This is a genomic window from Kitasatospora sp. NPDC089797, from assembly GCF_040684795.1.
GTDB lineage: Bacteria > Actinomycetota > Actinomycetes > Streptomycetales > Streptomycetaceae > Kitasatospora.
Map to the genome: position 1 here is coordinate 57,672 of NZ_JBFBGS010000021.1, position 54,829 is coordinate 112,500.

Genomic DNA, 54,829 nt, shown 5'->3' on the forward strand with positions numbered 1-54,829 from the left:
GGCACACCTGGGTCTCCGGCGGTGCGGTCGAGCGGGCCGCCCTGATGGTCCGCCACCAGCTGCTGCAGCCGATCGCCGCCGACTTCGGGATGTCGGTGGAGCTGCTGCAGATCGCCGACGGCAAGATCACCTCCTACGACGGGGTGCTCGGCATGCCGGTCGCCGAGGCGCTGGAGGGCAAGGAGCTGTGGGCCACCGCGCAGTGCCGCCCGCACCCGACCGAGCCGCTGGACGAGTCCGGGCACGGCGACGCCTTCGTCTCCATCTCCTTCTGCGCGATGCGCGCGGTGGTGGACGTGGACATCGAACTGGGGGCCGTCCGGGTGGTCGAGATGACCGTCGCCCAGGACGTCGGCCGGGCGCTGAACCCGCGCCAGATCGAGGACCGGATCGAGGCGGGCGTCGCCCAGGGCGTGGGCCTGGCGCTGATGGAGGACCTGCGCACGGAGGGCGGGGTGCAGGTCAACCCCTCGCTCACCGGCTACCGGCTGCCCACCTCGCTGGACACCCCGGAGGTGCGGATCGCCGCGCTGCTGGAGGAGCGGGACGTGGTCGCCACCTTCGGCGCCAAGGCGGTCAGCGCGGTGCCCGCGGTGGTCGCGCCCTCGGCCGTCGCCGCGGCCGTCCGGGCCGCCACCGGCCTGCCGGTCGGCCGGCTGCCGATCCGTGCCGAGGACGCCGTCACGGCCTGAGCCGTTTCCCGGGACCCGCCGTCCCGGGAAACGGAATGCGGAATTGCCGGTCGACCGGAAAGGTCGACCGGCAATTCCGGTTCGAGGCCGTGGCGGGAATTGAACCCGCGTACATCGCTTTGCAGACGATTCCCTGAGCCACTCGGGCACACGGCCAGTGAATTCAGGATGGCGGACCGCCGGAATGCGGTCAACGGTGTTCTGTAAATTCTGTGTGGCAATGTGTGCTACGGTCGAGAACAGGTGGTTGTCCTCCCCGCCACCCCGGACGAGCGCGTCGTACCCGGTGACGACAAGACGGCGCAGTTCAGCGGCAATCCGGCCGCTGTGGACTGCGGAGGTACGGCCGTCATGGCTTGGCTCGTTCTGATCGTCTCGGGTCTCCTGGAGACCGTGTGGGCGGTGGCCCTGGAATCGTCCAAGGGTTTCTCCCGCCTCGTTCCCAGTCTCGTCTTCGGCGTCGCGCTGCTGTTCAGCATGGGCGGGCTGGCGTACGCGATGCGCACCATCCCGATCGGCACCGGGTACGCGGTCTGGGTCGGCATCGGCGCGGTCGGCACCGCGCTCTACGGCATGGCCGTCCTGGGCGACGCGGTGACCGCGGCCCGGATCGGGTGCCTGCTGCTGATCGTCTCGGGCGTGGTGGGCCTCAAGGTGCTGCACTGACGTCGTAGGCCCTGCGGCGGAGCGGATCCGGACCATAAGTCAGGGGTCATCGAGCCGTACGGCACTTACGATGTTACGTATGACCACAGCCTCCCCCACCTCGGTCGACTCCGCCTCGATACCCTCCGGATCCGACCCCGGTGGGGGAGTCATGAGCGGCCGCTACCGGGCGCTGACCCTGGGGATCGTCTCGGTGGTCCTGGTGATCGCCTTCGAGGCGACGGCCGTCAACACCGCGATGCCGACCGCGGCCCGCCAGCTGGACGGCCTCAAGCTGTACGCCTTCGCCTTCTCCGGCTACTTCACCACCACGCTCTTCGCCCTGGTCGTCTCCGGCCAGTGGTGCGACCGGCGCGGCCCGCTGCAGCCGCTGTTCACCGGCATCGCGGTGTTCGGGGCGGGCCTGGTGGTGGCCGGGACGGCGCCCGGCATGTGGGTGTTCGTGGCCGGCCGGGCGATCCAGGGGCTGGGCGGCGGGCTGGTGATCGTCGCGCTGTACGTGGTGGTCGGCCGGGCCTACCCGGAGCGGCTGCGGCCGGCCGTGTTCGCCGCCTTCTCCTCGGCCTGGGTGCTGCCCTCGATCGTCGGGCCGCTGGTCTCCGGGGCGGTCACCCAGCACCTCGGCTGGCGCTGGGTGTTCCTGGCCGTACCGGCGCTGATCCTGCTGCCGCTGGCGGTGATGGGGCCGGCCCTGGCCCGCTCCGAGCGGGAGCACCCGGTGCTCCGCGGCGCGCACTTCGACCGCCGCCGCACCGTGCTGGCCGCGATGGCCGCGGCCGGCGCCGGGCTGCTGCAGTACGCGGGCCAGCGGCACGACCCGGTCGGGCTGCTGCCCGGGATCGCCGGGGCGGCGCTGCTGGTGCCGGCCGTGCTGGGGCTGCTGCCCGCGCGGACCCTGCGGGCCGGGCGCGGGCTGCCCACGGTGATCCTGCTGCGCGGGCTGGCGGCCGGGGCGTTCCTCGGGGCCGAGGCCTTCGTGCCGCTGATGATGACCACCGAGCGGGGGCTCTCGCCGACGCTGTCCGGGCTCACCCTGACCAGTGGCGGACTCACCTGGGCGCTGGGCTCCTGGCTCCAGGGGCGGCCCGGCGCGGAGCGCTACCGCGGGGCGATGATCCGGGGCGGCTTCGTGCTGACCGCGGTGGCGATCGCGGGTGCCGCGCTGGTGCTGGTCCCGGCGGTGCCGGCCTGGGCGGCGTCGGTGGCCTGGGGCGTCGGCGGCATCGGGATGGGGCTGACGGTCGCGAGCGTCAGCGTGCTGATGATGAAGCTCTCCGCACCGGAGGACGCCGGGGCCAACTCGGCCGCGCTGCAGATGAGCGACGCGCTGGGCAACGTGCTGCTGACCGGGCTGGCCGGGGTGCTGTTCGCGGCGCTGGGCGGCGGCTCGTTGGCCGCCGCCCACGAGGGCGCCGGGGCCGACGGCTCGCCCGGCGCCTTCGCGGTGATCCTGCTGGTGATGGCCGCGGTGGCGGCGCTGGGCGCGCTGCTCTCCGGCCGGGTCCGGACGGCGGACTGAGCTCAGCCGGCGGCGGCCGTGGCGGTGGGGGAGGCCGCCGGGGGCGCCGCCGGGGTGCCGAGGAAGGCCTCCCAGCCGCCGGTCGGGGACTGGCCCGGGCCGAGGCCCTGCAGCTTGCGCAGCACTGCCGGGTCCTGGGCGTCCAGCCAGTCCACCAGCTGCCGGAAGGAGACCAGCCGGACCTCCGGCTTGTCCGCGATCGCCTTGATCACGTCCTCGACGGCGTTCATGTAGATGCCGCCGTTCCACTCCTCGAAGTGGTTGCCGATGATGTACGGCGCCCGGTTGCTGTTGTAGGTGCGGTCGAAGCCCATCAGGTAGGAGTCCCGGGCCTGGGTCTGGAAGCCGGGGTAGAGGGCCGGGTCGGCCTTGGTGTTGGGGCCGCACTGGTTGAACATGATGTTGTAGTCCATCGACAGCACCTGGAAGGTGTGCCCGGGGAAGGGGATGGACTGCAGCGGGAGGTCCCACAGCGCGCCGCCCTGGATCTTCTGCGGCCAGATCTGGGTGCCGTTGCCGCTGCTGTCGTAGCGCCAGCCGCGCTTGACGGCGGTGGGCAGCAGGTTGCGCTGGCCCTCCAGGCAGGGGGTGCGGCTGCCGATCAGCTCCTTGCGGTAGTCGAAGGGCAGCGCCGGCAGATCGGTGAAGCCGGTGTTGGTGCGCCAGTTGGTGACGAAGTCCATCGCCTGCTGGATCTCGCTGTCCCACTCCTCCGGGGACCACTTGCCGACGCCGGTGGAGCCGCAGAAGTGGCCGTTGAAGTGGGTGCCGATCTCGTGGCCCTCCAGCCAGGCGGCGTGCACGTTCTCCAGGGTGTCGTGGATGTGCTGGTCGCTCAGGTAGCCGATCTCGGAGGCGCCGACCTTGTGCTGCGGCGGGCGGTACAGGTCCTTCTTCGACTCCGGCAGCAGGTAGAGGCCGCTGAGGAAGAAGGTCATCGAGGCGTTGTGCTCCTGCGCCAGCCGGCGGAACCGGCCGAACAGGCCGTTGTCCAGCTCGCCGGCGCCGTCCCAGGAGAAGACCACGAATTGCGGGGGCCGTTGGCCGGGCTGGAGCCGCTCGACGACCGGCTGGTGGGGCTGGGGGCCGGTGTCCGAGGTGGAGCCGTCGCCGATCGGCACCACCTGCGGCTTCTGCGGGGCCGGGGCCGGGGTGGCGCCCTGCCCGTCGGGCGCCGGGGTGGCCGGGGCCGCGCCGCCGGCCGCGTGCTCCCCGTCCCCGCCGGCCCGGTCGGTGCCGCAGCCGGCCGCCAGAGTGGCGGCGGTGGCCGCTCCGGCGGCCAGCAGGGTTCGGCGGGAGAGCGCGTCCATGGTCACTCCGTTCATGTGGCGTTCGACTGGCGGCCGGCCGGCGTGCTGCGGGGGCGCGGCGTGCGGAAGTACGGTCCGACCGGAGGAGGAGGGAGCCCGTGACCGGGTCAGCATGGCATGCGGGCCGGAACGGTCGAAGAGGCGCAGCGGACGGTCGTGATCGATCGCCCGATTGACGCAACCGAACGGGCGGAACGGAACGTCGATGCTGTTCGACGGGTGGAACGGCCGCACCCGCTCGCGGAACACGGCCGTCACGCTTCGTCCCGACCCAGCCACTCGGCGCAGTTCCGGGGTGGTCATCCCTGCCGATCGGCGGGTGCGGTTACGACCATCGTGGGGACGTGCCCTAGGGTCCGATCCGATTGAATGAGTTCCCAGGAAACTCTCAGGAATGGGATCCGGGCCGGCAGAAGGGAGCAACCGTGGCCGTCCAGCAGAACAGGAGCCCCTGGCCGGGCACCCTGGCGGCCGGTGCCGCCCTGGTGCTCGGCGCCTGGCTGCTGCACGACGGCGGCTCCGTCGTGCTGCCGCCCGCACCCGGCGGCGGACAGGCGCTGTCCGGCTTCGCCCCGGTCTCCGTCGTCCCGCCGCTCGGCCCGTCCGCCCCGACCAGGATCCGCATCCCGGCCGTCCGGCTGGACGCCCCCGTCACCGAGCTGGGCCTGGACCCGGACGGCCACCTCCAGGCGCCGCCCGCGGCCGAGCGCAACCTCGCGGGCTGGTACCGCGGCGGTGCCAGCCCCGGCCAGCGCGGCACCGCCATCCTGGCGGGCCACGTCGACAACAAGGCCGGGCCGGCCGTCTTCTACCACCTCGGGGCGCTCCACCGGGGCGACCGGATCGAGATCGCCCGCGCCGACGGCGCCACCGCCGTCTACCAGCTGTACGCCATCGAAGTGCACGACCGAAAGGACTTCCCGGACGACCGGGTCTACCGCCAGGCCGCCGACGCACAGCTGCGGGTGATCACCTGCGGCGGCGCGTACAGCGAGGAACACGGCTACGAGGGCAACGTCGTCGCCTACGGATTCCTGGCCGACACCACACCACCGGGCAAAGCCGCATGACCACGCTCACCCTCGCCACCCGCTGGAACCCGATCGACTGGCCGCTCACCCACGGCCCCGTCCCGTACGCCGTGCTCGCCGTGGGCTGGGCGGCGTTCGCCCTGCTGGCGTTCTCCCGCCACCGGCGCTGGCGCGCCCCGAGGATGCTCGGCGCGCTGCTGCTCGGCGGCCTGCTGACCCTGCTGCTGAAGATCGCCGTCGACGACTGGTGGCGCCCCTTCCCGGAGGGCACGCCGGACTTCGTGCTGAGCTGGATCGCCGTCGCGCTGTTCGGCATAGCCCTGCTCTGCTTCCGCGCCCCGCTGCTGACCGTCCGCCGCCGGCTGCTCGCCGTCGGCGGCGTGGGCCTGGTGGTGGTGATGGCCGCCTCGCAGGTCAACCGCGGCTTCGACCAGTACCCGACGGCCCGGGCCATGCTGGCGCCGCACACCGACGAACTGACCACCGGACGGGCCGCCGCCACCGTGCAGGGCGCGCCCGGCCGCCCGCTCTCCGAGCTCTGGCACGCGCCGTCCGGCCTGCCGGACAAGGGCACCCTCTCGCCGGTGACCATCCCCGGCGCCAAGTCCGGCTTCACCGCCCGCCCCGGCTACGTCTACCTGCCGCCGGCCTACCAGGCCAACCCCCGGCCGCTGCTGCCCGTCGTGGTGCTGCTGCCCGGTCAGCCCGGCGCACCCGAGGACTGGGTCAACTCCGGCGCCCTCCGGGAGAGCCTGGACGCCTTCGCCGCCGAGCACCAGGGCCTGGCCCCGATCGTGGTGGTCGCCGACCAGACCGGCGGCAACTTCTCCAACCCGCTCTGCATGGACTCCCGGATCGCCAAGTCCCAGACCTACCTGGCCGTCGACATCCCGGACTGGATCCACCACAACCTGCAGACCGCCACCGGCCGCGGCTCGCTGGCCATCGGCGGACTCTCGCTCGGTGGGACCTGCGCCATTCAGCTGGCCCTCAACACGCCCGAGGTGTACGGCTCCTTCCTGGACATCTCCGGGCAGGAGGAGCCGACCCTCGGCACCCACGAGGAGACCGTGGACAAGGCCTTCGGCGGCGACGAGGCCGCCTTCGACGCCGTCGACCCGATGCACCTGATGGCGGCCCGGAAGTTCCCGGACACCGCCGGGATGATCGTCGTCGGCGCCGACGACCCCTGGTACCGGCCGGGCCAGGAGAAGATCCACGCGGCGGCGCAGGCGGCCGGGATGAAGGTCGGCTACCAGACCATCCCCGGCGGGCACAGCTGGGTCGTGTTCCGGCAGGCCCTCGAGCAGAACCTGCCCTGGCTCGCCCAACAGACGGGGTTGACCCGATGAGCAGACTCCTCGCCGCACCGACGGCGCGGCCGACCGCCGAGCCCGAGCCGGGCACCGACCTCGGCCCGGTCACCCGGACGCCGGAGCCCGGCCCCCAGCGGATCCGCCGGGCGGCCCGCGCCCTCGGCGACCGGCTGCGCGCGGCGCCGCTCACCCTCGCCCTGCTGGCCGGGCTCTGGGCGGTCGGCGCGGCCACCGGGAGCCTGGCCGGCGGGCCGCCCGAGCGGCTGCTCGCCCGCGTCGGCGTCGGCCTGTCCACCCTCGGCGAGGGCCGCTGGTGGACCCCGGTCACCTCGATGCTCTGGTCCTCGGGCGTCGGCGCGTACGTCTTCACCAGCCTGCTGCTGCTCCTGGTCGGCCCGGCCGCCGAGCGCCGGCTCGGGCGGCTGCGCACCCTCGCGGTGCTGGTCGGCGGGCAGCTGGCCGGTACCCTGCTGGGCACCGCGCTGGTCGCCTTCGGCTCCTCGGCCGGGGAGCAGTGGACCGCCTCGGTGGCCGACCAGACCTCGGTCGGGCCCGGCGTCGGCCTGTTCGCCCTGGCCGGGGTGCTCGGGTACCGGCTCACCGTGCTCTGGCGCCGCCGGCTGCACCTGCTGGTGCTGCTCCTCCCGCTGGTCATGACGCTGTACGTCGGCCACCTGCAGAGCGTCCAGCGCTGCGCCGCCGCGCTGTTCGGCCTCGGCCTGGGCGCGCTGCTCAGCCGGGGGCGGCCGTACCTGCGCAGCCACCGCTCCTCGCACACCGAGACCCGGGTGCTGGTCGCGCTCTGCCTGGTCGCCGCCGCCTGCGGGCCGCTGATCGCCTCGCTGTACGACAACGCCAGCGGGCCGTTCAACACCTTCTCCGAGCTGTACTTCTCGCACCGGCTCAGCCCCGAGGAGGTGGCCGACCTGTGCGCCGAGTCGGTGCACAACTGCGCCCGGGCGCACGCCGTCGAGCGGATCTTCGACACCCCCGCCCGGCTGATGGCCGCGCTGTTCCCGGCGCTGCTGCTGGTGCTGGCCGAGGGGCTGCGCCGCGGGCTGCGGTTCGCCTGGCGGATAGCCGTCGCCACCGAGGTGCTCTGGGCCGCGCTGCTGGCCTGGCTGTACTTCGAGGCCGGGTCGGTCAGCGGCGACGTCGTGCAGTACTTCGTCGAGGCGATGCTGCTGCCGCTGCTGACCACCGCCCTGCTGCTGGCGACCCGGCAGCGGTTCCGGCTGCGGCTGTCCGGCCGGGCGGTGCGCCGGCTGGCGGTGGTGGTCGGCGGGTCCGCGCTGGCCGCCTCGGCCGCGTACGTGGGCCTCGGGTGGCTGGCCGCCGCGCAGTTCGAGCCCGGTGCGGACGTGCGCGGGCTGGTGAACGGGCTGCCGGCCCAGTTCCTGCCGCCCGCCTACAACGACCTGCTGCCGGACTACCCGATAGCCGTCGGACCGGTGGCGCTGTTCCTGGAGACGTACTGCGGGCTGGTGTTCTGGCTGGTCGCGCTGGTCGCGCTGCTGTCGGCGTTCCGCCGGCCGGAGCTGCACACCGACACGTCGGCCGCCGCCCGGGCGCGGGCGCTGCTGGCCGAGCACGGCGGCGGGACGCTCTCGTTCATCACCACCTGGGACGGCAACCACTACTGGTTCGACGAGCGGGGCCGGGCGGCCGTCGCCTACCGGGTGGTCGGCACCGTGGCGCTGACCACCGGTGACCCCTTCGGCGCCGAGGAGGACCGGGCCCGGGCGGTGGCCGGATTCGCCCGGTACTGCGACGCGCGGGGCTGGACGCCCTGCTTCTACAGCGTGGGCGCGGACACCAGGGCGGCCGCCGGGCAGCTCGGCTGGCGCTCGGTGCAGGTGGCCGAGGACACCGTGGTGCCGCTGCCCGAGCTGGCCTTCACCGGCCGCAAGTGGCAGGACATCCGCACCGCCCTGAACAAGGCCGGCAAGCAGGGCATCACCGCGGAGTGGTGGGCCTACCACGAGGCCCCGCTCGCGCTCCGCGAGCAGATCCGGGCGATCTCCGAGGAGTGGGTCTCCGAGAAGGGCCTGCCCGAGATGGGCTTCACGCTCGGCGGGCTGGAGGAACTGGACGACCCGGACGTGCGGGTGCTGGTCGCGGTCGACCAGGACCGGGTGGTGCACGGGCTGACCAGCTGGATGCCGGTGTACGGGGACGGCGTGCCGGTCGGCTGGACGCTGGACTTCATGCGGCGGCGTTCGGACGGCTTCCGCGGCGTGAACGAGTTCCTGATCGCCTCGGCCGCGCTCGGCTTCAAGGGCGAGGGGGCGCGCTTCCTGTCCCTGTCGGGCGCACCGCTGGCCCGCGCCAGGCAGGACGAGGAGCCCACCGGCCTGCAGCGGACGCTGGACTGGATGGGCAAGGCGCTGGAGCCGGTGTACGGCTTCCGCTCGCTGCTGGCGTTCAAGGCGAAGTTCCAGCCGGAGTACCGGCCGATGTACATGGCCTACCCCGACCCGGCCGCACTGCCCGGCATCACCAGGGCGATCGGCAAGGCCTACCTGCCGCACCTCACCGCGGCGCAGGGCGTCCGGCTGATGCGCAAGCTGTCGGGCTGACCGGACGGGAGCGTTCGGGGGCGGACGGACGACCCGGGCCCCGGACCCCGGGCGGCGGCCGGACCCCCTCGGACGTCCGGAAGCGCGCTCGCGCTCCCGGACGCCGGACGCCTCGTCAGCCGAGCAGCTGGGCGAGCGCGCGGTCGGCGTCCAGGTGCAGGTGCTCCTCGCCCTCGGGGACGAGCAGACGGCTGCGCCACAGGAAGCGCCGCAGGTCGGTGCTGTCGAACTGGAGCAGCGCGGTGCCCTCCGGGGCCCGCAGCTCGACCATGGTGCGCCGGCCGAGCGCGGGCCGGACGTGCACGTCGCCGGCGCCGGCCGCCAGCTCCAGGCCGGAGGAGAGCAACTGGCGGGCGAACACCCAGACGATGTCCTCGGCGCCCTGGCCGTCCGCGGCGTCGTCCAGCGAGAACTCGGCGGGGAAGGCCATCCGGATCGCGAACGGGTCCTCCGGCAGGTAGGACAGCACCGTCCGCAGCCGGACGGAGCGGTGCGGGGAGAGGATCAGACGGGCCTGGACGGTCTCTTCGACGGCGGAGTACAAGGGTGGGTCCCTTCGTTCGACGGGGCCGCCCGACGGCAGGTGGGGTTGGGGCGGCCTCACCCTGGTGAGAGTGCCGGGGGCCGTGGGGATTACCCGGTTCCGAGAGGAATCATAAGTGACCTGCGTCACAACGATTTCCGGCCGTCCGGACCCGGCGCGGGCTCCGTCCTGGAGGCCCCGGCGGCCCCGGCCCGGTAGGCTGGGCGGGTTGTCCGACCGCCGCCCGACCGCGGGACGGGGCCGCAAAACCGCCCCTGACCTGCGATGATCCCCCCCCTCGGAGACCGTGAGTACTGCCGCCGCCTCCTCGATGCCGCTGTTCTCCGACGTACCGGAGCAGCAGGAGCCCACCCGGGTCGTCGGCCACGCCGCGCCCGCCGCCTCGCACCACCTCTCCCCGGCCTTCCCCGGCCGTGCCCCCTGGGGCACCGCGGGCAAGCTGCGGGCGTGGCAGCAGGGTGCGCTGGACAAGTACATCGAGACCCAGCCGCGCGACTTCCTCGCGGTCGCGACCCCGGGCGCAGGCAAGACCACCTTCGCGCTCACCCTGGCCTCGTACCTGCTGCACAACCACCTGGTGCAGCAGGTGACCGTCGTCGCACCGACCGAGCACCTGAAGAAGCAGTGGGCCGAGGCCGCCGCCCGGATAGGCATCCGGCTGGACCCGGCGTACTCCTCCGGCCCGCTCTCCCGGGACTACCACGGCATCGTGGTCACCTACGCGGGCGTCGGGGTCAACCCGATGCTGCACCGGAACCGGACCGAGGCCCGCAAGACCCTCGTGATCATGGACGAGATCCACCACGCCGGTGACTCCAAGTCCTGGGGCGAGGCCTGCTTCGAGGCCTTCGAACCCGCCACCCGCCGGCTCGCGCTGACCGGGACGCCGTTCCGCTCGGACACCAACCCGATCCCGTTCGTGGCGTACGACGCGGGCAGCGACGGGATCCGCAAGTCCGTCGCCGACTACACCTACGGCTACGGGCACGCGCTCGCCGACCACGTCGTCCGTCCGGTGATCTTCCTCAGCTACAGCGGCAACATGCGCTGGCGCACCAAGTCCGGCGACGAGCTGGAGGCCCGGCTCGGCGAGCCGATGACCAAGGACCTGATCGCCCAGGCCTGGCGCACCGCGCTCTCCCCGCAGGGCGAGTGGATCCCGTCCGTCCTCCAGGCCGCCGACCGGCGCCTGACCGAGGTCCGCAAGGCCATCCCGGACGCCGGCGGGCTGGTGATCGCCACCGACCAGAACGTGGCCCGCGCCTACGCCAAGATGCTGCGCGAGATCAGCGGCGAGAAGGTCACCCTGGTGCTCTCCGACGAGGCCGAGGCCTCGCAGCGGATCTCCGACTTCTCGGAGGGCACCTCGCGCTGGATGGTCGCGGTCCGGATGGTGTCCGAGGGCGTCGACGTGCCCCGGCTGTCCGTCGGGGTGTACGCCACCTCGATCTCCACCCCGCTGTTCTTCGCCCAGGCCGTCGGCCGCTTCGTGCGGGCCCGCAAGCGCGGCGAGACGGCCTCGGTGTTCCTGCCGACCATCCCGATGCTGCTGGGCTTCGCCAACGAGATGGAGCTCCAGCGCGACCACGTGCTGGACCGGCCGAAGAAGGAGGGCGACGGCCTCTTCGACGAGGAGGACCGACTGCTCGCCGAGGCCGAGCGGGCCAACGACGGGCCGGACGGCGCGGGCGGCGAGGAGTTCTCCTACGAGGCGCTGGGCTCGGAGGCGGTCTTCGACCGGGTCCTCTACAACGCCATGGAATTCGGCATGCAGGCCCACCCGGGGAGCGAGGAGGAGGAGGACTACCTCGGCATCCCGGGCCTGCTGGAGCCGGACCAGGTGCAGATGCTGCTGCAGAAGCGCCAGCACCGGCAGATCCAGCGCAGCAAGACCAAGCCGGCCGAGGAGGCCGACCTGCTGGAGCTGCCGGCCGAGCAGCGGCCGGTGGTCACCCACCAGGAGCTGCGGGAGCTGCGCAAGGAGCTGAACGCGCTGGTCGCCGCCTGGCACCACCGCACCGACCAGCCGCACGGCACCGTCCACAACGAGCTGCGCCGCCAGTGCGGCGGGCCGCTGACCGCGCAGGCCACCGCCAACCAGCTGAAGGCGCGGATCGCCAAGATCCGCGAGTGGGCGAAGTAACGGTACGGCGGGCGGGCCCGGGCCGGGCCCGCCCGTGGAGTGTCCGGACATCGGACCGGGGTCGAACCGGTGTTCCGCCCGCGCCGGTGAATTGAGCGGGTTCGTCCGGAATTGTCGGCGGTGTCGCCGCCGATCACGACCGAATTTTGGACAACCACTTCCGTCGCGACCTTTCCTTCACTACCTTTCCCCCACGCTCTTCCGCCGGGCGACCCCCCGCGGGACGGGCTCCGCAGGACCGTGCGGCCGTCAAGGACGACGCCCCGCGGCCCGAGCGCGGCCACCCCCACCTGCGCGCGACTCCGACCTCTTGGCCCGGCGCCGCCCGCCCCGCGCGTGCCGCGGAAAGGAATGCCCGTCGTGACTGCCGAGACCTCCCAGACGCTGGACCGCGGCGTCCGCGTCCTCAAGCTCCTCGCCGACTCCGAGCGCGGGCTCACCGTCACCGAGCTGGCCGCCCGGCTGGCCGTCAACCGCACCGTGGTCTACCGGCTGCTCGCCACCCTGGAACAGCACGGCCTGGTCCGCCGGGACATCGGCGGCCGGGCCCGGGTCGGCCTGGGCGTGCTGCGGCTGGCCCACCGGGTGCACCCGCTGCTGCGCGAGGCCGCGCTGCCCGCCCTGCGCAGCCTCGCCGAGGACCTCGGCGCCACCGCCCACCTGACCCTGGTGGACGGCAGCGAGGCGCTGGCCGTCGCCGTGGTCGAACCCAGCTGGACCGACTTCCACGTCGCCTACCGCACCGGCCTGCGCCACCCGCTCACCGAGAGCGCGGCCGGCCGGGCGATCCTGGAGGCGCGCACCTTCCCCAGCCAGCGCCGACCCGAACAGGGCTTCGTCATCACCCGTGCGGAGGAGCAGTCCGGCGCGAGCGGGGCGGCCGCCGCACTGCTCGGGCTGAGCGGCATCGAGGGCAGCGTCGGCGTGGTGATGCTCAACGGGCTGGTGCCCGAGCGGGTCGGCCCGCGGGTGGTGGAGGCGGCCACCGAGGTGGCCGACGCCCTGCGGTAGGGAGCGCCGGGCCGGGGCTACCAGTGCGTCGGGTGTGTTTGGATTCCCCTTGTGTCCGACACCAAGCTGCCCAAGGCCCTCCCGTCCCCGCGGACCCGCGCGCTGACGCTCTGCGGGGTGCTGGTCGCCGCGCTGTTCGGCGTGGCGGCCTTCGTCCCGCTGCCGTACACCATCACCTGGCCGGGCCTGACCGCGGACACCCTCGGCACCTACCAGGGCCGACCGGTGCTCACCATCACCGGGGCGCCGCTGCGCAGCACCGACGGAGAGCTGCGGATGGTCACCATCTCGGCCACCAACCCGGAGCAGCGGACCACGTTCTGGCGCGCCCTCCGGGCCTGGTTCGACCCGAAGGAGGCCGTCCGCCCGACCGAGACGGTCTACCCGCAGAGCAACCCGACCAAGGCCGAGGAGGCGACGGCCCAGCAGATGGCCGAGTCCCAGGACAGCGCCACCCTGGCCGCGCTCGGCTACCTCCACCTCTCGCCGGACCAGGTGAAGGTCAAGGCCGACCTGGGCGACGTGGGCGGCCCGAGCGCCGGCCAGATGCTGGCGCTGGGCATCGTCGACAAGCTCGCCGGTGACGGCAAGGGCGGCGACCTCACCGGCGGGCTCAAGATCGCGGGCACCGGCACCATCGACAAGGACGGCACCGTCGGCCCGGTGGGCGGCGTGCCGCTGAAGACCCAGGCGGCGGCCCGGGACGGCGCGACGGTGTTCCTGCTCCCCAAGGACGAGTGCACGGACGCCAAGGTGAACACCCCCAAGACGCTGCGGCTGGTGCCGGTGGGCACGCTCGCCGAGTCGGTGTCGGCGCTGGAGGCGCTGAAGAGCGGCGGCAGCGTCCCCGGCTGCTGATCCCGGCGGGTCGACCGGACGCCGGCCCGGTGGCTCCCGGCGGGCGTCGGAGCCCCGGTGGTCGCCGGCGGGCGTCAGAGCCCGAAGGCCACCGAGGCGAAGTCGTCGCCCAGCCTGGTCCGCAGCTGGGCGGCGATCCCCACCAGGCGGTGGGCCTGGGCCATCGGCAGCGAGACCGAGACCGCGCCGATGCCGCTGCCCGCGACGATCGGCACCGCCGCGCCCGCGGACCCGAGCGAGTACTCCTGGAACTGGGTGATCGGGACGGCGCGCCGCGGGCCCTGGCGCGGCAGCAGCGGCAGGTCCGCCGGGTCCCGCAGGGTGTAGGCGGTGTACGGCACCATCGGGTGGCGGGCCAGGTGGTCGCGGCGTTCCTCGGCGGTCATCAGGGCCAGCAGCGTCTTGCCGGCCGAGTGGGCGTGCGCGCCGGTCCGCCAGCGGTGCCGGTCGAGCAGCGGCGCGCCGGGGGCCTCGGCGGCGCCGACCAGCTCCATCTCGCCGTTCCGGTACCAGGTGAAGTAGACGGCGGCGGAGAGCTCGTCGGCCAGCGTGTCCAGCAGGGTCCCGAGCCGGGGCCGGCCCGTCGCCGGACCGTCCTCCCGGACCAGGCCGGCCACCGCCGGGCCGGTCAGGTAGTGCCCGGACTGCCGCTCCAGGTAGTGGTCGTGCACGAGGGTGCGGAGCAGGTGGTACGCGGTGCCCAGGGCCAGGCCGGTGTCCCGGGCGAGCTGCTTCGCGGTGGCGCCGTTGGGGTAGCGCGCGGCCGCTTCGAGCAGGCGCAGGGCGCGCTGGGCGGAGGCGATGAGGGTGGGGGAGGAGCCGTCGACCGCGACCGGGGACGTCATGCCGGGGCCGTCCCGGGGGAGGGCGCGGGCGGCGGCGGTATCGGCGGACCGACGCGCGGCACGGGGAGTGGTGGAACGTTCATGTATAGATCTTGGGGCTGACGGGGCCTCATGCCTATGCCGAATCGGCAGATCGCACCGGACCGACCGTCCTACTCGGCGGCCGCCTGGTCCACCAGCGGCAGGATCCGGTACGGCACCGGGTTCTCCAGCACGATCGCGGTGGAGGAGCGGACGATCCCGTCGAAGCCCACCACCCGGTCGATCACCCGCTGGAGGTCCGCGTTGGAGCGGGCCACGATGCGCACCAGCATGTCCCCGATCCCGGTGATGGTGTGCAGCTCCAGCACCTCCGGCACCCGCGCCAGGTGCGCCCGCACGTCCGCGCCCTGGCCCTGGGAGATCTCCAGGGTGGCGAAGGCCGTCACCGGGTAGCCGATCGCCGCCGGGTCGACCTCCGGGCCGAAGCCGCCGATCACCCCCTTGGCCTGCAGCCGGTCCAACCGGGCCTGCACGGTGCCGCGGGCGACCTGGAGCCGGCGCGAGCACTCCAGCACGCCGATCCGGGGCTCCTCGGCGAGCAACCGGATCAGCCGTCCGTCCAGGGCGTCGATGGTGTCGTTCCCGCCGCCCGCCGGGGCCGCGGCGGTGCCCTGCGGGGCGGGGGAGCCGGTCGGGTCGGGGGAGCCGGGGGAGCTCGGGGCGTGGGCGGGGGGCATCGTGGCTCCGTCCTCCGATGGGCATTCTGTACAGCGGCGCCGCCGATTCTCCCGCCCCGGGGCGCAGCTTGACCAGGAGGAAACGGAACAGTTGCGCGCCGGTCGGCCCGGCGCCACCCTCCAGCCACGATCCCGTGCCCGGGCCCCACCCCGGGCACCGGGTGGTCCGCACGCCTACCGGGAGGCCGCCATGACCGACACCGTCGACTCCGTCCTGCTCGCCGCGGCGCCGGCCGGGCCCCCGGGGGACCCGGGGCCGCTGCCGGCCGGCCGCGCCGACGCGGTGGTCTTCGCGGTCGCGGACGCGGAGCGGTCCGCCGCACGCTACCGCGCGGCGCTCGGGCTGTGCTGCACCGCGTACGCCGGGCCGGAGACGGGCGAGCCGGAGACCGTCTCCTACGTGCTCACCGGGCCCGGGACGCGGATCGTGCTCACCTCGCCGGTGCGGGCGACCGGCCCGCGCGGCCGGGAGCTGGCGGCCCATCTGGCCCGGTACGGGGACGGGGTGCTGGACCTCGCGGTGAGCGTTCCCGACGTCTACTACGCGTACGACTACGTCGTCGACCGGGGCGCGCTGTCGCTGGCCGAGCCGTACGAGACCCGGGACCGGTTCGGCTCGGTGGTGCTGGCCACCATCGCGGTGCCGGGCGGCAGCAGGCACACCCTGGTCGACCGGGCGAACTACGCCGGGCCGTACCTGCCCGGGTACGAGCCCTACGATCCCCACGGGCCGGGGGGCCTGCGCTGACCGGCGCGGTGCCTGTTCAGCGGATCGCCGTCTCCACCACCGGCGGGTGGCCGTTCCAGTAGACGAACACCGAGTTGGCCTGGTCGCCCTTGGTGAAGTCCACCCGCATCCACTGGTCGCCGTTCCACACCTGCATCTGCCAGCCGGGGTCCGGGGTGGCGGAGACCAGCGAGGCCTGGTCGGCGCGGATGTCCAGGGCGACCCGGCCGCCGGGGATCGGGTAGCTCTTGACCGTGGACGTGGTGGCGGCCGGCGCGGGACGCCTGGTCGTCGGTGCGGGCGGTGTGGGCGGTGCGGGTGCGGTGCCGACCTGGCCGGCCTGGGCGCGTGCGGCGGTGGAGGCGGCGGTGGCGGCGGGGGCCGTGGTCGGGCTCGGGCTCGTTGTCGGGGCGGCGGGGGTGGCGGCGCTCGGGGCCCGGTCGGGTGCGGGGGCCGTGCCGTACGACGTGCCGGCAGCCTTCGGGGAGGGCAGCGGGAGCGCCATCGGCTGTTCGAACGCGGCGCCGGCGAGCACCGCGTGCACGCCGAGCCAGGACAGCGCCACCGCCGCCCCGGTGGCCGCCGCCCAGGCGCAGAGCTGTACCAGTCCGTTCCGCATCGTCCGCACATCCTGCCGCATTTCCCGGTCGGCGGAGACCAGCACCCCGGTTGTTCGGCAGGGTAGTTGCACAATGTCCGGACCCGGTCCGGAGCCACCCCCGAGGTACAGACCACTGCCCGCCGATGGCGTACCGTGCAGGGCCATGGCAACAGTGCTCGTGGTCGAGGACGACCCCTTCGTACGTTCCGCGCTCATCCGCCACCTGACCGACACCGGTCACGCGGTCCGCAGTGTGGGCACGGCCCTGGAGGCGCTGCGGGAGGTCGCCCAGGTCGGCTGCGACCTGGTGATCCTGGACCTGGGACTGCCCGACCTGGACGGCAGCGAGGCGCTCAAGATGATCCGGGGGCTGACCGACGTCCCGGTGATCATCTCCACCGCGCGGGACGACGAGGCCGAGATCGTCCGGCTGCTGAACGACGGGGCCGACGACTATCTGGTGAAACCTTTCTCCGGAGAGCACCTGAGCGCCCGGATGGCCGCCGTACTGCGCCGGCTCGGCGGCGGCACCGCCCCGGTCGCCCAGGTGCTGCGGGTCGGCGGACTGGCCATCGACGTCCAGCGGCGCGAGGCCGTCCTGGACGGGCGGCTGCTCGACCTGACCCGGCGCGAGTTCGACCTGCTGGCCTTCCTGGCGGCCCGGCCCGGCGTGGTGGTGCCGCGCAAGGAGATCCTCGCCGAGGTCTGGCAGCAGACCTACGGCGGCGACCAGACCATCGACGTCCACCTCTCCTGGCTGCGCCGCAAACTCGGCGAGACCGCCTCCAACCCCCGCTACCTGCACACCGTCCGGGGCGTCGGGGTCCGGCTGGAGGCCGTCGACGGGCCCGCGGAGCACCGGACATGAAACGGTTCGCCCACTCGCTGCGCTGGGCCCTGATCAAGGCCGCGGTGGCCGGCACCACCATGGTCGCGCTGGCCTTCCTCATCCCGCTCGGCCTGATGGTCCAACAGACCGCCCGGGACCGGGCGTTCACCGCCGCCGAGCGGCAGGCCGCGGCCCTCGGGCCGGCCCTGGCGATCACCACCGACCAGGACGCCATCAACCGGGCACTGGCCAGCACCGACGCGGGGGCGCAGGGGCGGATGGCGGTGCACCTGCCGGTGCCCGCCGGGGTGCCGGGCGTCCTCGGGGCCGAGGGGGCGGGAGCGCCGGCGGGCTCCGGCGGGGGAGCCGGATCGCCGTCGGCCTCCGGTGGGGGAGCCGGGGCCTCCGGGGGGACGGCGGCCGGCTCCGGCGGGCCCGAGGGGCCGACCATCGGGGTGGGCCGCGCCGCCGCGGTGGACGTCTCCACCGCCGGCGGCCAGGGCAGGGCCTTCACCGTCGCGGTGCCCGGCGGCTACGCACTGCTCCAGCCGGTCGCGGTGGACACCGGCCGGACCGCCGTCGTCGAGGTGTTCGTCGCCGAGAGCGACCTCACCCGGGGCGTCTCCACCGCCTGGCTGGTGCTCTCCGGGGTCGCGCTCGGGCTGGTCGCCATCTCGGTGCTGGTCGCCGACCGGATGGGCAGCCGGATCGTCGCCTCCGCCCGCCGCCTCGCCGGCGCCGCCCGCTCGCTCGGCGCCGGGAACCTCGCGGTGCGCGTCCCGGTGACGGGCAAGCAGGCCGACGGCAGCCCCGAGGAACTGCGCGAAGCCGCCCACGCGTTCAACACCATGGCCGACCGGGTGGTCCAACTCCTGGCCGCCGAACGCGAATTGGCCGCCGATCTGTCGCACCGGCTGCGCACCCCGCTGACCGTCCTGCGACTCAACGCCGCCTCGCTCGGCGACGGCGACGCGGCCGACGCCACCCGGCACGCGGTGGCCCAACTGGAGCGCGAGGTCGACCAGATCATCCGCTCCGCCCGCCGCGCCCCCGAGGACGCACCCGCCGTCGCGGTCGGCTGCGACGCCGCCGAGGTGATCCGCGAACGGGTCGCCTTCTGGTCCGCGCTGGCCGAGGACGAGGCCCGCCGCTGGCAGCTGGCCGGCGCCGAACGCCCCGCACCCGTCCCCGTCCAGCGCGCGGACCTGGCCGCCGCCGTCGACGCGCTGCTCGGCAACGTCTTCCGGCACACCGCCGTCGGCACCGCCTTCTCGGTCGACGTCCTGGCCACCGACTCCTCGGTGATCGTGCTGGTCGGCGACGCCGGGCCCGGCTACACCGACCCGGCCGCCGCGCTCAAGCGCGGCGAGGGCCACGGCGGGGAGGGCTCCACCGGCCTCGGGCTGGACATCGTCCGCAAGCTCGCCGAGGCCACCGGCGGGGACCTCGTGCTCGGCCGCTCCGCCGTGCTCGGCGGCGCCGAGACCCGGTTGCGGCTGCGCACCCGGCCGGAGGAGGAGCAGCCGGCCCGCACAGGACGGCGGCGGAGCCGGGGCGCGCTGTTCCCGAGGTGACGGGCCCCTCGGCGGGGGTGTCCGGGAAGGGTGCTGTCGTGCTGCTCGGCGGTCGCGGTAACGGCGCGGACGCCCGGGGTCTTCCTTAACTGCGCCCTAAGGGAGCTTCACCCCTCGCTCAGACCGCCCGCCCGGGCCCCGGATGCCGCTAGCGTCGGTCGTGCCGACTGAGGCCCCCGGCGCCGGCCGCGCCCGATCCGGGCCCCCTCGACTGCCCCGACCGCCCGTGCCCCGCCCGCAGCCGGGCACGGCCGGTCGGGGCCATCGGTCACTCTCCGTAATCAATCCTGCCCAGGACGGGGACGGTCGCATCCGGTATCGTCGCTGGTTGGCCGAGCGGTGGACGGAGTGGACAGTGACAGCGGTGCAAGACGAGCGCAGCCAGGTACGGACCGTACCCGCCCCGGCGCCCGCCCCCCTGTCGGACCGGCTGCGGGTCGCACTCGGTGCCCCCGTGCGCGCGCTGCGTGAGGCCCCCCGGCGCCCGCTGCTGATCGCCTCCGCCATGGCACTTCTGTCGCTGGTCGTGTACGCCGTGGTCCGCCACTTCGTGCACACCTCGATGGTCGACATGATCGTCTACCGGGCCGAGGGCGCCGCCGTCGCCAACGGCACCGACCTCTACGCACTGCGCGTCACCGAGTGGAACCTGCCCGCGACCTACCCCCCGTTCGCGGCCATGCTGTTCGTCCCGACCACCTGGTTCCCGATCCCCGTCCTCCGGGTGGTGATCACTCTCGGCAACCTCGGCCTGCTCGCCCTGATGACCCACCTGTCCTTCAAGCTGGTCGGCTGGCCGCGCCGCGAGCTGCGCCCGATCGGCGTGGTGCTGGTCACCGGCCTCGGCGTCTGGCTCGAACCCGTCTTCACCACGCTCCGCTACGGCCAGATCAACCTCGCACTCGCCTGCCTCGTCCTCTGGGACCTCACCCGCCCGGACGGGCACCGCGGCAAGGGCATCGCGATCGGCATCGCCGCCGGCCTCAAGCTCACCCCCGGGCTCTTCGCCGTCTACCTGCTGCTCACCGGCCGGGTCCGGGCCGCCTTCACGGCCGGCTTCACCTTCCTCGGCACCTTCCTGGTCGGCGCGCTCTTCCTGCCCGACGCCACCTGGGGCTTCTGGACCAAGTACCTCTACGACTCCTCCCGGGTCGGCAAGACCGAGATCGTCGACAACCAGTCGCTGCGCGGCGCCTTCGCCCGTCTGCTGCACACCGCCGACCCCGGTGTGATCGCCACCCTCGGAGCCGGCCTGGTCGCGCTGGCCGGCCTCGCCATCGCCGCCTGGGCCGCCCGCAGCAGCCGCTGGCTGCCCCGGGCCGAGGCCTGGGGCTTCTGCGTCACGGCCGTCACGGCCGTGCTGATCTCACCGATCAGTTGGACCCACCACTGGGTCTGGTGCGTGCCGGTCCTCGCCCTGCTCGCCGCCGAGGCCTCCGTCGAGCAGGCCCGCCCGGCCGGCATCCGCCGACTGCGCTGGCGGGCCGCGTTCTGGGCGACCCTGGTCGCCTTCCTGTCCTTCGCGATGTGGGCGGCCAAGCCGATCGGCACGGCCGTGCTCCACATGTCACCGCTGCGCCAGCTGCCGACCTCGGTCTATCCGTGGGTCGGCCTCTGCTTCCTGCTCGCCGCCGCCATCCGGATAAGGGCCCGGCGGCGCTCCGCCGGCGCGCCCCTGGTCCGGCTGCCCGGCCAGCGCGACGGCGGCGGCCCGGACGCCGCCCGCGGTCGTCAGCAGGCCCCCGCGGCCCGCTGACCCGGCGGGGGCGCCGTCGCTCCCGCCCTCCCCGGTTCCGCCGCCCGGTCCGGTCCCGCGGTTCCCGCCGGTCTCCCCGTTCCCGCCGGTCTCCCCGTTCCCGTCGCTCATCCGCCCGTCGGCGTGCCGGAGCTCCTGGACGTGCCAGTGCACGCTGCGGCGCATGACCGGCACGCCTACGCGAGCAGCTCGGCGAGCGAGCCGTCCATGTCGAGGGCGGAGAGCTCGCTGCCCGGCGGGACCAGCCGGTGCGCCCGCTCCAGCCAGGCCGCGACGGCCGGCAGCGGAGCCTCCAGCAGCGCGTCCCCGGCGGGCGAGCTCAGCGCCAGGCACAGCACGCTGCGCCGGCCCGAGCGGGTCGGCCAGATCCGCACATCGCCCTGGCCGCACGGGCGGAATGTGCCCTCGACCAGCAGCTCGCGGGCGAACACCCAGGTCACCGGGGAGCCGGTGTCCAGGTGGAAGGTGATGTACACGGCGTACGGGTCGTGGCTGCCGTAGGTCAGCCGGGCCGGGACGGGGACGCTGTGCTCCGGGGAGAGCACCAGGTTCAGCTCCAGCTCGTGTTCCACGACGCTGACGGGGCGGTCCATGATCGTCTTCCTCTCTGCCTTCGGTTCGTGCCCGGTTCCGGGCCCATCGACCTTTGAGAGGGCGGTCCGCGCCTGCTCTTACACACGTTTCCGAGATTTCTCGGGGAAGTTTCGCCCGGGGTGGTGAACGACCGGCCGTGCGGCGCGCGGACATCGGCCGCGCGCCGGGTTCCCTACCTCGGGAGCGCCTGCGCTGTCCGGCGAATCACCAACTTCCCACCGGCACTCCGGCGAGGTACTACCCTTTGTGACTGCCCGGCAACTGTCCGCCTCCGGTGGCGCCACCCTGCGCACCGAGTTCCCCCGGGCGTACGGGGCGCGCCGCAGCGGCTTGCGGCGGGTCCGGTCCGGTTCGACCGGCTCCGGCCGTTCCGGCCAGCCCTGCTCCGCCCCCGCTCCGATCCCGCCCCGCTTCCGCCTCGCTCGTGCTCCACCGCCGCTCCGCTCGTGCTCCACCTCCGCTCCGCGTGCGACCGAGCTCCGACCCGATGTGCATCGCATGAGACGCATCTAGACCCGTTCAGACCCGCCGAGGCCCGGTCCCCGTCACCCATCGGCCCTCGTCAGGACCTGACAGGAGAGAAGACCCCCATGACGGACCGCCCCTTCGCCGCCGACGGCGACCCGGCCGTCGCGCCCGAGCCCGGCTACTACCCCGACCCCTCCATCCCCGGATTCGTCCGGTACTGGGGCGGCTCCGCCTGGGTGCCCGGCACCAGCCGACTCGCGCCCGTCGAGGGCGAGGTGCTGCCGCCGCCCCGGTTCGCCGCCCGGCGGCCCGCGCCGGACGCGGCGGCGCCGCGGGTGGTGCCGCCGCCGGTGGTGCCGGTGCCGGCCGCCCGGTCGGACTCGCCGCTCCCGGAGGCCGGGCCGGGGTCCGCGCCGCTGCCCGAACCGGTGCACGCGGCCGCGCGGGCGGCTGTGCCCGTGCCCGTGCCCTCGCCGGGGGCGGAGGCGCGGGCGGCCCGGGCGGTGCAGGAGGGGCGGGGAGCGCGGGAGGCCCCGGGCCCGGGGGAGACCGGGCCGGTGTACCTGGACCAGACCACGGGCGGGGCTTCCTTCGTGGTCGGGCCGAGGGCGGCGGAGGTCATCGGCGGGCCGGTGTTCCGCACCGTCGAGCCCGCGGCCGAGCAGGGCCACGGTCCGGCCGGGTCGGCGGCGGCCTCCGGCTGGCAGGCCGATCCGCAGGCGCAGCGGGGCCTGATGGAGACGGGCGGCGCGCCGCGCTGGGTGTCCTGGGGGGTGCTTCCGGAGGCGCTCGAGGACGAGGAGGGGCGCGCGGAGCCCGAGCGCGCTGCGGTTGCCGTCGAGGTCGCCGCGGCCCTCGCGCCCGCCATGGCGGTGGCGGTCCGCGAGGTGCCGGCGCCGGTGGTGACCGGCACGGCGGTGCCCGTGGTCGGGGCGGAGGCCGGTTCCGAGGCGGAGGCCGGGCCGGAGCGGGCATCGGGGCCGGCCGCGGTGGCCGCTCCGGCCCGTACCGTCCGGCCGGTGCCGGTCCCGGCCGTGGTGCCGGCTCGGAGCCCGGCTCCGGCGCCGGCCGTGGTGCCTGTCCGGGCGGTGGCCCGGGCCACCGCCCCCGCCGCGCTGCCCGTGGCCCGCCCGGCCCGGGAAGCCCCTGTCCACGGCCGCTCCAACCCGGCGGCCCGGGTGCCCGCCGGGCTGGGGCGGCGGCTGGCGGCCCGGGCGGTGGACACCGCGGTGCTGCTGGTGGTCGCCGTCGCGGCGGGCGTCCCGCTCGGCAGCTCGGTCTCCGACCACCTCCGGCAGAAGCTCGACCAGGCCCGGATGGCCAGCTCCCTCACCCGCCGGCAGGTGCAGGTCTGGCTGGTGGACGACGTGGTGCTGGCCAAGCTGGCCGCGCTGGTCGGCATCCTGGTGTTCGTCAGTCTGGTCTACGAGGTGCTGCCGATCGCCCGGACCGGCCAGACCTTCGGCAAGCGGCTGGCCCGGATCCGGGTGGTGGACGCCACCGCCCCCGGCGGCCGGGCCAGGTTGGGCCTGGGCCGCTCGCTGCTGCGCTGGGTGGTCCGGCAACTCGGTGTCATCCTGCTGCTCGGTCTGGTCTGGCCGGTCCTCGACCGCCCGGCCCGGCGCGGCTGGCAGGACCGGGCGGCCCGGACCCGGGTGGTCCGGGTCTGAGGCGGCGTCGGCCGGTACGACCCGGGGCGCCGCCGGTGCAGCCCGCCGATCGGGCTGCGGAACCCGTCGCCCGGTGGCAAAACGGACAAAATGTCCCAACCCTTGAGAATTCATGATGTTCTACTCGGGGGATGAGCACCCACGACCCCTCAGGCCCCCAGCCGGAGGGGGGCGGCCAGCCCTCCTTCGACAAGCAGCCCCCGACCCCGGGCGGCGGCACGCCGGAAGGCGGACCGCCGAGCCCCACCCCGTCCGGCGCCCCGTCGGACACCCCGTCGGACACGCCGGCGGCCTCCCCGGCCGAAGGGCCCGGCGCCTATCAGGGCAGTTATGGCGGACCGACCCAGGGTCAGGACCCTTACGGCCGACCGCCCCACGACGGACCGGCCCACGACCAGCCCCCGTCCGGCTACGGCACGGGCCCCGACGCCTACGGCGCCCCCGCCGCCGGCCCGACCGGCGGTCCCGTTCCCGGCATGCCGCCCATCGGCACCTGGCCCAAGCGGATCCTCGCCCGCCTCATCGACTACGTCCTCCTGCAGGCCGTCGGCGTCATCGTCGTGGGCCCCTTCGTCGACCTCGGCACCCGCCAGGGCACGACCGAGGCCTTCTGGCTCGGCTGCGCGATCTACCTCATCTACGAGGCCCTGATGCTCAGCCGGGACGGCCAGACCCTCGGCAAGAAGGCGATGAAGATCCGCGTCGCCATGCTCGCCGACGGCAACACGCCCACCCAGGCCGCCGCCTGGACCCGGGCCGCCGTCTACATCCTCCCGGCCGTGCTCTGCTGCGCGGCGCTGTGGTGGATCATCGACGGCCTGTTCGGCGTCTTCGACAAGCCCTACCGGCAGTGCCTCCACGACAAGGCCGCGAAGACCGTGGTGGTCACCACCGAGACCTGAACGCGGCAGCGGGACGACGCCCGGCGGCGGATCAGCGCGGCCGGGCGTACGCGCGCCCGGTCCCGGCCGGGGAGGAGGCCCCGGACCGGTCGGCCACCACCGCCGAGCGGGCCGAGACGGACATCGAGAGCACCGTCACCACGGTGCCGAGCGCCAGCGCGAACCCCACCAGCACCGCGACCTCCAGGACGCCCGCGGCGCCGGAAACGGCCAGCAGTGCCACCGTGGTGGCGACGACGGTGAACGAGCCGAGGCAGAACTGGGCAGCGGACGGACGCGGCATGGCGGGGGGTCCTTCGCACGTCGGGGGGAACGGGCGGAACGGGAGCCGGTTCCAGAATCCTTACCCGGCAAGGGAGTTCGGTACGACCAGGCTAGCCCGCAGGTGCGGGAGCACAGGGGGCGCACGGGCTCACCCCGGGGTCGTCCGCCCCCTCGGTACGGTGGAGTCCGTCCGACACCACGCAGACCGGGGGAACCGACCGTGCCCATCCCCGCCGACTGGCCCACCACCGAGGCCCAGGCGCTCGCCGAACAGCAACGGCTGCGGCCGCTCGTCCGGGCCCGGGACGACGACGCCCCGAGCCGGCTGATCGCCGGTGTCGACGTGGCCTACGACGACGACCACGACCTCGTCGTCGCCGCGGCCGTACTCCTCGACCAGGACACCCTGGACGTCGTCGAAGAGGCCACCGCCGTCGACCGGATCGCCTTCCCCTACGTCCCCGGACTCCTCGCCTTCCGCGAACTCCCCGCCGTCCTCGACGCGCTGGCCGCCCTCACCCGCACCCCCGACACCGTCGTCTGCGACGGCTACGGCCTCGCCCACCCGCGCCGCCTCGGCCTCGCCAGCCACCTCGGCGTCCTCACCGGACTGCGCACCCTCGGCGTCGCCAAGACCCCCTTCACCTTCGACCACCACGAGCCCGCCCCGGAGCGCGGCGCCTGGACGCCCCTCACCGACCCCGCCACCGGCGAGGAGGTCGGCCGCGCCGTGCGCACCCGGCCCGGCGTCAAACCCGTCTACGTCTCCGTCGGCCACCGCATCGGCCTCGACACCGCCGTCCGCACCACCCTCCACCTCGCCCGCCGCTACCGGCTCCCCGAGACCACCCGGCACGCCGACTCCCTCTGCCGCCGGGCCCTCGCCGAGGCCCAGCGCGACCGGACGCCCGCGAACTGACCGTGCGCCGGGCGGGATCCGGGCCCGGTGTGTTAGACATGGGACACCGGGGCCCGGCCCCGACCACCAGGAACGGACGCAGGGGGGCGCCGCGATGGGAGCAGGGACCGGCTCGACCGGATCGACCGGCGGGGCCAACCGGGGCTACCGGGTCGAGGTCGAACAGCTGCGCACCTTCGCCGGCCAAGTGCGGCTGCTGCTCAAGGAGTTCGAGAAGGACGCGAACGGCAGCACCACCCACGGCCGCAGCGGCGTCGGCAAGACCGCCTTCGGCACCTTCGCCGAGGCCACCGAGATCCACGACCGCTACGGCACCATGCGGGACGCGCTGCGGGACGTCCTGAACCAGCTCCAGAGCGCCATCGACGACGCCCAGCACAACGCCGAGCTGACCGCGAGCAACTACGAGGAGCACGACCAGCACGTCAGCGGGAAGCTCAAGCTCTCCGACGACGGCTGGTCGGTGGCCCGACCCTCGGCCGGCAGCGAGGCCGCGTACCAGGCCAACCAGGTCCCGTCCCCGCGCGGCAACGCCACCATCTGACCCACACCCGACCGGAGGTGAACCACCCGTGGTCTACACCGACTTCACCAAGTACAGCCACGCCGATCTCCGCAGGATGGCCCAGGCCCTCGACCCCGGCGCGGTGATGGCCGCCGGTGACCCGTGGCGCAGGGCGGCGACCACCCTCAAGGAGATCCGCAAGACCCTCACCAACGCCAGCACCGAGGCCGCCACCACGTGGGAGGGCACCACCAGCGACTCCTTCCACACCTCCATGCTCACCCTCGCCGCCAACATCAACACGGCCGCCGCCTACGCCAACGACGCCGCCGACACGCTGCACACCATGTCCGAGGCGATGGCCACGGCGAAGCGCACCATGCCCGAGGAACCCGGCACCTGGGACCAGCTCAAGGACAAGGTCGGCGACTTCTTCAGCACCGAGGACGAGCACATCCAGCTCACCGACCGGAAGAAGGCGGAAGCAGCGGCGGTCATGCAGACCCTCGCCATGCACTACCGCATCGCGACCCCGGCCCTGAAGGCGCCGTCCTTGAACCTCAAGCCGGCGAAGCGGGGAGACCCTGACAAGAATTCACAGGACGACGCGAACGGTGCAGCCGCAGCAGTCGCCGCAGTGGTGTCAGGTGCCTCTTATGGAACCGGCAGCACTTCAGTGAGATCAGCGATGGTCAGCCCGCCTCAACGATCGCGTTCTTCTGCGCCATCGGTGGTGTCCAGCCCTTCGGCAAGGAACGCACCCACCCCGACCGACGCCGGGATCAAGGGTGGGAGGGCGCAGACACCGTTGAGACCGTCGATCGGAGCGAGCAGCGGCTCCCTGGCGGGTATCTCGGGTATGCCGGTCACGTCCCCGGGTGGAAGTGTCCCGAGTCCTGTCGCCTCCGGAATCCAGACATCAGTCCTGAGTACGACCTCACCCGTGGGCCCGGCAAGCGGACCGAATATCGGTGGCGGTGCAGACCTGCCGGCGAGTCCTGCGGGCTCGACCGCGCAGACTGCTCCGATCGGGCCCGGGTTGGGGCAAGGCAAAGCCAGAATCGGCGACAAGGACTTCCTCGGTGGCTCGACGCCCCTGGACGCTTCAGAGCCTCGTGGAGGCCGGGCTGGCGGTGCCAGTGGCGGTGGGGCCCATCCGGGCATCGGAGCCGGGAGCCGTGGCGTGTCCGCCGGAAAGCAGGTCGGCGGATCCTTGGCCAGGCCCGGTGGCGCTATTCGTGAGACTGCACCTCCCGGCGGCGGATCGCTGGGCCAGCGAGCCTTCACCGAAGGAGGATCCGGGCTGGGAGCCCGTGGCCGACTGGGTGTCGAATCCGAGGCTCGGGGCTCGGGAATGCTGTCTCCCGGGATCCCGATGAGTGAGGCGCAACGCCGTAGGAGGGGGCGCGGAAAGGACGGCAAGCGTCCGGATTACCTCGTAGAGGATGAGGCGACCTGGGCGTCGGGCAAGCCGGCCAATCCGAACGTGGTGGAATGAGGCCGGTCCGCAATCGGACGGGTGATCTGATCGCATCCCGCAGGTCGGTGGCCTGCGGGATGCCTCGTTGAGTGGGGTGACCGGGTTTGACGAGCCGCCTGTCGGCGCGTGGTGCGGCGGCTCTTGCCGTCGGCGCAGTTGTCTGCACTGTCGCAGTTCCAGCGGCGTTGGCTGATCAGATCAGGGACCAGCAATGGGCTCTGAAGACCTTCGAGGCCGAGGCCAAGGTCTGGCCGGTCAGCCAAGGCGACGGGGTGACCGTCGCTGTGATCGATACCGGCGTGAGTCAAGACCACCAGGATCTGGCCGGGCAGGTGCTTCCCGGGGCGGACCTCTCCGGTGGAAACACGGACGGCCGTGTGGACAGCGACGGTCACGGTACCGCTATGGCGAGCCTGATCGCGGGGCACGGGCACGGTCCGCAGGCAGGCGTGGAGGGCTTGGCACCGAAGGCGAAGATCCTTCCGATAAAGGTAGGCACAAAGGGCGATGACTCCGCTCCTCCGCCGGCCGCATTCGCGGACGCGATTCGCTTCGCGGTGGACCACGGCGCGAAGGTCGTGAATATGTCTCTTGGAGGGAAGGACTTTCGCTTCGATTCAAATCTGCGCAAGTCTGTCAATTACGCCGTTTCCAAGGACGTTGTCCTGATCGCTGCCACCGGCAACACTGGCGCAGACATGGATGTCGAATATCCGGCTGCCTTTCCGGGGGTAGTGGCCGTTGGGGCAGTCGACTCCAAGGGGGCCGTGTGGGAAAAGTCCACATCGGGCCCTGAGACCACTCTGGTCGCACCCGGGGTGGACGTCTACCACGCCACGGCGAAGTCCTCGACGAGTTATGGGGAAGGGGACGGCACCTCCGAAGCTACCGCCTACGTGTCTGCCACTGCCGCGCTCATTCGCTCCAAATATCCGGACCTGTCGGCGGGACAGGTGATCAACCGATTGATCAAGTCGGCTACTGCGCCGGCCAATGGCACGGTGGTGCCCAACGACCACTACGGCTACGGGACCGTCTCGCCCGCGAAGGCGCTAGAACCGAATCCCGCCGTGGACAACGGGCCGGCGGATAATCCGTTGGTGAAGCGGCCCGAGTCGAAGGGGGCGCCGCCGGCCGATGACGACGATGCGACGGATCAGCCGTCGGCGGCGCCGGTGGTGCCCGAGGCCGGTGGTGGCGGTGGTGGCGGCATCGGGCTGGTGGTCGCCGGGGTGGCTGCCGGGGCCGTGGTGCTGGGGGCCTCGGCGGCCGGGGTGGTGATGGTGAGGCGGCGCAGGCGGCGGCCGGGTCAGTGAGTGCTGAGCCATTCGTCGCGTAGGGCGGCCATGTGGAGGACGTCCCAGTAGCGGTCGTCCCAGTGGTGGGCCTGGCGGGCGCGGCCTTCGAGGATGAAGCCGGCCTTGGTGTAGGCGCGGGCGGCGCGTTCGTTGTACTCGAAGACTTCGAGCCGGACGCGGTGGAGGCCGACGGTGGCGAAGGCGTGGCGGAGGACCAGGAGGGTGGTCTCGGTGCCGATGCCGCGGCCGGTGCTGTCGGGGGTGAGGGCGATCCGGTAGCCGGCGGAGCCGTTGTCGGGGTCGACGTCGGTGAGGGCGGTGTCGCCGAGGAAGCGGCCGGTGGCCGGGTCCTCGACGGCGAGGTCGAGCCGGTCGGGCTGGTCGGCGCGGGTGGCGCACCACTGGGCGATCTGTTCGTGGGTGAACACGGCGCGGGTGCCGGTGAGTCGGTTGGTCTCGCGGTCGGTGCAGTGCGCCCACATCGGGTCGGTGTGTCGGGCGTCCAGGGGGACGAGGCGGATGCCGGGGCCGTGCAGGGTGGGTTTCGTCGCGAGGGCTGAGAGGTCTGTGGCCATGGTGCCCAGGATGCCGTCGGAGCCCGGTTCGTGCAGGGATTTGTTCGGCGGCGGTGACGGCGACGGCGACGCCGCCCGGGCGGTGGCGGCTTTTCGGCGGTGGCTGGCGTTCCTGCCACTGGTGGCCGGGGTGCGGGCCGGTGATGCTGGGCCCATGAGCACTCCTGAGAACCTGGCGAGCCCCGTCGACCCGATCGTCCCCGACGTCAAGGACTGGACCTGGGTGCTGGAACGCCCTTGCCCTGACTGCGGGTTGGACACGCCGAGGGTGGCCGTCACGGAGGTCGCCGGGATGGTCCGGGCCAATGCGCAGGGGTGGCTGGCGGTGTTGGCCGGGGACGAGGGGGAGCTGCGCCGTCGGCCCCGGCCGGAGGTCTGGTCCGCCCTGGAGTACGCCTGTCACGTCCGGGACGTCTTCCGGCTGTTCCTGGTCCGGCTGGGCCTGATGCTCGATCAGGACGGCCCGCTGTTCCCGAACTGGGACCAGGACGGGACGGCGGTCGCGGAGCGCTACGGGGAGCAGCGGCCGCAGGTGGTGGCCGGGGAGCTGGCGGCGGCCGGGGAGGCGCTGGCGGCGGCGTTCGAGGCGGTGGCGGGGGAGCAGTGGGACCGGACCGGGGTCCGCAGTGACGGGGCGCGGTTCACGGTCGGGTCCTTCGCCCGCTACCTGGTGCACGACCCGGTGCACCACTTGTTCGACGTGACGGGCGCGCGGGCCTGAGGCCCACCGGCACCAGGCCCGCCGGCCCCAGGCCCGCCCACCCGGGGCCGACGGCACCGAAGGTCACCAGCCGGAGGCCTCGTGGAGCATGGTGCGCCGGAGCCGGCCGGCGACGCTGGCGGTGTCGGTGCCGATGACGTCGGCGATCTCGGGGGCGGCGAGGCCGACGACGTAGTGCAGGATCGCCAGGTCGTCGTCGGCGGCGTGGCGGTCCGGGGCCGGCGCCGGGGTGACGGTCTCCGGCCGGGTGTGTTCGGCGACGGTGCCGCGCAGGATCTGCCAGGCGAGCGCGGTGGGGTTCGGGGTGGTGAGCAACTCCCGCCACTGGACGGCGATTTCGGCGAACGCCTGTTGGACGGCGGTGGCCGCGTTCGCGGGATCGGTCAGCCACACCCGGGCGTAGCTGAGGTACCGGGGCCGGTGGAGTTCGCAGAAGGCGGCGAACTCCAGCGGTACGTCCTCCGGTTCGCCGGGCCCCGGGGGAGGCTCGGCGGCGCTCGTGTGACGGTTGGTCATCTCGTCTTCTCGGAAAGGGAGATGGGTTTCTGACGGTCGATCATCTGTGCTCACTCTACGGTAGGCCCTCGGTGCACTGGGTGACCAATCCGATGGAATGCCCGGATCCCACCGCTGCCCGTCCGGTTCGGGTGACAGCCGCTGCGACGCGGCGGCGGTACTGCCGCTGGAGGGCCGCTGGAGGTTCGGTCCGGCGGCGGTCGAGGGCCGGTCGGAGGGGGGTGCGCAGTGCTGCGGAGGACGTAGGTGCGAGCGTGTCGCAGCTGGTCAGAGGTGGTAGGAGGGTGCCGGTCGCAGGGCGGTCGAGGTGCCACCGTAGGGCCTGGAGGGTCCCGCGTCCACGCTCAGGGCGCGAAGTCGTGTCCGCACAACCGTCTGCGCAACCGCACTCACGGTGGGGGTTGCGCCGGGGCGGGTGGGGGTGGGTGCGTCGGGTGCGCCCCGGCGGCCAGCGGCGACCGGGGCGCGGGGTGGGGCGGGGGTGGTGCCGCCCGGTCAGGGGTTCGGGCGGGCCTCCATGGGGGAGAGCCGGTCGTCGGCGGTGCGACCGCGTTCGGCCTGGGCGGGAAAGGACTCGACGGCCCGGCGGCGGGCCAGTTGGGCGGCCGCCGCTGCGGCCGCAGCGGCTGCTGCCGCGGCTCCCGCGGCGGCTTCCTCGCGGTCACAGCGGTGGCCGACGGGTGCACCGGTGGCGTGCCCGCCGCCCGGGCGCCCCCCTCCGGTGTGCGTCGCGCCCGCGTGCGCCCCCGCCGCGCGCCGTCGGCGGCCGAGTTCGATCCGTTCGGCGTGTTCCTCGGCCGCCTGTCTAGCGGCCAGGTAGGCCTGCACGGCCGCCATGCCGTAGACCGGCTGGATGAGCTGGTGTCCCTTGAAGAAGGGTCTGGCCGGGGCGAACCCGGCGGCGACCACGAGGTCGCGGATCTCTGCTATCTCGGCCTCGCTCCGGGCGGTGAAGCGGACCTCCCAGCCCTTCTTGTACGTATGGCCCTTCTCACCGCTCCGGCGGGCCGGGTCCGGGCGGCGGACGTATCCGGGCAGACGGCCGAGGCGGAGCTGGGCCGCGCGGAGGCCGGCGGTCTCGTCACGTGACATGACGTAAGCCTAGGCAATCCCAGGGGTGCGATTGACGCCCGGAGGGTCCCTCGCCGTATGCCCTTGATCACTCTGGGTCAGGCGACCAGGTCGGCAATCGTTTTCGATCAGATCCGATAGCAATATGAACGGCATTTACTCCAAATGAGTGAGGGTATGCGGACTTTAGTGCGGGCTGATCCCGGTTTCGCGACGGTTGCGTAACAGTGCGTCAGGCTGTGCCACACGGGCTGCGGGGGTTGGGGATGGTGGGCGCATGAGCTACCGGATCCCGTCGCCGCCGCCGTCCCTGGAGGAGCTGGCGAAGCGTCAGCAGAACGTCGTCACCGCCAGCCAGCTGCGCGCCCGGGGCGTGCCGGCCCGGGTCATCACCGAGCACTGCCGCCGGGGCGGCCCCTGGCAGCGGCTGCTGCCCCGGGTCTACCTGCTGCAGTCCGGCGAGCCCACCCCGGAGCAGCGGATGTGGGCCGCGCTGCTGTACGCGGCGCAGAGCGGCCGGGAGGAGGGCCGGTGCGCGGGCGCGGTGATCACCGGCGCGGCCGCACTGGCACTGTACGGCTTCGCCGCCGTGCCGCGGCTGCCGGCGGTGACCGGAGTGGACGTGCTGGTGCCCCGCCAGCGTCGGCTCAAGGACGTCGGCGAGGTGCGGATCCGGCGCACCGAACGGGAGTTGGTGGCACGCTCGGTGCACGGCCTGGCCTGCGCGCCGGTCGCCCGGGCGGTCGCGGACGCGCTGTACGAGTGGACCGTGGACGGGGCCCTCACGGGCGCTCCGGCGCCGGTGCGCGAGGTCCTCCGGGAGGCCGTCGCCCGTCCCGAGAACCGCTGCACGGTACGGGAGTTGGCCGCCGAGCTGATCGAGTCCGGGCTGACCGAGGAGCCCCAGGTGCGCGCCGCCCTGGACGAACTCCTCGCCGCCGAGCGGGAGTTCGTACTGGAGCGGGTCGACCGGCTGGTGGACGAGTGGCTGCTGCCCGCCCCGCTGGTCGCTCCGGAGCTGCGGATGTGCGGCGGCACCTACATCGGCGTCCCGGACCTCTACTGGCCGGAGCAGGGCGTCGCGGTGGAGGTGGACTCGGACCTGCGCTGCGTCAGCGAGGGCGAGGCCGCCTGGGTGCGCGGCGGTCAGCACCGGATGGAGTACCTGGGGATCCGGGTGGTCTACGTCTCCGGTGCCCGGCTGGCCGCCGATCCGGAGGCGGTCGGCGGCGAGCTGCGGGAGGCCTACCGGGTCGGCGGGACGGACGTGGTGGAGCTGATGGTGGTCTGAGACCGGTTCGCGTCCCGGGACGGGGAACCAGGTCGGGGACCCGGGTCGGGGAACCGGGTCGGCCCTGGTCGGGCCCGGGCTCAGGCCGGTCGGACCACCGGCGCGCCGACCAGCTCGACCCCGGCCGCCCGCAGCTCCTCCAGCGCGGCGGCGGTGGTCCCCGGGGCGACCCCGGCGGTGAGGTCGAGCAGCACCCGGGTGGTGAAACCGGCCCGTGCGGCGTCCAGGGCGGTGGCCCGGACGCAGTGGTCGGTGGCGATGCCGACCACGTCGACCTCGTCGACCTGCCGCTCGCGCAGCCACTCCACCGGGCCGCGGTCGTTCTCGTCCAGCCCCTCGAAGCCGCTGTAGGCCGCCGAGTAGGCGCCCTTGTCGAAGACCGCCTCGACCGCCCCGGAGATCACCGCGGGCGCGAAGTTGGGGTGGAAGCCCACGCCCTCCGTCCCGGCCACGCAGTGCACCGGCCAGCTGGAGACGTAGTCCGGCTCGGCGGAGAAGTGGTCGCCCGGGTCGATGTGATGGTCGCGGGTGGCGAGGATGTGGTGGTAGCCGGCGGAGGACTCGGCGATCAGGTCGGTGATGGCGGCGGCCACCTCGGCGCCGCCGGCGACGGCCAGGCTGCCGCCCTCGCAGAAGTCGTTCTGCACGTCGACGACGATCAGTGCCCGGTGCATGGCTCGCATCCTCGGATGTGGGGGCGGTGCGCCCCGGTGGGTGGGGCCCTCGCGGACGCCGGCGGGTTCGGCCCGGCCGGCCCGGGCGGGGACCCGGGGAACTCTACGGCTGACTCTAGGGAGTGGCGCGCGGTCGCGGAAGGCTTGGGGCCGCTCTTCGGGCTCCCGGCGGCGGGGCGGGGAGCGGCCCCGCGCCCCGCCGCCCGGGCCCGGCGCCCCGCCGTCGGACCGGCGCCCGGCCGGCCGGGCCGCGCGGACCCCGGTCGGGGCTGACGCCGGCCGGGCCGCGCGGACGCCGGGCGGGGCTGATCAGTCGATCAGCTCGGTGGGGATGACCGGGTCCCCCTTGGAGAGCTGGGTGGCCGACAGCGGCAGCGCCGCCCGGGCCCGGACGTGCCGCTCGCGGGCGGCGGTCAGCGGCTCGCGCCCGACGGTCTCGCCGGCCCGCACCAGCGGGACCTGCACCAGGTGCGGCCGCAGCTCCTCCGGGACCGCTCCGGTGCCGACCACCTCGGCCTCGGCCACGCCCTCGGCGTCGGGCCGGCGGGCGGCCCACTTGCGGCCGCCGATGCTGGTCTTGCCGCCGGCCGCGCGCTTGGCGACCGGCACCAGCGGGCCGTCCGGGGTCTCGGCCCGGGCGACCAGCTTGTAGACCATCGCGCAGGTCGGGTGACCGCTGCCGGTGACCAGACTGGTGCCGACGCCGTAGCCGTCCACCGGGGCGGCGGCGAGGGCGGCGATCGCGTACTCGTCCAGGTCCGAGGTGACGATGATCCGGGTGTTCCCGGCGCCGAGTTCGTCCAGCTGACGGCGGACCCGGTGGGCCGCCAGGATGAGGTCGCCGGAGTCGATCCGGACCGCGCCCAGCTCGGGGCCGGCCACCTCGACGGCGGTGCGGACGGCCTCGCCCAGGTCGTAGGTGTCGACCAGCAGGGTGGTGCCCTTGCCCATCGACTCGACCTGGGCCCGGAAGGCGTCCCGCTCGCTGTCGTGCACCAGGGTGAAGGCGTGCGCGGAGGTGCCGGCGGTCGGGATGCCGTGCAGGTAGCCGGCCTCCAGGTCGGAGGTGGCGGCGAAGCCGGCCACGTAGGCGGCCCGGGCGGCGGCGACGGCGGCCTGCTCGTGGGCCCGGCGGGCGCCCAGCTCGATCACCGGCCGGCCGCCGGCCGCGGCGGTCATCCGGGAGGCGGCGGCCGCGACCGCCGAGTCGAAGTTGAGGATCGACAGGATCACCGTCTCCAGGATCACCGTCTCGGCGAAGCTGCCCTCGACGGTGAGCACCGGCGATCCGGGGAAGTAGACCTCGCCCTCGGGGTAGCCGTGGATGTCGCCGCGGAAGCGGTAGTCGGCGAGGAACCGCAGGGTGTCGTCCTCGACCACGCCCTGTGCGGACAGCCAGTCCAGTTGGGCGGTGTCGAAGCGGAAGTTCTCGACGGCGTCCAGCACCCGGCCGGTGCCGGCCATCACGCCGTAGCGGCGGCCGCTGGGCAGGCGTCGGGTGAACACCTCGAAGACGGAGCGGCGGTGCGCGGCCCCGCTGCGCAGGGCGGCCTGCAGCATGGTGAGCTCGTAGCGGTCGGTGAGCAGCGCGGTCGAGCCGGCCGCGCGCACTGAAGTGGCGTCCATGAGGATGATGCTACTACCACTTAGCGTCAGATTGACGATTTCTCGTGGCGCGACCCGGGTCGGAATCGCCCGGGTGTCCCCCGGATGGCAGCATGGGGCGTGAGGAGTTACGGACGAGTGTGCAACGAGGAGGCCCGTCGGTGAGTGTCGCGCCCGTGGAGATCGAGCGCCCGGAGGTCGAAGGACAGCCGGTGGCCGAGCCGGACACGCCGTGGGTGACCATCGTGCACAACGACCCGGTCAACCTCATGAGCTACGTCCAGTACGTCTTCCAGGCCTACTTCGGCTACCCGAAGGACAAGGCCCGGAAGCTGATGATGGACGTGCACACCAAGGGCCGGGCGGTGGTCTCCAGCGGCTCCCGCGAGGAGATGGAGCGGGACGTCCAGGCGATGCACGGCTACGGCCTGTGGGCGACGCTGCAGCACGACTGACCGCCCACCCGGCGGACCAGTGACTGACCGCCCGCCCGCGGGGCGGCGCGGCCGAAGACGACGAAGACGGGCTGACCGATACAGATGGCTGGGTTGTTCGAGAGCACCGGCGACGGCGGCGCGGCGATCGCGCTGGACGAGGTGGAGGCCTCCATCCTGCGCTCGCTGGAAGTGCAGATGCTGGAGCTGATCGGCCCCGGCCCGGGCGGGCACGGGGACGACCCGCTGGCGGCGCTGTTCGCCGAGGGCCCGACCGAGGCGCCCGCCGACCCGGCGCTGGCCCGGCTGTTCCCCGACGCCTACGGCGACCCGGCGGCGCCCGCGGACGAGGAGGTGCGGGCCGCCTCGGCCGAGTTCCGCCGCTACACCGAGCTCGACCTGCGGGCCCGCAAGCGGGACGACGCGCTGCAGGTGGTCCGCTCGCTGGACGGCCTCGGCGGCGCCGGCGGGGTGCTCAAGCTGCCCGCCGCCGACTGCCTGCGCTGGCTGGGCGCGCTCAACGACCTGCGGCTGACCCTCGGGGTGCGACTGGAGGTCGCCGACGAGGACGAGCAGGGCCTCTACGAACTGCCGGACAGCGACGAGCGCAAGCCGCTGGTGATGGCCTACCTGTGGTTGGGGGCGCTCCAGGAGTCGCTGCTGGAGGCGATCACCGACTGAGCGAGGGCCGGAAGCGGAGCGGTTCCCTCCGCGCCGCCCGGCGATCGTGCCCGTTTTCGGGCAGGCCCCGGCCGTTCCGTCCAGCATGTGGACGATCAGCCGGGGTATTTTCGCATAAATCGGGCAAACCGTCACAGGTCATGCTCAAATATCGCTCAGATGAACACCGGTATCCGGATCGTGCGTGGTACGACTTCTCCCCACAAACGAGACCCACCCAGGACGGTGACCATGGCCGAGCAGACCTACGACCAGGTGGTCGACGGGAAACCGGACGAAGAGGGCTACGAGCGGGGCCTCGGCAGCCGCCAGATCCAGATGATCGCCATCGGCGGCGCCATCGGCACCGGACTCTTCCTCGGCGCCGGCACCGCGATCTCCAAGTCCGGGCCCAGCCTGATCCTCTCCTACGCCGTGGCCGGCCTGGTGATCTTCGGGATCATGCGCGCCCTCGGCGAACTGCTCACCTACCGCCCGGTCTCCGGCAGCTTCGCCGAGTACGCCCGGGAGTTCCTCGGCCCCTTCGCCGGCTACGTCACCGGCTGGACGTACTGGCTGTTCTGGGTCGTCACCGGGATGGCGGAGACCACCGCCGCCGCCGTCTACGTGAAGTTCTGGGCGCCCGGCATCCCGCAGTGGGCCAGCGCGCTGACCTTCCTCGTCATCCTCTACGCGGCCAACCTGATCTCGGTGAAGCTGTTCGGCGAGATCGAGTTCTGGTTCTCCATGGTCAAGGTCACCGCCATCATCGGCATGATCCTGATCGGCATCGGGGTGCTCACCCTGGGCTTCAGCAAGGCCGGCGACACCGCCTCGATCACCCACCTGTGGCAGGACGGCGGCTTCTTCCCCAAGGGCATCGGCGCCACCGTGATGACCCTGCAGATCGTCATGTTCGCCTACCTCGGCGTCGAACTCGTCGGCGTCACCGCGGGCGAGAGCGAGAACCCCGAGAAGACCCTGCCGCGCGCCATCAACACCCTGCCCTGGCGCATCGCGCTGTTCTACATCGGCGCCCTGACGATCATCCTCGCGCTGGTGCCGTGGCGGGAGTTCCAGCCCGGCGTCAGCCCGTTCGTCGCCGCCTTCGGCAAGATCGGCATCCCGGCCGCGGCCGGCATCATCAACTTCGTGGTGCTCACCGCCGCGCTCTCCTCCTGCAACTCCGGGATGTACTCCACCGGCCGCATGCTGCGCGACCTCGCCCTGCGCGGCCAGGCCCCCGGGCAGCTCACCAAGCTCAACCGCCGCCGCACCCCGGCCTTCGCGATCACCCTCTCCTGCCTGCTGATGGGCGCCGGCGTGGTGCTCAACTACCTCGTCCCGGCCCGGGCCTTCGAGTACATCACCTCGGTCGCCACCGTCTGCGGGCTGTGGACCTGGGCGATGATCCTGATCTCCCAGATCCGCTACCGCAAGGCCTGGCAGGCCGGCCACCTGCCGCCGCCCACCTTCAAGGCGCCCGGCGGCGTCTGGGTCAGCTGGGCCGCGCTGGCCTTCCTGGCCATGGTCGTGGTGCTGATCGCACTCGACAAGGACAACCGGATCTCGCTGTACGTCTTCCCGTTCTGGGCGCTGCTGCTGCTGATCGGCTACCAGGTGCTCAGGCGCCGCAACCCGCAGGCCGTCCACGGCACCGCCCACGACCACCTGCACGCCCGCAAGGACGGCTGACCGGGCCTCCCCCCCCGGAACGCCCGGGCGCCCGCCGCTCCGGGACCCCCCGCGACGGCGGGCGACCGGGTGGCGGACACCCGGCGACCGGGCCTCGGACGCCCCGGCGGCCGGCCACCGGGGCGTGGCATCCTGGCCGGCATGCTGACCATCACCCGAGAAATCCGCGACCGGATCGTGGCCCACGCCCGCGCCGACCACCCGGACGAGGCCTGCGGCGTGGTCGCCGGACCGGCCGGCAGCGGCCGGCCCGAGCGGTTCGTCCCGATGCTCAACGCCGCCCGCTCGCCCACCTTCTACGAGTTCGACTCGGGCGACCTGCTCAAGCTCTACCGCGCGATGGACGACCTGGACGAGGAACCGGTGATCGTCTACCACTCGCACACCGCCACCGAGGCCTACCCCTCGCGCACCGACGTGAGCTACGCCTCCGAGCCGTTCGCCCACTACGTCCTGGTCTCCACCGCCGACGGCAACGGCGAGGACGACCCCTACCAGTTCCGCTCGTTCCGCATCGTGGACGGCGAGATCACGGAGGAAGACGTCCAGGTCGTCGAGGCCTACCCGGTCTGACCCGCACCCGCCCGGACGAGGCCCGTCGACCCGCCACCGGCGGGCGGCGGGCCCGCGCCGTCCCCGGAGAATCCCAGCACTTGGAACAACAACATCCGGATCCTGGGACGGGCATGTCCGAGCGGGCCCGGGAATCTATACGATGAGCCCATGCGTTCCGTCGATGTGAGCAACCAGGCCCCGGGCACCCGCCTCGTGGCGCGCCTGCACATCGACCTGTGCCGGCACGCCGGCGCGATCTGTCCCGGCACGCCCGCGCGCTCGCGCTGAGAGCCGCCCCGCCCGACCCGGGCCCCGCCGCCGACCCGGCGGCGTCGAGCCCCGGGCACCCTCCGCCCCGCCGCGCCCGCTGCGGCCCACCCACCTCCACGACTCGCACAGGAGCGCACCCATGGCCATCGAGGTCCGCATCCCGACCATCCTCCGCACCTACACCGACGGCGCCAAGGCCGTCGAGGGCAACGGCAGCAACCTCGGGGAACTCTTCGCCGACCTCGACGCCCGCCACCCGGGCATCGCCGCCCGCCTGGTCGACGGCGGCGAGCTGCGCCGCTTCGTCAACGTCTACCTGAACGACGAGGACGTCCGGTTCCTGGAGGGCATCTCCACCGCCCTCGCCGACGGCGACAGCGTCACCATCCTGCCCGCCGTGGCCGGCGGCGCCCGCTGACCACCCGGCTCCCCCGCCGCGGGGCGGGGGAGCCGGCCCTCCTCACCCTCACCGCCGTGGCCGGAGGCCTCCCTTGCGATACGACAGTCCGCTCGAAGCCGTCGGCAACACCCCGCTGGTCCGCCTGCCGCGGCTGTCCGCCGCCGTCCCCGGCAACGACGCGGGGCTGGTGAGCCTCTGGGCCAAGCTGGAGGACCGCAACCCGACCGGCTCGATCAAGGACCGCCCGGCGCTGCACATGATCGAGCGCGCCGAGGCCGACGGCCGGCTCACCCCCGGCTGCACGATCCTGGAGCCCACCAGCGGCAACACAGGCATCTCGCTCGCCATGGCCGCCAAGCTCAAGGGCTACCGGATGGTCTGCGTGATGCCCGAGAACACCAGCGAGGAACGGCGCGAACTGCTCCGGATGTGGGGCGCCGAGATCATCCCCTCCCCGGCCGCCGGCGGCTCCAACACCGCCGTCCGGATGGCCAAGGAGATCGCGGCCGAGCACCCCGACTGGGTGATGCTCTACCAGTACGGCAACCCCGACAACGCGGGCGCCCACTACGCCACCACCGGCCCCGAGATCCTCGCCGACCTGCCCGCCGTCACCCACTTCGTGGCCGGCCTCGGCACCACCGGCACCCTGATGGGCGTCGGCCGCTACCTGCGCGAGAAGGTCCCCGGCGTGCGGATCGTCGCCGCCGAGCCGCGCTACGACGACCTGGTGTACGGGCTGCGCAACCTCGACGAGGGCTTCGTGCCCGAGCTCTACGACGCCGAGGTGCTCACCACCCGCTTCTCGGTCGGCTCCGCGGACGCCGTCCGCCGCACCCGCGAACTCCTCCAGCAGGAGGGCCTCTTCGCGGGCGTGTCCACCGGCGCCATCCTGCACGCCGCGATCGGCGTCGGCCGCAAGGCGGCGGCCGCCGGGGAGCGTGCCGACATCGTCTTCGTGGTCGCGGACGGCGGCTGGAAGTACCTCTCCACCGGCATCTACACGGCCGAGACCACCGAGGCGGCGGTCGAGGCGCTGCAGGGCCAGCTCTGGGCCTAGCGCCGCCCTAGCGCTGCTGGAGGGCCCGCTGGGCCCGGGCCCAGAGCTGCCGGTCCACCGTGCCGGCCCGGCGGCGGAAGGCGGACAGCGGCACCTCGCGCAGCTCGTCGGTCTCCAGCCAGCTGGCCCGGCCCTGCCGGTCGCCCACCGCACCGGGCGGCAGCGGGAGCACCCCCGGGCGCTCGGCGTGGTGCTTGCTGGTGATCTTCGCGACGGTGGCGGTCCGGCCGTGCACCCGCAGCACCAGGCAGGGGCGGTCCTTGGCCCCCGGACCGTCCTCGAACGGCACCTCCGCCCACCAGACCTCCTGCGGCTCCGGGGCGGCCCCGCGGCCCGGGCGCGGCCGCGGGCCGGTCGGGCCGGTCGGGCTCGTCGGACGCGGCGCCGGACGGGTGCGCCGCACCAGCGCGCCCGCGACGGCCGCCAGCACGGCGACGCCCACCAGCAGGAGGACCACCCAGATGCCTGTCATGCGGCGAACCGTACCGGGCCGGTGGTGAACGCCACCACCGAGGCCGTCGTGACGGTTGGGCATTTGTCCGTACGGTGCTTCCGGTTCGTCACGAAACCGCCACGACACCCGTTCTGTCGGCTGTGCCCCGGTGCCGTCCGGAAAGGCTGCTCACGAACGTCCCGCCCCCGTCCCCCCGGAGGTGCTTTCGTGAACCCGAACGAACTCTGGTCGTACGCCGAGATCGCCCGGCACATCAACGTCCAGCCCGAGACCGTCCGCAACTACCGGCGGCACGGACTGCTGCCCGAACCGGACGTGGTCGACGCCGGCGGACACCCCCGCTGGTACCCCGGGACCATCCGCACCTGGGCCCGCAACCGCCCCCGGCACCGCTGATCCGGGGGCAGCGCCCCCGCCCCCGTCGGTCTGGGTGATTCCAGCCACAGCCCGGCACGGGGACGGGGGCAAAGCGCCGGTCCGCCCTTACCCTCGACACACCAACGCAGTGCTACCGGCCGGACCACCGGCCCGGCCTGCCGTTTTCCATGCTGTCTTCCGTGCCGCACCACCGGCACGAGAAGCAGCCCAACAGCAGCCAGGACGTGTCGGGGCGGAGGGGCTCGGATGAAACTGACCGTGGTGGGGTGCTCGGGGAGCTTCCCGTCCGCCGACTCGGCCTGCTCCAGCTACCTGGTCGAGGCCGACGGCTACCGCGTGGTGCTGGACCTCGGCAACGGCGCCCTCGGCGCGCTGCAGCAGCACACCGGCCTCTACGACGTCGACGCCGTGCTGCTCAGCCACCTGCACGCGGACCACTGCATCGACCTGTGCGCCTACTGGGTCGCCCGCAACTACCGCGCCGGGGGCTGCCCCGAACTGCTCCCGGTGTACGGGCCGACCGGCACCGCCGAGCGGCTCGCCCGGGCGTACGACATGCCGGAGGAGCCCGGGATGAAGGAGGTGTTCGAGTTCCGCACGCTCACCCCGGGCAGCTTCGGGCTCGGCCCGTTCCGGATCACCGTCGCCCAGGTCAACCACCCCGTCGACGCCTTCGCCTTCCGACTGGAGCACGGCGGCAGCTCGATCGTCTACTCCGGCGACACCGGTGAGTGCCCCGAACTGGTGGAACTCGCCCGCGACACCGACCTGTTCCTCTGCGAGGCCGCGTACCTGGACGGCCGCGACACCTTCAAGGCCGTCCACCTCAACGGCCGGGAGGCCGGCGAGCACGCGGCCGCCGCCGGGGCCCGCCGACTCGTCCTCACCCACATCCCGCCGTGGACCGACCCGGAGCGCAACCGCCTGGACGCCGTGGCCGCGTACCCCGGCCCGGTCGACCTGGCCCGGGCCGGCGCGGTGTACGAGGTCTGAGGACCGGCCCTCACCGCCGCCCGGGCACCGGGAGGCCGAGGTGGTCGCGCAGGGTCGACCCGGTGTAGTCGGTGCGGAAGACGCCGCGCTCCTGGAGCAGCGGGACGACCCGGTCGACGAACTCGTCCAGGCCGCCCGGGGTGAGGTGGGGGACCAGGATGAAGCCGTCGGCCGCGTCGTGCTGCACGAAGCGGTCGATCTCCCGGGCGACGGTGGCGGGGGAGCCGATGAAGGACTGCCGGCCGGTGACCTCGATGACCAGCTCGCGGCTGCTCAGCCCCTTCTCGGCGGCCAGCGCCCGCCAGCGGGCGGCGACGCCCACCGGGTCCGCGATCCGGACCCGGCCCTGGACCAGGGCGCTGTCCGGGTCGGGGTCGACGCTCGGCAGCGGGCCGTCCGGGTCGTGGTCGGACAGGTCGATGCCCCAGACCTGTTCCAGGTGGTTGATCGCGGTCTGCGGTCCGACCTGGGCCCGGCGGACCTCGGCGGCGCGCTCGGCCGCGTCGGCGTCGGTGTCGCCGAGCACGAAGGTGGCGGCGGGCATGATCTTCAGCTCGTCCGGCTTGCGCCCGTAGCCGGCCAGCCGGCGCTTGACGTCGGCGTGGAAGGCCCGGCCGTCGGCGAAGTGGGAGTGCCGGCTGAACACGATGTCGGCGGTGGCGGCGGCGAACTCCCGGCCCTGGTCGGAGTCGCCGGCCTGGATGACCACCGGGTGGCCCTGCGGCGGGCGGGGCAGCGAGAGCCGGCCCTCGACCTCGAACTGGGGCCCGCGGTGGTGCACGGGCCGCTCGTCCGCGTCCCAGAACTCCCTTGCCAGCTGCACGAATTCGGCGGCCCTGGTGTAGCGGTCGGCACGGTCGAGGTAGCCGCCGCGGCGGAAGTTCTCGCCGGTGAAGGCGTCCGAGGAGGTGACCACGTTCCAGGCTGCCCGGCCGTCGGAGAGGTGGTCCAGGGAGGCGAAGCGGCGGGCGAGTTCGTACGGTTCGTTGAAGGTGGCGTTCACCGTGGCGGCCAGGCCGATCCGTTCGGTGACGGCGGCCAGCGCGTTCAGCACGGTGATCGACTCGGGGCGGCCGACCACGTCCAGGTCGTGGATCCGTCCGTTGGTCTCGCGCAGCCGCAGGCCCTCGGCGAGGAAGAAGAAGTCGAACTTCCCGCGCTCGGCGGTCTGCGCGAGGTGGCGGAAGGAGGTGAACTCGATGTGGCTGCCGGAGGCCGGATCGCTCCAGACGGTGGTGTTGTTGACGCCGGGGAAGTGGGCGGCCAGGTGGATCTGCTTCAGCGGACGGTCCGTCATCGGGTCACCTCGGCGAGGGCGGCGCGGGCGGGGGACGCGGCGGGGGAGCCGGCGGGGGCGGCGGCGTAGCGGCTCGCCGGGCGGGTCAGCCCGAGGTGGTCGCGCAGGGTGCGGCCGGTGTAGCCGGGGCGCAGCAGCCCGGCGCTGCGCAGGGCCGGGGCGACGCGGTCGGCGAGCACGGCGAGGTCGCGTTCGGGGGCGGCGGGGACGAGGTGGAAGCCGTCCACGCCGGTGCCGGGGGCGGTGAGTTCGGCGAGCAGCCGCTGCTCGGCGGCGCGGTCGGGCAGGGCGGCGTCCAGGCGGGCGAGGATGCGCAGCTGTTCGCCGGAGCGCAGCCGCAGTTCGGTCGCGGCGGTGAGCCGGGCGGCCCGGTCGGGGGCGTCGAGCAGCACGACGTCGGCGTACCGGATCGCGGTGGCGACCCGGGCCCGGCCGCCGGCGGAGGCGTCCCGGGCGAGGTCGGCGGCGGCCACCGGGACCGCGACCACCGGGCGGCCCTGCGGCGGGCGCGGGGTGATGGACGGCCCGCGGACCGAGAAGTGCCGTCCTTCGAAGTCGATGTAGTGCAGCTTGTCGCGGTCGACGAACCGGCCGGTGGCGGTGTCGCGGATCTCGGCGTCGTCCTCCCAGCTGTCCCAGAGCCGGGCGGCGACCTCGGCGGCGTCGGCCGCCTCCGCCCACAGGTCGTCCGCGGGGGCGACCGGGCGGCGGCCGAACGACCGGGCCTCGGCCTCGGTGTCGGAGACGCCGACCAGCCAGCCGGCCCGGCCCTCGCTCACCCAGTCCAGGGTGTTGAGCGAGATCGAGGTGTGGAAGGGCTCGGTGTGGGTGGTGGTGACGGTGGGCACCAGCCCGACCCGCGAGGTCAGCGGGGCGATCCGGGCGAGGGCGGCGAGCGCGTCGGGGCGGCGGGGTTCGGCGGCGAAGGAGTCGTCGAGGGTGACGAAGTCCAGGGTGGCCCGCTCGGCGAGGCGGGCGAGACCGGCGTAGTGGGCGGCGTCGAGCCGGCCGGGGGTGCCGGCGGCGGCGTCGAGGGCGGCGGACAGGTGCAACTGGCGGGGCATGGCGAGCCTGACTTTCCTCGTGCGGATGCGCCGCCGCGCCCCGGTCGGTGCGGGGGCGGGTGCGCGGTCGCGCGGTGACGGCCCGTGGACGGGCGGGGCCCGTGCGGGCGGAGGGGAGGAGGCCGGTGCCGGGCGGGACGTCAGCCGGGCGGCGGCGGGGGAACGGTCAGCTCAGCCGCGACACGCCGCGGACCACACGCGACCGAAGTCGATGTGGCTGCGGGTGACCAGCGGGCACGAGGCGTTCACCGGTTCAGTTGACCAGGGCTTCCGTCGGTTCGTCAACCGCCTTCCCCGGCGGCCGGACACGCGGAAGGCCCCGCCCGGCCGCCGGGGGAGCGGCGGTGGGGCGGGGCCTTCGGGAGCGGGGGTGACGCGGGCCTCAGGCCTTGGTCACGTCCTCGATCTCGTTGTCGTCCTCGCGACCGGGGGTCTTGAGGTCGAACTTGGTGATCGCGAAGCGGAAGAGGAAGTAGTACAGCGCCGCGAAGACCAGGCCGATCGGGATGATCAGCCAGGGCTCGGTGGCCTTGCTCCAGGCGAGTGCGTAGTCGATCAGACCACCGGAGAAGGTGAAGCCGTCGTGCACGCCGAGCGCCCAGGTGACGGTCATCGAGACGGCGGTGAGGACCGCGTGGATGACGTACAGGACCGGGGCGATGAAGACGAAGGAGAACTCGATCGGCTCGGTGACACCGGTGACGAAGGAGGTCAGGGCGAGCGAGACCATCATGCCGGTGACGGCCTTGCGGCGGTGCGGCTTGGCGGCGTGGGCGATGGCCAGCGCGGCGGCGGGCAGCGCGAACATCATGATCGGGTAGAAGCCCGACATGAACTGTCCGGCGGTCGGGTCACCGGCGAAGAAGCGGTGCAGGTCACCATGGACGACGACGCCGTCGGGGCCGGTGTAGTCACCGGTCTGGAACCAGGCGAAGGAGTTCACGAACTGGTGCATGCCGACCGGCAGCAGAGCGCGGTTGACCAGGCCGAAGGCACCCGCACCGAACGCGCCGGCGCCGATCAGGGTGTCGTTCATGCTCTTGATCGCGTCGCCGACCGGGCCCCAGACCAGGGCGAACAGCACACCGATGGCGGTGCCGACGAAGGCCATCATGATCGGGACCAGGCGGCGGCCGTTGAAGAAGCCGAGCCAGTCGACCAGCTTGGTGCGGTGGTACTTCTGCCACAGCACCGCGGCCAGCAGGCCGATCACGATGCCGCCGAGCACGCCCGGGTCCTGGTAGACCGGCTCGACCCACTTGTTGTCGACGATGTGGCCCTCGGTGACCGGGAAGGCGGTGAGCACCTTCTGGTACACCAGGAAGCCGACCAGTGCGGCGAGCGCGGTGGAGCCGTCCGCCTTCTTGGCGAAGCCGATCGCGATGCCCACCGCGAACAGCATCGGCAGGGCGCCGAAGACACCGTTGCCGGCGGCGCCGAAGACCGCGGCGACCTTGTCCCAGCCGAGGCCGTCCTTGCCGAACACGTCGGGCTGGCCGAGGCGCACCAGGAGACCGGCGGCCGGGAGCACCGCGATGGGCAGCTGGAGGCTGCGACCGATCTTCTGCAGACCCTGGAGGACGTTCTGACCGAACTGCTTGGCGGGGCTGGGCGAGGCCGGAGCCGTGGCGGGCGCCGGTGCCTGCGCAGACTGACTCATGGGGGTGGATTCCTAACGGCATGGCGGTCGGTCGGGGGGAGAAGGCACAGGGGGCCAACCGCGAACTGGTCTACACCACGTGTGGTGTAGACCAGTTTGTAGCACGGGTGGAGAAGCCGGGGAACCCCGAAAAGCACCGTCGCCGGGAAGCGCTATGAAATCGAAACCTGGACCCGGAACGACGATCATGATTTCAGTGGCGATTGTGATTTTGGCTATTTGCGCAACAAAAAGCGCGGAGGCCTTGGGGGGACCGGGCGGCGGGTGCGCCGGGGTCGTGCTCGGACGATCCGCCCACTCCGGGGAGTGCGCGACGGCTGCTGAGAGTGACCGGAGCGGGTGCGGGCGGGTCCGGAGGCATCCCCCCACCGTCGGCCGGTGTCCCTCCGGAGTGCCGCCGGGTCGGCCGGATCGGCGCTGAATTGTCTTTCCGGTGTTTATCGGGCCGGGAATTAAGTCCTACGGCGAAATGCCGAAGGCCCTCGGACCGATGGGTCCGAAGGCCTTTGCGGCGATGGTTCCGGGGCGACCGGAATCAGGCCTTGGTGACGTCCTCGATCTCGCTCTCGTCCTCCCGGCCCGGTGTTTTCAGATCGAATTTGACGATGACGAACCGGAAGACCGCGTAGTACACCGCGGCGAAGCAGAGCCCGATGGGGATGATCAGCCACGGTTTGGTGGCGAGCCCCCAGTTGATCACGTAGTCGATCAGACCGGCCGAGAAGCTGAAGCCGTCGTGCACCCCCAGCCCCCAGGTGACCGCCATCGAGGCGCCGGTCAGCAGCGCGTGCAGGCCGTACAGGGCCGGGGCGATGTAGGCGAAGGAGTACTCGAGCGGCTCGGTGACGCCGGTCACGAAGGAGGTCAGGCCGACCGAGAGCATCAGGCCGTAGATCTCCTTGCGGCGGTGCGGCTTGGCCGAGTGCGCGATCGCGAGGGCCGCGGCGGGCAGCGCGAACATCATGATCGGGAAGAATCCGGACTGGAACTGGCCGGCCGTCGGGTCGCCCGCGAGGAAACGCGGGATGTCGCCGTGGACGAGGCTGCCGTCCGGCTTCGTGAACTCGCCGAACTGGAACCAGACGAAGGTGTTCAGCAGCTGGTGCATACCGATCAGCAGCAGTGCCCGGTTGAACAGGCCGAAGATGCCGGCGCCACCCGCGCCGAGATCCGCCAGGCTCTGCGAGAAGTCGTTCAGGCCGCGGCCGATCGGCGGCCAGACCCACAGCGCGACGCAGGCGGTGACCAGGCCCACCAGGGCGGTGATCATCGGGACCAGGCGGCGGCCGTTGAAGAAGCCCAGCCAGTCGACCAGCCGCACGCGGTGGAAGCGCACCCAGAGCCAGGCCGACATCAGGCCGATCAGGATGCCGCCGAGCACCCCCGGGTTCTGGTACGTCGCCGCCGCGACCTTGGCCGAGGAGTAGTCCACGCACTGGGCGGTCCAGGCGTCGGGGACCAGGGTGGTACCGGCCTTGCAGCTCTCCGGGAAGGCGTGCAGGACCTTGTAGTAGACGAGGAACCCGACCACCGCGGCGAGCGCCGTCGAGCCGTCCGCCTTCTTGGCCATGCCGATCGCCACGCCGATGCAGAACAGCAGCGGCAGACCGAGCGAGGAGTCGAGCAGCGCACCGCCGGCGGCCGCGAAGACCTTGGCGACGTCCGTCCAGCCGAGGCCGTCCTTGCCGAACACGTCCGGCTGGCCGAGCCGGTTGAGGATGCCCGCGGCGGGCAGCACCGCGACCGGTAGCTGGAGCGAGCGGCCCATCTTCTGGAGGCCGCCGTAGAAGCCGTGCCACCAGGTGCTCTGCGGGGTCGTGGCGCCTGCCGAACTCATTCTTCGCCCTCCGGGAGCAGTTGCCGACCGGTGGGCCCCTGCGGGACCCTCGGGCGGAGCTCGGGAACACCCGGGGTCCTTCCTGCGTTCATCGGGGTACACATATATTGGTGTAGACCACTTTGGGACGCAGGCCGGCCGCCGGGACGCGAGCCCCGCTGATCGTCATCCTCGGGTGGCAGTCCGGAGCCTGCGCGCCGGAATGGGCCAAAAGTGGACTAACGTGGCAGACCGGACCGGCTCGGGTCATGCTGGTCGCGCTGCCCGGCAGCACGACCGCAGCTGAACCCGCGTCAGCCACCGGCACGGACCTCACCACCCGACGGTCGAGGACCCACCCAGCACAGCGCAGGACGGCACCCGGCAGAGCCGCCGAAGGGCCGAGACAGAGGGAGAGAACCAGATGGCCAGCAAGGCTGAGAAGATCGTCGCCGGTCTGGGCGGCATCGACAACATCGAAGAGGTCGAGGGCTGCATCACCCGCCTTCGCACCGAGGTCAAGGACGCCTCCCTGGTCGACGAGGCCGCCCTCAAGGCCGCCGGCGCCCACGGCGTCGTCAAGATGGGCACCGCGATCCAGGTCGTCATCGGCACCGACGCCGACCCGATCGCCGCCGACATCGAGGACATGATGTGAGCTGAGCCACCCAGGCTCGACCACCCACGGCCCGCCGACCCGCTCAGGGGGACGGCGGGCCGCGGCGCGTCCGCAGCCCACCCCGGACCGCCGGACACCGCCGGACGCTCCGGGCGCCGCCGGGCGCCGCCGGGCACCAACGGAAGCGGACCGGGACGGTCCGGCGGCACATCCGGGGAGCAAGCCCCGAGCGGCTACGCTCAGTGGCTATGTCACGCATCGACGGCCGCACCCCCGAACAGCTCCGCCCCATCACCATCGAACGGGGCTGGAGCAAGCACGCCGAAGGCTCCGTCCTCGTCTCCTACGGCGACACCAAGGTGCTGTGCACCGCCAGCGTCACCGAAGGCGTCCCCCGCTGGCGCAAGGGCACCGGCGAAGGCTGGGTCACCGCCGAGTACTCCATGCTCCCGCGCGCCACCAACACCCGCGGCGACCGCGAATCCGTCAAGGGCCGCATCGGCGGACGCACCCACGAGATCAGCCGACTCATCGGCCGCTCGCTGCGCGCCGTCATCGACCACCGCGCCCTCGCCGAGAACACCATCGTCCTCGACTGCGACGTCCTCCAGGCCGACGGCGGCACCCGCACCGCCGCCATCACCGGCGCCTACGTCGCCCTCGTCGACGCCGTCACCTGGGCCCGCGAGCGCAAGCTGCTGCGCGCCAAGGGCCAGCCCATCACCGGCGGCGTCAGCGCCGTCAGCGTCGGCATCATCGACGGCGTCCCGATGCTCGACCTCCAGTACGAGGAGGACGTGCGCGCCGAGACCGACATGAACATCGTCTGCACCTCCGACGGCCGCTTCGTCGAGGTCCAGGGCACCGCCGAAGGCGCCCCCTTCGACCGCGCCCTGCTCGACCGGCTGCTCGACCTCGGCACCCTCGGCTGCGCCGAACTCGACCAGATCCAGCGCAAGGCGCTGGAGGGCTGAAGCCCCCGGCCCCGACCCCGGCCCCCGGACAGGTGTACGACCCGCTGTACACGCCGGGCCGGTAGCCCGTACGGTTCCCGCAGCGCCCACGCTGCGGGAACCGCGCAGGCGGTGGTGCGCGTCCCTCCCATGGAACCCCCGCCCACCAGGAGGACCGGATGCCCTCGAGCATCGCCCGCCCCGCCGCCCTCGCCGTGGCCGGACTCATCGCGATCCTCCCGCTCAGCATGGTGAGTTGCTCCGCCGCGCAGAAGGCGATCGACTGCGGCAACACCGCCGTCAGGGTCACCGCCGACATCGCCGACCTCACCAAGGCCTACGACAACTCCAGCAACGACTCGGCCGCCGCCGGGAAGGCGCTGCAGAAACTCAAGGGCGACCTCGACCAGATCGGGAAGAACTCCAAGAACACCGACGTCGTCAAGGCCGTGACCGACCTGCAGAAGCAGGCCGACCAGGTCCAACAGGCCGTCGACCGGAAGCAGGCCCCCGACCTCAAGCCACTCGGCGACGCCGCGGGAAACCTCACCTCGGTCTGCACCGGCTGACGCCCCCCGGACTCTCGATAGGGTGGGCGATATGTCCACCCGTCTGATCCTCGCCACCCGCAACCGGCACAAGGTCGCCGAGCTGCGCGCCATCCTCACCGAGGCCGGCCTCGACGTCGAACTCGTCGGCGCCGACGCCTACCCCGAGATCCCGGACGTCCCCGAGACCGGCGTCACCTTCGCCGAGAACGCCCTGCTCAAGGCCCACGCCCTGGCCCGCGCCACCGGCCTGCCGGCCGTCGCCGACGACTCCGGCCTCTGCGTGGACGTCCTCAACGGCGCGCCCGGCATCTTCTCCGCCCGCTGGTCCGGCAAGCACGGCGACGACGTCGCCAACCTGGACCTGCTGCTCGCCCAGCTCTCCGACATCGCCGAACCGCACCGCGGCGCCCACTTCTTCTGCGCCGCCGCCTTCGCCCTGCCGGACGGCACCGAGCGCGTCGTCGAGGGCCGCCTGCTGGGAACACTGCGGACCGCTCCGGCGGGCGACGGGGGCTTCGGCTACGACCCGATCCTCCAGCCGCTGGGGGAGACCCGGACCTGCGCGGAGATGACGGCGGACGAGAAGAACGCCATCAGCCACCGCGGCCAGGCGTTCCGGGCCCTGGCGCCGGTGGTCAGGGACCTGCTGAGCTGAGAACGACGAAGGGCCCGATCGGATGAGTTCTGATCGGGCCCTTCGATTTGAAGGTTTCTCCGGTGCGGCCGAAGGGATTCGAACCCTCAAGCCCTCACGGGCCAACGGACCTAAACCGTCTGCGTCGCCTCTGCGCCACGGCCGCCTGTCTTGCTGGCCATCATGTTACTGGGCCTGCGGACAGGGCGGCACCTTCGTTTCGATCGTTACCGGGCAGCGTGGTCGCTCCGCTTGCGCCTGCAATAGGTCGGAGTGATGGCGTGGCAGTTCGGGCAGAGCAGCCGGAGGTTGTCCGGCCGGTTGTCCGACCAGTCGCCGTTGATGTGGTCGACCTCCAGGGTCATCGCTCGTCCTCGCCATTCGGGGCCGGTGCCGCAGCCCTGGCACCGTTCGGGTCGACCGATCTCGGCCAAGGCGCGGCGAATTCGCGCGCAAGGAAGCCGCAGCAGCTCCGATGAGCGCTGGACGAGGAGCTGGTTGGCGGGGATCCGGTTGGGCGAGTGCCCGCCGCGCCCGTGGGCCTGCCCCGTGAAGTGGGAGGTGTCGATCCCGAGGGCCTTGATGCGTCGTCCGATGTGGGCCTGGGTGCCCCCGGCCTGGCGCCGGTTGAGATAGCGAACGACGCCGGCCACGCTCTGGGAGGCGGCGACCGCCTCCTGCAGCAAATCCCTCGTGTAGATGGTCCCGGGCGTCGGGAAGTGCGAGGCATCGATGCCGTACGCCTTGATCCGCCGGCGCAGGTACGAGCGGTTGTAGGGATTCGGCTCGCGGTCGAGCGTGATCAGCATCTCGTCCAGCGTGGTCGCGGTCGCCGCAGCGGCGGCGAGCAGGTCGCGGGTGTACTTGACCGGCATGGCGGTCTCCTTCGGGCAGTTGTCGTGCCCCTTCCCCGGTGGGTCAACGACCGGGGCCGGTTCCGGTCACGGGGTGGCCGGGTTTTGCCGAGTGATGACCAATTGGTACAGACCTATTGACCTGTGTGGTTCAGACCACATAGCTTCGGCGCCAATTGTGAATCCCCCACGTGCGTGCTCCCCCACAGGCATGCGCCGACACTCTCTCCTGGAGGACCGAGTGTTGATCCGAAGCACGGCCGAGCGGCGTCCCACCGCCGCTCGCCGAGGTAAGAGTCCGGCGGCCCGGGCGGGTGTCGCGGCGTTGGCGGCGGCCTCGTTGACCGGGTTGCTGATGGCGACGCTGGGTGCGGCGCCCTCGCAGGCGTCGGCTGCCGTCGACAACGCGGCCTGCCGGCCGGACGGGCTGTACCGGACGCCCGGGGTGGACGTCCCGTACTGCTCGGTCTACGACACCGCCGGGCGCGAGAAGATGGGCGCGGACCACCAGCGCCGCATCATCGGGTACTTCACCGGCTGGCGCACCGGCAAGAACGGCGACCGGCCGTACCTGGTGAGCGACGTCCCCTGGGACAAGGTCACCCACCTCAACTACGCCTTCGGGCACGTCGGCGGTGACAACAAGCTGTCGGTCGGGACGGACGGCCCGACCAACGAGGCGACCGGGATCTCCTTCCCGGGGGTGGCGGGCGCGGAGCTGGACCCGACCCTGCCGTACAAGGGCCACTTCAACCTGCTGACGAAGTTCAAGAAGCAGTACCCGAACGTCAAGACCCTGATCTCGGTGGGCGGTTGGACCGAGACCGGCGGCTACTTCGACGACGGCGGCAGCCGGGTGAACTCCGGCGGCTTCTACTCGATGACCGTCAATCCGGACGGCAGTGTCAACCAGGCCGGCATCGACACCTTCGCGGCCTCCTCCGTCGACTTCATCCGCAAGTACGGCTTCAACGGCGTCGACATCGACTACGAGTACCCGACCTCGATGAAGGACGCCGGCAACCCGCTGGACTGGCAGCTCGCCAACGGCAAGCGCGGTTCGCTGGCCAAGGGTTACGCGGCGCTGATGAAGACCCTGCGGGAGAGCCTGGACAAGGCGGGGGCCGCCGACGGCCGGCACTACCTGCTGTCGGTCGCGGCGCCGTCCTCCGGCTACCTGCTGCGCGGGATGGAGACCTTCCAGGTCGCCCAGTACCTGGACTACGTCAACATCATGTCGTACGACCTGCACGGCGCCTGGAACAAGTACGTCGGTCCGAACGCCTCGCTCTACGACGACGGCAAGGACGGCGAGTTGGCGGCCGCCAACGTGTACGGCACCGCGCAGTACGGCGGCATCGGCTACCTCAACGCCGACTGGTCGTACCACTACTTCCGCGGGTCGATGCCGGCCGGCCGGATCAACGTCGGCCTGCCGTACTACACCCGCGGCTTCAAGAACGTGCAGGGCGGCACCAACGGGCTGTGGGGCACCGCGGCGGCGACCAGCTGCCCGGCCGGCTCCGGCCTGACCTCCTGCGGTGACGGTGCGGTCGGCATCGACAACATCTGGAACGACAAGGACACCGCGGGCAAGGAGTCCCCGGCCGGGTCGAACCCGATGTGGCACGCCAAGAACCTGGAGAAGGGCATCCTGCCCGACTACCTGGCCCAGTACGGGGTGAAGGACACCGCGCTCCAGGGCAGCTACACCCGCAACTACAGCGACGCCCTGGTGGCGCCCTGGCTGTGGAACGACAGCAAGAAGGTGTTCCTGTCCACCGAGGACGAGCAGTCGGTGGGCGCCAAGGCGGACTACATCGTCAACCAGGGCGCCGGCGGCACGATGATCTGGGAGCTCGCGGGCGACTACCGCTGGGACGCCGCCGCCAACGGCGGCAAGGGCGAGTACGTGCCCGGCTCGACGCTGACCTCGCTGATGTACGACAAGTTCAAGGCGGCGAGCCCGTACGGCGCGACCCGCTCGACGGTGCCGCTGCCGCAGCAGACCCTGCCGGTCGACGTGTCGTTCACCAACTTCGCGCTGGGCGACTCGAACTACCCGATCAACCCGAAGCTGCACATCGTCAACAACTCGACGCTGACCCTGCCGGGCGGCACCGAGTTCCAGTTCGACTACGCCAACTCGGCCCCGGGCAACGCCAAGGACCAGTCCGGCTTCGGGCTCCAGGTGATCCGGCAGGACAACCCGGGCCCGGGCAACACGGGCGGGCTGAAGGGCACCTACAACCGGGTGTCGGTCAAGCTGCCGGGCTGGCAGTCGTTGGCGCCGGGCGCCTCGGTGGACATCGACTTCGTCTACTACCTGCCGGTGTCCACGCCGTCGAACTGGACGGTCAACGTGGGCGGCACGCTGTACGGGATCAAGGGCGACCTGACCCGGGGTTCGGTGGACGGCGGTACGCCGACGCCCACCGCCACACCGACCGGCACGCCGACCGGCACGCCGACCGGCACGCCGACGGGGACTCCGACCGGTACCCCCACGGGGACTCCGACCGGCACGTCCAGCCCGACCGCGACCCCGACCTCCGGGGCCTGCACGGCCGCCCCGGGCTGGGACGCGGGCACCACCTACGCGTCGCCGACCAAGGTGTCCTGGAAGGGCCACTACTACCAGAACAAGTGGTGGACCAAGGGCGACGACCCCGCGGCCAGCGGCGCCTGGGGCGTCTGGAACGACCTCGGTGCCTGCTGACGCCGACGGCGCCGGCGGTCACCTGAGGTGAGGAACGGCGGTGGCGGCCCACCCGGTCGGGGGGTGGGCCGCCACCGCTGCGTCCGGAGGGGTCAGGCCTCGACCTTGAGGTCGCGCAGCAGCTTGGCGACGTGGCCGGTGGCCTTGACGTTGTAGAGCGCGCGCTCGACCTTGCCCTGCTCGTCGACGACGATCGTGGAGCGGATCACGCCCTGGTAGGTGCGGCCGTAGTTCTGCTTCTCGCCGTAGGCGGCGTAGGCCTCCAGGACCCGGTGGTCCGGGTCGGAGAGCAGGGTGACCTTGAGGTCCTCCTTCTCGCGGAACTTCCCGAGCTTCTCCGGCTGGTCCGGGGAGATGCCGATGACGTCGTAGCCGGCGCCCGCGAAGACCTCCAGGTTGTCGGTGAAGTCGCAGGCCTGCTTGGTGCAGCCGGGGGTGAGGGCGGCCGGGTAGAAGTAGACGATGACCTTGCGGCCCAGGTGGTCGGCGA

General features: G+C 72.9%; 53 protein-coding genes, 2 tRNA genes, 1 pseudogene and 1 riboswitch (2 of these 57 only partly in view). Of the genes and pseudogenes, 35 read left to right on the top strand and 21 right to left on the bottom strand.

What is annotated here, in order from left to right:
- On the top strand, positions 1-692 hold the end of the coding sequence (locus AB0O91_RS18615; protein ID WP_363434027.1) for a xanthine dehydrogenase family protein molybdopterin-binding subunit. Its footprint begins 1,639 nt before the window's first position; only the last 692 of its 2,331 coding nucleotides appear in the window; its start codon lies off the left edge, out of view; its stop codon occupies positions 690-692.
- An 84-nt stretch (positions 693-776) separates the two neighbouring features.
- On the opposite strand, the gene AB0O91_RS18620 is transcribed toward AB0O91_RS18615, so the two are convergent.
- Positions 777-848, bottom strand: a tRNA-Cys gene (locus AB0O91_RS18620).
- A gap of 84 nt (positions 849-932) precedes the next feature.
- A riboswitch (guanidine-III (ykkC-III) riboswitch) is annotated at positions 933-999 on the top strand.
- Between the two features lie 44 nt (positions 1,000-1,043).
- On the opposite strand from AB0O91_RS18620, the gene AB0O91_RS18625 reads away from it, so the two are divergent.
- Together AB0O91_RS18625 and AB0O91_RS18630 are read left to right on the top strand one after the other, a co-directional pair.
- The gene (locus AB0O91_RS18625) at positions 1,044-1,358 is read left to right on the top strand and encodes an SMR family transporter (RefSeq protein WP_363434030.1); all 315 of its coding nucleotides are present in this window, start codon (positions 1,044-1,046) and stop codon (positions 1,356-1,358) included.
- 79 nt (positions 1,359-1,437) lie between these two features.
- Positions 1,438-2,877, top strand: a complete 1,440-nt coding sequence (locus tag AB0O91_RS18630) for an MFS transporter (protein WP_363434033.1) — start codon at positions 1,438-1,440, stop codon at positions 2,875-2,877.
- A gap of 2 nt (positions 2,878-2,879) precedes the next feature.
- Here the strand turns inward: AB0O91_RS18630 and AB0O91_RS18635 are convergent, their stop codons facing one another.
- Positions 2,880-4,187 carry a hypothetical protein gene (locus AB0O91_RS18635; protein WP_363434036.1) on the bottom strand — a complete coding sequence of 436 codons (1,308 nt, stop codon included), beginning with the start codon at positions 4,185-4,187 and terminating at the stop codon, positions 2,880-2,882.
- Between the two features lie 425 nt (positions 4,188-4,612).
- Here AB0O91_RS18635 and AB0O91_RS18640 point away from each other — a divergent pair, with 425 nt between their 5' ends.
- Genes AB0O91_RS18640 through AB0O91_RS18650 form a run of 3 tightly spaced genes read left to right on the top strand, consistent with a single transcriptional unit; the run spans position 4,613 to position 9,113 of the window.
- Entirely contained in the window at positions 4,613-5,257 is a 645-nt protein-coding gene (locus AB0O91_RS18640) for a class F sortase (RefSeq protein WP_363434039.1), read from the top strand.
- Positions 5,254-6,570 carry an alpha/beta hydrolase-fold protein gene (locus tag AB0O91_RS18645; RefSeq protein ID WP_363434042.1) on the top strand — a complete coding sequence of 439 codons (1,317 nt, stop codon included), beginning with the start codon at positions 5,254-5,256 and terminating at the stop codon, positions 6,568-6,570. The genes AB0O91_RS18640 and AB0O91_RS18645 overlap by 4 nt, the downstream gene beginning before the upstream one ends.
- Positions 6,567-9,113 carry a rhomboid family intramembrane serine protease gene (locus tag AB0O91_RS18650; protein ID WP_363434045.1) on the top strand — a complete coding sequence of 849 codons (2,547 nt, stop codon included), beginning with the start codon at positions 6,567-6,569 and terminating at the stop codon, positions 9,111-9,113. The genes AB0O91_RS18645 and AB0O91_RS18650 overlap by 4 nt, the downstream gene beginning before the upstream one ends.
- Before the next feature lie 115 nt (positions 9,114-9,228).
- Here AB0O91_RS18650 and AB0O91_RS18655 read toward each other — a convergent pair whose 3' ends face one another.
- Positions 9,229-9,657 (bottom strand): SsgA family sporulation/cell division regulator, encoded by a 429-nt coding sequence (locus tag AB0O91_RS18655; RefSeq protein WP_363434048.1) that lies wholly within the window; start codon positions 9,655-9,657, stop codon positions 9,229-9,231.
- 310 nt (positions 9,658-9,967) lie between these two features.
- Here AB0O91_RS18655 and AB0O91_RS18660 point away from each other — a divergent pair, with 310 nt between their 5' ends.
- The 3 genes from AB0O91_RS18660 (at position 9,968) to AB0O91_RS18670 (ending at position 13,669) form a co-directional block, all read left to right on the top strand.
- Entirely contained in the window at positions 9,968-11,800 is a 1,833-nt protein-coding gene (locus AB0O91_RS18660; RefSeq protein ID WP_363434282.1) for a DEAD/DEAH box helicase, read from the top strand.
- A gap of 360 nt (positions 11,801-12,160) precedes the next feature.
- Positions 12,161-12,811, top strand: coding sequence for a helix-turn-helix domain-containing protein (locus AB0O91_RS18665; protein WP_188305665.1), 651 nt, complete (start codon positions 12,161-12,163; stop codon positions 12,809-12,811).
- A 51-nt stretch (positions 12,812-12,862) separates the two neighbouring features.
- Positions 12,863-13,669, top strand: coding sequence for a S16 family serine protease (locus tag AB0O91_RS18670; protein ID WP_363434051.1), 807 nt, complete (start codon positions 12,863-12,865; stop codon positions 13,667-13,669).
- Positions 13,670-13,743: 74 nt separating this feature from the next.
- On the opposite strand, the gene AB0O91_RS18675 is transcribed toward AB0O91_RS18670, so the two are convergent.
- Positions 13,744-14,514 carry a helix-turn-helix domain-containing protein gene (locus AB0O91_RS18675; RefSeq protein WP_363434054.1) on the bottom strand — a complete coding sequence of 257 codons (771 nt, stop codon included), beginning with the start codon at positions 14,512-14,514 and terminating at the stop codon, positions 13,744-13,746.
- 152 nt (positions 14,515-14,666) lie between these two features.
- A complete protein-coding gene (locus tag AB0O91_RS18680; protein ID WP_363434056.1) occupies positions 14,667-15,233 on the bottom strand; it encodes an Lrp/AsnC family transcriptional regulator in 567 nt (188 codons plus the stop codon).
- A 190-nt stretch (positions 15,234-15,423) separates the two neighbouring features.
- On the opposite strand from AB0O91_RS18680, the gene AB0O91_RS18685 reads away from it, so the two are divergent.
- On the top strand, positions 15,424-15,981 hold the full coding sequence (locus AB0O91_RS18685) for a VOC family protein (protein ID WP_363434059.1): 558 nt from the start codon (positions 15,424-15,426) through the stop codon (positions 15,979-15,981).
- Between the two features lie 16 nt (positions 15,982-15,997).
- On the opposite strand, the gene AB0O91_RS18690 is transcribed toward AB0O91_RS18685, so the two are convergent.
- Positions 15,998-16,579: a hypothetical protein gene (locus AB0O91_RS18690; protein ID WP_363434062.1), complete on the bottom strand. Its 582-nt coding sequence runs from the start codon at positions 16,577-16,579 to the stop codon at positions 15,998-16,000.
- A gap of 145 nt (positions 16,580-16,724) precedes the next feature.
- Here AB0O91_RS18690 and AB0O91_RS18695 point away from each other — a divergent pair, with 145 nt between their 5' ends.
- The 3 genes from AB0O91_RS18695 to AB0O91_RS18705 all read left to right on the top strand — a co-directional run bounded on the left by AB0O91_RS18695 (position 16,725) and on the right by AB0O91_RS18705 (position 20,720).
- Positions 16,725-17,429 carry a response regulator transcription factor gene (locus tag AB0O91_RS18695; protein ID WP_363434065.1) on the top strand — a complete coding sequence of 235 codons (705 nt, stop codon included), beginning with the start codon at positions 16,725-16,727 and terminating at the stop codon, positions 17,427-17,429.
- Complete coding sequence (locus AB0O91_RS18700; RefSeq protein WP_363434068.1) at positions 17,426-18,964, top strand: HAMP domain-containing sensor histidine kinase; 1,539 nt, start codon at positions 17,426-17,428, stop codon at positions 18,962-18,964. Before AB0O91_RS18695 ends, AB0O91_RS18700 begins: the two co-directional genes overlap by 4 nt.
- Before the next feature lie 355 nt (positions 18,965-19,319).
- Positions 19,320-20,720, top strand: coding sequence for a glycosyltransferase 87 family protein (locus AB0O91_RS18705; protein ID WP_363434071.1), 1,401 nt, complete (start codon positions 19,320-19,322; stop codon positions 20,718-20,720).
- A 176-nt stretch (positions 20,721-20,896) separates the two neighbouring features.
- On the opposite strand, the gene AB0O91_RS18710 is transcribed toward AB0O91_RS18705, so the two are convergent.
- Positions 20,897-21,313, bottom strand: a complete 417-nt coding sequence (locus AB0O91_RS18710; RefSeq protein ID WP_363434073.1) for an SsgA family sporulation/cell division regulator — start codon at positions 21,311-21,313, stop codon at positions 20,897-20,899.
- 591 nt (positions 21,314-21,904) lie between these two features.
- Here AB0O91_RS18710 and AB0O91_RS18715 point away from each other — a divergent pair.
- A complete protein-coding gene (locus AB0O91_RS18715; RefSeq protein WP_363434075.1) occupies positions 21,905-23,452 on the top strand; it encodes an RDD family protein in 1,548 nt (515 codons plus the stop codon).
- 131 nt (positions 23,453-23,583) lie between these two features.
- Complete coding sequence (locus AB0O91_RS18720; RefSeq protein ID WP_363434077.1) at positions 23,584-24,354, top strand: RDD family protein; 771 nt, start codon at positions 23,584-23,586, stop codon at positions 24,352-24,354.
- Between the two features lie 31 nt (positions 24,355-24,385).
- On the opposite strand, the gene AB0O91_RS18725 is transcribed toward AB0O91_RS18720, so the two are convergent.
- Positions 24,386-24,637, bottom strand: a complete 252-nt coding sequence (locus tag AB0O91_RS18725; RefSeq protein WP_363434080.1) for a hypothetical protein — start codon at positions 24,635-24,637, stop codon at positions 24,386-24,388.
- 201 nt (positions 24,638-24,838) lie between these two features.
- On the opposite strand from AB0O91_RS18725, the gene AB0O91_RS18730 reads away from it, so the two are divergent.
- From AB0O91_RS18730 to mycP, 4 genes are all read left to right on the top strand, one after another.
- On the top strand, positions 24,839-25,537 hold the full coding sequence (locus AB0O91_RS18730) for an endonuclease V (protein WP_363434083.1): 699 nt from the start codon (positions 24,839-24,841) through the stop codon (positions 25,535-25,537).
- A 94-nt stretch (positions 25,538-25,631) separates the two neighbouring features.
- Complete coding sequence (locus AB0O91_RS18735) at positions 25,632-26,081, top strand: hypothetical protein (protein WP_363434085.1); 450 nt, start codon at positions 25,632-25,634, stop codon at positions 26,079-26,081.
- 28 nt (positions 26,082-26,109) lie between these two features.
- Positions 26,110-27,540: a hypothetical protein gene (locus tag AB0O91_RS18740; RefSeq protein WP_363434088.1), complete on the top strand. Its 1,431-nt coding sequence runs from the start codon at positions 26,110-26,112 to the stop codon at positions 27,538-27,540.
- Between the two features lie 167 nt (positions 27,541-27,707).
- On the top strand, positions 27,708-28,838 hold the full coding sequence (mycP, locus tag AB0O91_RS18745) for a type VII secretion-associated serine protease mycosin (RefSeq protein WP_363434090.1): 1,131 nt from the start codon (positions 27,708-27,710) through the stop codon (positions 28,836-28,838).
- On the opposite strand, the gene AB0O91_RS18750 is transcribed toward mycP, so the two are convergent.
- Positions 28,832-29,395, bottom strand: coding sequence for a GNAT family protein (locus AB0O91_RS18750; protein ID WP_363434093.1), 564 nt, complete (start codon positions 29,393-29,395; stop codon positions 28,832-28,834). The two genes, mycP and AB0O91_RS18750, sit on opposite strands and share 7 nt — an antisense overlap.
- A gap of 154 nt (positions 29,396-29,549) precedes the next feature.
- On the opposite strand from AB0O91_RS18750, the gene AB0O91_RS18755 reads away from it, so the two are divergent.
- Positions 29,550-30,116: a DinB family protein gene (locus tag AB0O91_RS18755; protein ID WP_363434095.1), complete on the top strand. Its 567-nt coding sequence runs from the start codon at positions 29,550-29,552 to the stop codon at positions 30,114-30,116.
- Between the two features lie 63 nt (positions 30,117-30,179).
- Here AB0O91_RS18755 and AB0O91_RS18760 read toward each other — a convergent pair whose 3' ends face one another.
- Entirely contained in the window at positions 30,180-30,632 is a 453-nt protein-coding gene (locus AB0O91_RS18760; protein ID WP_363434098.1) for a hypothetical protein, read from the bottom strand.
- 495 nt (positions 30,633-31,127) lie between these two features.
- Complete coding sequence (locus tag AB0O91_RS18765) at positions 31,128-31,724, bottom strand: hypothetical protein (protein WP_363434101.1); 597 nt, start codon at positions 31,722-31,724, stop codon at positions 31,128-31,130.
- Between the two features lie 256 nt (positions 31,725-31,980).
- On the opposite strand from AB0O91_RS18765, the gene AB0O91_RS18770 reads away from it, so the two are divergent.
- Complete coding sequence (locus AB0O91_RS18770; RefSeq protein ID WP_363434104.1) at positions 31,981-32,994, top strand: hypothetical protein; 1,014 nt, start codon at positions 31,981-31,983, stop codon at positions 32,992-32,994.
- A gap of 80 nt (positions 32,995-33,074) precedes the next feature.
- Here the strand turns inward: AB0O91_RS18770 and AB0O91_RS18775 are convergent, their stop codons facing one another.
- Together AB0O91_RS18775 and AB0O91_RS18780 are read right to left on the bottom strand one after the other, a co-directional pair.
- Positions 33,075-33,668: an isochorismatase family protein gene (locus AB0O91_RS18775; RefSeq protein WP_363434106.1), complete on the bottom strand. Its 594-nt coding sequence runs from the start codon at positions 33,666-33,668 to the stop codon at positions 33,075-33,077.
- A gap of 309 nt (positions 33,669-33,977) precedes the next feature.
- Positions 33,978-35,294, bottom strand: a complete 1,317-nt coding sequence (locus AB0O91_RS18780; protein ID WP_363434109.1) for a nicotinate phosphoribosyltransferase — start codon at positions 35,292-35,294, stop codon at positions 33,978-33,980.
- 140 nt (positions 35,295-35,434) lie between these two features.
- Here AB0O91_RS18780 and clpS point away from each other — a divergent pair, with 140 nt between their 5' ends.
- The 7 genes from clpS (at position 35,435) to AB0O91_RS18815 (ending at position 40,347) form a co-directional block, all read left to right on the top strand.
- Positions 35,435-35,728 (top strand): ATP-dependent Clp protease adapter ClpS, encoded by a 294-nt coding sequence (gene clpS / locus AB0O91_RS18785; RefSeq protein ID WP_363434112.1) that lies wholly within the window; start codon positions 35,435-35,437, stop codon positions 35,726-35,728.
- Positions 35,729-35,812: 84 nt separating this feature from the next.
- A complete protein-coding gene (locus tag AB0O91_RS18790) occupies positions 35,813-36,388 on the top strand; it encodes a DUF2017 domain-containing protein (protein ID WP_363434114.1) in 576 nt (191 codons plus the stop codon).
- Positions 36,389-36,619: 231 nt separating this feature from the next.
- Positions 36,620-38,062 (top strand): amino acid permease, encoded by a 1,443-nt coding sequence (locus AB0O91_RS18795; RefSeq protein WP_363434116.1) that lies wholly within the window; start codon positions 36,620-36,622, stop codon positions 38,060-38,062.
- A gap of 141 nt (positions 38,063-38,203) precedes the next feature.
- Entirely contained in the window at positions 38,204-38,635 is a 432-nt protein-coding gene (locus AB0O91_RS18800; protein WP_363434119.1) for a M67 family metallopeptidase, read from the top strand.
- A 150-nt stretch (positions 38,636-38,785) separates the two neighbouring features.
- Complete coding sequence (locus tag AB0O91_RS18805; protein WP_317621128.1) at positions 38,786-38,905, top strand: putative leader peptide; 120 nt, start codon at positions 38,786-38,788, stop codon at positions 38,903-38,905.
- Positions 38,906-39,026: 121 nt separating this feature from the next.
- Positions 39,027-39,305: a MoaD/ThiS family protein gene (locus AB0O91_RS18810; RefSeq protein WP_363434122.1), complete on the top strand. Its 279-nt coding sequence runs from the start codon at positions 39,027-39,029 to the stop codon at positions 39,303-39,305.
- Between the two features lie 73 nt (positions 39,306-39,378).
- Positions 39,379-40,347 (top strand): cysteine synthase, encoded by a 969-nt coding sequence (locus AB0O91_RS18815; protein WP_363434124.1) that lies wholly within the window; start codon positions 39,379-39,381, stop codon positions 40,345-40,347.
- Positions 40,348-40,354: 7 nt separating this feature from the next.
- Here the strand turns inward: AB0O91_RS18815 and AB0O91_RS18820 are convergent, their stop codons facing one another.
- Complete coding sequence (locus AB0O91_RS18820; protein WP_363434126.1) at positions 40,355-40,819, bottom strand: type II toxin-antitoxin system PemK/MazF family toxin; 465 nt, start codon at positions 40,817-40,819, stop codon at positions 40,355-40,357.
- A 189-nt stretch (positions 40,820-41,008) separates the two neighbouring features.
- On the opposite strand from AB0O91_RS18820, the gene AB0O91_RS18825 reads away from it, so the two are divergent.
- Both AB0O91_RS18825 and AB0O91_RS18830 read left to right on the top strand, forming a co-directional pair.
- Positions 41,009-41,197: a MerR family transcriptional regulator gene (locus AB0O91_RS18825; RefSeq protein ID WP_363434129.1), complete on the top strand. Its 189-nt coding sequence runs from the start codon at positions 41,009-41,011 to the stop codon at positions 41,195-41,197.
- A 228-nt stretch (positions 41,198-41,425) separates the two neighbouring features.
- On the top strand, positions 41,426-42,172 hold the full coding sequence (locus AB0O91_RS18830; RefSeq protein WP_363434132.1) for an MBL fold metallo-hydrolase: 747 nt from the start codon (positions 41,426-41,428) through the stop codon (positions 42,170-42,172).
- Between the two features lie 10 nt (positions 42,173-42,182).
- On the opposite strand, the gene AB0O91_RS18835 is transcribed toward AB0O91_RS18830, so the two are convergent.
- The 4 genes from AB0O91_RS18835 to AB0O91_RS18850 form a co-directional block, all read right to left on the bottom strand.
- On the bottom strand, positions 42,183-43,469 hold the full coding sequence (locus AB0O91_RS18835; RefSeq protein WP_363434135.1) for an LLM class flavin-dependent oxidoreductase: 1,287 nt from the start codon (positions 43,467-43,469) through the stop codon (positions 42,183-42,185).
- Complete coding sequence (locus tag AB0O91_RS18840; protein WP_363434138.1) at positions 43,466-44,533, bottom strand: LLM class flavin-dependent oxidoreductase; 1,068 nt, start codon at positions 44,531-44,533, stop codon at positions 43,466-43,468. Before AB0O91_RS18840 ends, AB0O91_RS18835 begins: the two co-directional genes overlap by 4 nt.
- Positions 44,534-44,915: 382 nt before the next feature.
- Positions 44,916-46,193 (bottom strand): PTS transporter subunit EIIC, encoded by a 1,278-nt coding sequence (locus AB0O91_RS18845; RefSeq protein WP_363434141.1) that lies wholly within the window; start codon positions 46,191-46,193, stop codon positions 44,916-44,918.
- Between the two features lie 535 nt (positions 46,194-46,728).
- Positions 46,729-48,030 (bottom strand): PTS transporter subunit EIIC, encoded by a 1,302-nt coding sequence (locus AB0O91_RS18850; protein WP_363434143.1) that lies wholly within the window; start codon positions 48,028-48,030, stop codon positions 46,729-46,731.
- Between the two features lie 373 nt (positions 48,031-48,403).
- Between AB0O91_RS18850 and AB0O91_RS18855 the strand changes: the two are divergent.
- From AB0O91_RS18855 to rdgB, 4 genes and pseudogenes are all read left to right on the top strand, one after another.
- Positions 48,404-48,667, top strand: a pseudogene (locus AB0O91_RS18855) (PTS glucose/sucrose transporter subunit IIB); the annotation flags it as partial.
- A 209-nt stretch (positions 48,668-48,876) separates the two neighbouring features.
- Complete coding sequence (gene rph, locus AB0O91_RS18860) at positions 48,877-49,602, top strand: ribonuclease PH (protein WP_363434146.1); 726 nt, start codon at positions 48,877-48,879, stop codon at positions 49,600-49,602.
- 158 nt (positions 49,603-49,760) lie between these two features.
- On the top strand, positions 49,761-50,150 hold the full coding sequence (locus tag AB0O91_RS18865; RefSeq protein WP_363434149.1) for a hypothetical protein: 390 nt from the start codon (positions 49,761-49,763) through the stop codon (positions 50,148-50,150).
- 31 nt (positions 50,151-50,181) lie between these two features.
- Positions 50,182-50,787: an RdgB/HAM1 family non-canonical purine NTP pyrophosphatase gene (rdgB, locus tag AB0O91_RS18870; protein ID WP_363434152.1), complete on the top strand. Its 606-nt coding sequence runs from the start codon at positions 50,182-50,184 to the stop codon at positions 50,785-50,787.
- A gap of 63 nt (positions 50,788-50,850) precedes the next feature.
- On the opposite strand, the gene AB0O91_RS18875 is transcribed toward rdgB, so the two are convergent.
- Both AB0O91_RS18875 and AB0O91_RS18880 read right to left on the bottom strand, forming a co-directional pair.
- Positions 50,851-50,932, bottom strand: a tRNA-Leu gene (locus AB0O91_RS18875).
- Positions 50,933-50,993: 61 nt separating this feature from the next.
- Entirely contained in the window at positions 50,994-51,641 is a 648-nt protein-coding gene (locus AB0O91_RS18880) for an HNH endonuclease (RefSeq protein WP_363434154.1), read from the bottom strand.
- Positions 51,642-51,975: 334 nt separating this feature from the next.
- Here AB0O91_RS18880 and AB0O91_RS18885 point away from each other — a divergent pair, with 334 nt between their 5' ends.
- Positions 51,976-54,339 carry a glycosyl hydrolase family 18 protein gene (locus AB0O91_RS18885; protein WP_363434157.1) on the top strand — a complete coding sequence of 788 codons (2,364 nt, stop codon included), beginning with the start codon at positions 51,976-51,978 and terminating at the stop codon, positions 54,337-54,339.
- A 92-nt stretch (positions 54,340-54,431) separates the two neighbouring features.
- Here the strand turns inward: AB0O91_RS18885 and bcp are convergent, their stop codons facing one another.
- Positions 54,432-54,829, bottom strand: partial view of a thioredoxin-dependent thiol peroxidase gene (gene bcp / locus AB0O91_RS18890; protein WP_360425146.1) — the 3' portion only. It continues 76 nt past the right edge of the window; 398 of the gene's 474 nt are visible here — the last part of the coding sequence; the start codon falls outside the window, past its right edge; its stop codon occupies positions 54,432-54,434.

Coding starts and splice junctions, on each gene's coding strand:
- AB0O91_RS18625 (WP_363434030.1), top strand. CDS start 1,044: ATGGCTTGGCTCGTTCTGATCGTCTCGGGTCTCCTGGAGACCGTGTGG.
- AB0O91_RS18630 (WP_363434033.1), top strand. CDS start 1,438: ATGACCACAGCCTCCCCCACCTCGGTCGACTCCGCCTCGATACCCTCC.
- AB0O91_RS18635 (WP_363434036.1), bottom strand. CDS start 4,187: ATGGACGCGCTCTCCCGCCGAACCCTGCTGGCCGCCGGAGCGGCCACC.
- AB0O91_RS18645 (WP_363434042.1), top strand. CDS start 5,254: ATGACCACGCTCACCCTCGCCACCCGCTGGAACCCGATCGACTGGCCG.
- AB0O91_RS18650 (WP_363434045.1), top strand. CDS start 6,567: ATGAGCAGACTCCTCGCCGCACCGACGGCGCGGCCGACCGCCGAGCCC.
- AB0O91_RS18660 (WP_363434282.1), top strand. CDS start 9,968: ATGCCGCTGTTCTCCGACGTACCGGAGCAGCAGGAGCCCACCCGGGTC.
- AB0O91_RS18675 (WP_363434054.1), bottom strand. CDS start 14,514: ATGACGTCCCCGGTCGCGGTCGACGGCTCCTCCCCCACCCTCATCGCC.
- AB0O91_RS18680 (WP_363434056.1), bottom strand. CDS start 15,233: ATGCCCCCCGCCCACGCCCCGAGCTCCCCCGGCTCCCCCGACCCGACC.
- AB0O91_RS18685 (WP_363434059.1), top strand. CDS start 15,424: ATGACCGACACCGTCGACTCCGTCCTGCTCGCCGCGGCGCCGGCCGGG.
- AB0O91_RS18690 (WP_363434062.1), bottom strand. CDS start 16,579: ATGCGGAACGGACTGGTACAGCTCTGCGCCTGGGCGGCGGCCACCGGG.
- AB0O91_RS18695 (WP_363434065.1), top strand. CDS start 16,725: ATGGCAACAGTGCTCGTGGTCGAGGACGACCCCTTCGTACGTTCCGCG.
- AB0O91_RS18700 (WP_363434068.1), top strand. CDS start 17,426: ATGAAACGGTTCGCCCACTCGCTGCGCTGGGCCCTGATCAAGGCCGCG.
- AB0O91_RS18710 (WP_363434073.1), bottom strand. CDS start 21,313: ATGGACCGCCCCGTCAGCGTCGTGGAACACGAGCTGGAGCTGAACCTG.
- AB0O91_RS18715 (WP_363434075.1), top strand. CDS start 21,905: ATGACGGACCGCCCCTTCGCCGCCGACGGCGACCCGGCCGTCGCGCCC.
- AB0O91_RS18720 (WP_363434077.1), top strand. CDS start 23,584: ATGAGCACCCACGACCCCTCAGGCCCCCAGCCGGAGGGGGGCGGCCAG.
- AB0O91_RS18725 (WP_363434080.1), bottom strand. CDS start 24,637: ATGCCGCGTCCGTCCGCTGCCCAGTTCTGCCTCGGCTCGTTCACCGTC.
- AB0O91_RS18735 (WP_363434085.1), top strand. CDS start 25,632: ATGGGAGCAGGGACCGGCTCGACCGGATCGACCGGCGGGGCCAACCGG.
- AB0O91_RS18750 (WP_363434093.1), bottom strand. CDS start 29,395: ATGGCCACAGACCTCTCAGCCCTCGCGACGAAACCCACCCTGCACGGC.
- AB0O91_RS18755 (WP_363434095.1), top strand. CDS start 29,550: ATGAGCACTCCTGAGAACCTGGCGAGCCCCGTCGACCCGATCGTCCCC.
- AB0O91_RS18760 (WP_363434098.1), bottom strand. CDS start 30,632: ATGACCAACCGTCACACGAGCGCCGCCGAGCCTCCCCCGGGGCCCGGC.
- AB0O91_RS18765 (WP_363434101.1), bottom strand. CDS start 31,724: ATGTCACGTGACGAGACCGCCGGCCTCCGCGCGGCCCAGCTCCGCCTC.
- AB0O91_RS18770 (WP_363434104.1), top strand. CDS start 31,981: ATGAGCTACCGGATCCCGTCGCCGCCGCCGTCCCTGGAGGAGCTGGCG.
- AB0O91_RS18775 (WP_363434106.1), bottom strand. CDS start 33,668: ATGCACCGGGCACTGATCGTCGTCGACGTGCAGAACGACTTCTGCGAG.
- AB0O91_RS18780 (WP_363434109.1), bottom strand. CDS start 35,294: ATGGACGCCACTTCAGTGCGCGCGGCCGGCTCGACCGCGCTGCTCACC.
- AB0O91_RS18790 (WP_363434114.1), top strand. CDS start 35,813: ATGGCTGGGTTGTTCGAGAGCACCGGCGACGGCGGCGCGGCGATCGCG.
- AB0O91_RS18795 (WP_363434116.1), top strand. CDS start 36,620: ATGGCCGAGCAGACCTACGACCAGGTGGTCGACGGGAAACCGGACGAA.
- AB0O91_RS18800 (WP_363434119.1), top strand. CDS start 38,204: ATGCTGACCATCACCCGAGAAATCCGCGACCGGATCGTGGCCCACGCC.
- AB0O91_RS18805 (WP_317621128.1), top strand. CDS start 38,786: ATGCGTTCCGTCGATGTGAGCAACCAGGCCCCGGGCACCCGCCTCGTG.
- AB0O91_RS18810 (WP_363434122.1), top strand. CDS start 39,027: ATGGCCATCGAGGTCCGCATCCCGACCATCCTCCGCACCTACACCGAC.
- AB0O91_RS18820 (WP_363434126.1), bottom strand. CDS start 40,819: ATGACAGGCATCTGGGTGGTCCTCCTGCTGGTGGGCGTCGCCGTGCTG.
- AB0O91_RS18830 (WP_363434132.1), top strand. CDS start 41,426: ATGAAACTGACCGTGGTGGGGTGCTCGGGGAGCTTCCCGTCCGCCGAC.
- AB0O91_RS18835 (WP_363434135.1), bottom strand. CDS start 43,469: ATGACGGACCGTCCGCTGAAGCAGATCCACCTGGCCGCCCACTTCCCC.
- AB0O91_RS18840 (WP_363434138.1), bottom strand. CDS start 44,533: ATGCCCCGCCAGTTGCACCTGTCCGCCGCCCTCGACGCCGCCGCCGGC.
- AB0O91_RS18845 (WP_363434141.1), bottom strand. CDS start 46,193: ATGAGTCAGTCTGCGCAGGCACCGGCGCCCGCCACGGCTCCGGCCTCG.
- AB0O91_RS18850 (WP_363434143.1), bottom strand. CDS start 48,030: ATGAGTTCGGCAGGCGCCACGACCCCGCAGAGCACCTGGTGGCACGGC.
- rph (WP_363434146.1), top strand. CDS start 48,877: ATGTCACGCATCGACGGCCGCACCCCCGAACAGCTCCGCCCCATCACC.
- AB0O91_RS18865 (WP_363434149.1), top strand. CDS start 49,761: ATGCCCTCGAGCATCGCCCGCCCCGCCGCCCTCGCCGTGGCCGGACTC.
- rdgB (WP_363434152.1), top strand. CDS start 50,182: ATGTCCACCCGTCTGATCCTCGCCACCCGCAACCGGCACAAGGTCGCC.
- AB0O91_RS18880 (WP_363434154.1), bottom strand. CDS start 51,641: ATGCCGGTCAAGTACACCCGCGACCTGCTCGCCGCCGCTGCGGCGACC.
- AB0O91_RS18885 (WP_363434157.1), top strand. CDS start 51,976: ATGGCGACGCTGGGTGCGGCGCCCTCGCAGGCGTCGGCTGCCGTCGAC.